Origin of the sequence: Caproiciproducens lactatisolvens, from assembly GCF_052443335.1 — a bacterium.
In the GTDB taxonomy this organism is placed as follows: Bacteria; Bacillota; Clostridia; order Oscillospirales; family Acutalibacteraceae; genus Caproiciproducens.
The window spans coordinates 2,645,080-2,702,750 of sequence record NZ_CP195750.1 but is presented as its reverse complement, the minus strand read 5'-3'; the positions used below and the strand labels follow the sequence as shown (position 1 = coordinate 2,702,750).

Here is a 57,671-nt window from a genome sequence, read left to right as displayed (position 1 = left end):
AAAAGACGATCATCCACAACGCGGCCAACAAAAACCGCATGGCAGGCTCCAATACCAACGACCTTCAGCAGACGGTCACCGCGGAAAGCAATCTGCAGGACGTGACCGCACTGGTATCTGCCATGCACCGCAACCGCGAGCCGCTCCTCCACTGCGCGGTGTATATCGAACTCATTGCCCACGAATATGATGAACTGAAGCTGCTCCAGACCGACGTGCTGACGGAACTGGTACGGAGTAAGCTCAATGTGGACAGGCTCTTGCTCCGTCAGCAACAGGGCTTCCTCTGCGTCGGCCCCAGTGGATGGAACGTGTTCGGGGCTCAGTTCGAGCGCGTTCTGCCCGCCAGCTCGGTCGCCAACCTCTATCCCTTCAACTACTCCGGCAAGACCGACGCCCATGGCTTCTATATCGGGCGCGATAAGTTCGGCAGTAATATTCTCGTCGACCTTGACAAGCGGGACGATGACAAGACCAATCCCTGCTGCCTCATTCTCGGCAACAGCGGCCAGGGCAAGAGCTATCTCTTGAAGCTGCTCTTGTGCAACATTCTGGAAAGCGGCAAGAATGTCCTGTGCCTGGACCCGGAGCATGAATACGTCGACCTCGCGGAAAATCTTGGCGGGTGCTTTGTCGATCTCATGAGCGGCCAGTACATGATAAACCCTCTGGAACCCAAGGCATGGGACGACGGCAGCGGCGTGGACGATAAGGACGCGCCGCAGACCTTTCGGCAGACCACCAAGCTCTCACAGCACATCTCTTTCCTCAAGGATTTTTTCAGGTGTTACAAGGATTTCGATGATAAGCGTATTGATGTGATCGAACTGATGTTGGGAAAGCTGTATGAAAAATGGGGCATCAGCGATCGAACCGACTTCTCAAAGCTGACGACGAAGGACTATCCCATCCTCTCCGACCTGTATGAACTGATCGAGGCGGAATACAAAGCCTACGACGCGCAGAAGTTTCAGCTCTACACGGCAGAATTGCTTCAGGACATCCTGCTGGGGCTCCACTCCATGTGTCAGGGCGCGGAGAGCCAGTTTTTCAACGGTCATACCAATGTGACATCCAGCCGTTTCGTGGTGTTCGGCGTAAAGGGACTTCTGCAGGCCAGTAAAAATGTGAAGAACGCCCTGCTGTTCAACGTGTTGTCTTTCATGTCGGATAAGCTGCTGACCGAGGGCAACACCGCCGCCAGCATCGACGAGCTGTACCTGTTCCTGACGAACCTGACCGCAATCGAGTACATCCGTAATTTCATGAAGCGTGTTCGCAAAAAAGAATCCAGCGTCATCCTCGCCAGCCAGAACCTCGAGGACTTCGCCATCCCCGGCATAGCCGAGCTGACAAAGCCGCTGTTCAGCATCCCGACCCACGCCTTCCTGTTCAACGCCGGCAACATCGACAAGAAGTTTTATATGGATACGCTCCAGCTCGAAGAATCCGAGTACAATCTCATCCGCTTCCCCCAGCGGGGCGTCTGCCTCTACAAATGCGGCAACGAGCGGTACAACCTTGTGGTTCATGCCCCGGCGTATAAGGAAAAACTGTTCGGCAAGGCAGGTGGTCGCTGATGGCGCTCTCTCCGGCAGCGGCGGCGAAGATCGCCGCCAGCGTCCTCACCAGCGAAAAGCTCCGCAAAACCGTGGGCTGGATCATCGCCGCCATCCTCTCGCCGCTCATTCTCCTGCTGGTCGTTGTGTGCAGCTTTATGTCGGGCGGCGCGGATCACAACGCGGCGGCGCTCGACCTCTGCTACTACGGCGGCATGATCGCAGGCTCCGTTCCGGAAGCATACCGGCAGCACATCACGGATATGCAAAACAGCCTCGCCATCGTGGACAGCAATGTGGCATTTGTCAACGCCATGGCGGAAGGCGGAAGCGGCCTTGACTCCAATCGGGTCAAGGCCGTTTTCTATTCTCTGTATTTCGGCGAGGAAAACCCCGGCGCCGTTGGCATTGAGCAGTTCGTGGACTGCTTCGTGAGCTATGAGGAACGCACCCGCACCTGGACCGATGACGACGGCGCGGAACATTCGGAAACCTATACCGTCGCCGTGCCGGTCTCGCTGGAAACGGCATACGCCAACATCCATTCCAAGATGGGAGTAGAGATTACCGACGCGGTGCGGAAGAACGCGGATGAGGTATACTCCCGGACGCACAGCGGCGGAGATACATTCTCCGGTGGGTATGCCCGAGGCGACGGCGTAAGCATCGAGCTGGATATTTCTGCTTTCACCGATCCCGCCACTAAAAACAATCTCGACCTTGTCATCTATGCGGAAAACGCATGGAGAAATGGCTGGGGCTATGTGTGGGGCACCTATGGCTCCGTCCTTACGGATTCGATCTTCGCGTCAAAACTGGCACAGTATCCTGACGGAGTGGGTAACTATGAGGATTTCATCCGGCAGAACTGGCTGGGACGCAGAACAACCGACTGCGTGGGACTCATCAAGGGCTATGGATGGCTGGACACGTCCACCATGAGCATCGGCTATGGCATCAACGGCATGCCCGACGTGGGCGCGGACGGGATGTACAACAACGCCACAGTCAAGGGAAATATGTCCACCATGCCGGATATCCCTGGGCTTGCGGTCTGGCACGAAGGCCACATTGGTGTATACATCGGAAACGGAGAAGTCATTGAAGCAATGGGCACTAAATACGGCGTGGTCAAGACGCAGCTCTCTGAGAGGAGTTGGACGGCATGGCTGCAGATCCCATACATCAACTACATTTCAGAAACGGAGGCCACACCATGAGCGAAATCAAAACACTGTACGTTTTATGCGTGGAACCGGGCAAGGCCCCGGAGGAGAAAGCGATCGGCGCAGATCTGAAAAGCCTGCAGGCCGAGGTGGGCGGGCTGATCGAATGCGTGTATCTGAACGACGATCCCGGTACCATTCTCGTCTGCAACGAGGAAGGCAAGCTCAATGGCATGGAGATGAACAGACGGCTCGGAGATGACATCATCTGCGGGCCGTTCTTTCTTGTCCGGGATAACGGCGAGGGCGATTTCGCCTCTCTCACGGATCGGCAGGTCGCGGAGTACAAAGAACGCTTCGCCGAGGCGGAGCAGTTCTTGGACTACGAACCGGACGCACAGCCGCATATGCGGTTCATTACTTTTTAAGGAGGCGGCAGTATGAGCCAAGTCACGATCAACATTCCTTTCGACGAGGAAAGATTGAAGGCGCTGGATTTTTCTCTGAAGAAGGAAAACACCTCAGCGCAGAAGCGTATGGAGCAGGCTCTTGCGGAGCTGTATGAAAAAGCAGTGCCGGAGCCGTTGCGGGAATATGTGGACAGTAAGTCCGCGCCGGCAGCGAAACCCAGGCGTCCGGCAAAGAGTGAGCAACCGAAGTCTGTTCCTCCGGCAAAAACCGGAGCGCCGATTTCCATGCCGGTGAAGGAGGTTGAGAAAAATGGCTGATAATGTTTCCATTGAACTCTGGATGGACAGGCGGCAGCGCATCTCCGCCTTCCATGTGACTGAAAATGGAACGGATATGCATTTCAAAACCGACCGTGGGTATGAGTTTCTTGAGGCGACACACAAGTGTGCGATGCGCTGTCGATCATCCTGTGGGAGGGCGATGGCCAGACCCAGGAAATGAGTTATACGCTGAACGCAGCTGAGAAAGAGGTCCTGATCCGGGCCATGGATACATACTGCCAGAAACAGACCGGCGGTGTGGATCTCGCCGTATACAGCGCCCGGTGTATGGCGGAACAGCAGGCGCCGCCGACAGAACCGACCATGTAGCCCACCGCTGCGCTTGTGTTCGCCCTGTGTGGCGATTTGTTCCGCGGCTGCGGGAAAGGATGCCCCGGCAGAGCAAGACGCTTTGTCAGGGCTTTGTGCGGGAGATTTGGAGAACGGCATGGTGCTCACGATTTTAGTACAGGATAAAGCGGTGACATCGTCACCGCCTGTCACACCGTCCCGCAGAGCGGGCCGGGGCGCGGTTTTACAGGGCTTTGCGCGGTTTTTGAAAAGAGCGGCCTGACGCACCAGATTTGAGAGTTTGCACCGCATTTCGCACTATGCCGCCCCGTAAACCTGCGTTGCGTCAGGCTCTTCCAATGCACTAAAGCCATCACTACACCCGGTCTCAGGAGGAAAATATGTCAGAAGAAAAATACAGATATACCGTTCGGCTTGGGCCGGATACGGAGCGCATGGTCAGAGAGGCGATGCCGAAAGACAACTGCCAGTCGCTCAATGAATTTACTGAAAACGCCCTGCGGTTCTACGCCGGATATCTCAACACAAAGGATGCATCGGAATATCTTGCTCCGGTTTTGTCGCAGGTACTTCACGGCACACTGGACAGCTTCGGCGCGCATGTCAACCGCAATCTCTTTCGCCTCTCGGTGGAGGAAGCGAAAACCTGGAACGTCATCGCGGGTATGTTTAAGGTCAGCCAGGAGCAGTTGAAATATGTACATGGCAAAGCCGTTGGCGAAGTCAAGCAGCTTGGCGACAGGCTCACCTATGAAAAAGTCTACGCCGGCCCATACCCGCTGGAATACAGTCTCGATCTGCTCACCGGAGAGGATGAGTAAGAATGCCGCGCATTATTTTCATCTCGCCGTATTTCAAAAGCGGGCACAGCAGCGCGGCGCACCTCTCATATCTCATCCGCTACATCGCAACCCGAGAGGGCGTCGCGCCGGTTGCGGATACCGATAGGCTGAAACCGGCGACGGAAATGCAGGACCGGCTTATCCGCCGGCTGGTCAAAGATTTTCCTTCAGCGAAGAAGCGGTTCGAGTATGAGGATTACCTCGCCCGACCGACGCGGGAAAACGCTTCGGACTTTATCCAGACCGCGCTGGAACAGAATCTCGATCAGATCGGCAAACGGAAAAACTATGTGGACTACATCGGTATGCGCCCCGGCATTGCCAAGCTGGATGCCCACGGCCTCTTCGACGGTACGGGTAAAAAGCTGGTAATCTCCCAGGTGCAGAAGGAGATCGCGGAGCATCCCGGCGTTGTATGGACGCCGGTGATTTCGCTGCGGCGCGAGGACGCACACGCTATGGGCTTCGAGTCGCCGGAGAGCTGGCGCGCCATGCTCTGCTCCTGCACCGCCGAGCTTGCGAAGGGATACAAGATAAGGCCCGAGCATCTGCGCTGGTACGCGGCCTTCCACGACAAGAGCCACCATCCGCATATCCATATGATCATTTATTCCACCGATCCGACCGAAGGTTTCCTCACCGAGCATGGCATCACGCAGATCAAATCCTCGCTGGCACAGAATATCTTCCCGGAGCAGCTCCGGGAGCTGTATGCTGCCGACACCCAGCGCCGCGACGCGCTCAAGACGGACGCGCGAAAGCTGTATCAGGAGCTCATCGCGCAGATGGCGAGCGGCACGATCCGAAGCGAGCGCATCGAGAAGCTGACGGGGCAACTCGCCGCAAAGCTGTCCGCACACAAGGGTAAGATGCAGTATGGCTATCTGCAGGCACCGGTCAGGGCCATGGTGGATGAGATCGTGGACGAACTGGCGCGGGACGCGCGCGTAGCGGAAGCCTACCGGCTCTGGTATGACATCCGCACGGATATCGTCAGCACCTATCAGGACGAGATGCCGGAACTGCCGCCGCTTTCGCGGCAGAAGGAATTCAAGCCCATCCGCAATATGGTTGTCACGGAAGCAGCAAAGCTGCTCGGCCACGAGTCCACCTTCGAGGAAGCCCCATCGGACAAGCAAAAAGCCCCAGAGAATGTACGGAAGCTGGTCAAAATTATTCACGCGCGCGAGTCAACGCCGGATGCGGTTCGTGATGCGGCGGCGATGCTGCTTCGGCTCGCCAACAGTGGAAACCAAGATGCGGAATATGCCTTCGGCAAACTGTTCCTTCAAGGGGATATCGTGAGGAAAGACATCCCGGAGGCGGTTCGGTATTTCACCGACGCGGCAGAATCGGGAAATGCAAACGCCATGTATACGCTCGGCAAGCTGTATCTCGTCGGCGAAGATGTACCGCAGGACAAGAAAGCCGCTCTGAGGTGGTTTACCCAGTCAGCGGAACAGGGCAACACGTATGCGCAGTTCTACACAGAGCATTGGGCGGTGGCTGCACAGAACCCGTCTGTTTTTCTTTCCGCCACCAGACTGCTCCATCACATGAGCCGAGTCTTTCAGAATAGTACGCCGCCGCAGCGAGGAGGCGTTGGTTATGGCATCGACAAGAAGCTCCGCAGAAAGATGAAGGAGAAGAAGATTGCCCAGGGTCACAAGGAGGACGATCAGGAGCAGCGGCAGGACTACATCATTCCCTACTGAGATTGGAGGCGAGTATCATCGCACAGTATATTCATTTTACCGAGGAACAAAAGCGCCGGGCCAACTCCGTCGACCTGCCGGAGTTTCTCCGCAGGCGGGGTGAAAAGCTTCTTCCCTCCGGACGGGACAAGCGCCTCGCCTCGGATCACAGCGTCACCGTCCGGGGCAACCAGTGGTTCGATCACGCCACAGAGCAGGGCGGTCTTGCCATCGATTTTGTTCAGAAGTTCTATGGTCTGTCTTTCTCTGACGCAGTGACCGCACTTCTCGGCGGGGAGAGTGGGATCGGGTATCTCCCGGCGAGGAAAGAACCCGCAGAGCAGCGGAAACCTTTCGCACTCCCGCCCGCGCACACGGATATGCGGCGGGTCTACGCCTACCTCCTGCAGAGCCGCTGCATCAACCGGGATGTGCTGACAGAGTTCGCCCGCGCCGGACTCATCTTTGAGAGCGCGGAGCCATCCGCAGATAAAACGAAGATCTACCACAACGCCGTGTTCGTCGGAAATGATGAACACGGCGTTGCCCGTCACGGGCACAAGCGGAGCATCTATACCTCTGGCAAAAGCTATCGCGGTAACATTGAGAGCAGCGATCCGAGGTGCAGCTTTCACTGGGTTGGCGAATCCGATCAGCTCTATGTGTTTGAAGCGCCCATCGATCTTCTGTCGTACATCAGCCTTCATCAGGAGGACTGGCGGAAGCACAGCTATGTGTCCCTCTGCGGAACCTCCGAGCATGCCATGCTCTGGATGCTGGAGCAGTATACGCAGCTCGGAGAGATTGTCTTGTGTCTCGACAACGACGATGCCGGTGTCAAAGCGGCTGAACGGCTGACGGGAGTTCTCGCTGAACACGGATATGGAAACATCCGGATCGACCGCTCCGGAGAAAAGGACTGGAACGATGAGCTGGTGCGTGCCTGTGCGGCGGAAGAAAAAATGACTATGGAAATGGAGTGAGATCATGCAGGACAAAATCTATATCCTGATTGCCGCAGGCGCGATCATGTTCGCCGTCATTGGCGGACTGTCGCTGCTGGCGCATTATTATACTCTCAACGGCATCAAGAGCCGCACGGTTGGCGACGGTCAGCACGGCACCGCCCGCTTCGCCACGAAAAAAGAAATCGAACGCACTTACAAGAGTATCCCGTTTCGCCCAAAGACGTGGCGCAAGGGCACGAACCAGCCAAAGGTTCAGGGCATCATCCTCGGCAGCGTCGGCAAGAAGAATGAGGTCACGGCGCTGGTGGACACCGACGATGTCCACACATTAATGATCGGCGCATCCGGCGTCGGCAAGACGGCCTTCTTCCTCTATCCCAATCTGGAATACGCCTGCGCCACCGGCATGAGCTTTCTCTGCACCGACACCAAAGGTGATCTGTTCCGCAACTACGGAGCCGTGGCCCGCGACTATTATGGATATAATATCTCCGTCATCGACTTACGCAATCCCACCCGTTCGGACGGCAACAATCTTCTGCACCTCGTCAACAAGTACATGGATGAATACCGTGCCGACGAACACAACCTGGCCGCCAAAGCCAAGGCGGAAAAGTATGCAAAGATCATCAGCAAGACCATTATTAACTCCTCCGGCGACAGCGCCAACTACGGACAAAACGCCTTCTTCTATGACGCGGCGGAAGGTCTGCTGACCTCGGTGATTCTGCTGCTGGCGGAGTTCCTGCCGCCCGACGACGAGCACCCGGAGGAACGCCGTCACATCATTTCCGTGTTCAAAATGGTGCAGGAGCTTTTGGAGCCGTCGAATGTCAGAGGCAAAAGCCAGTTCCAGCTTCTGATGGCAAAGCTCCCGCCCGACCACAAGGCCAAATGGTTCGCCGGCGCGGCGCTCAATTCTTCCGACCAGGCCATGGCCTCCGTCATGTCCACCGTGTTGTCACGGCTCAACGCCTTCCTCGACAGCGAGATGGAGCAGATTCTCTGCTTCGATACCGCCATCGACGCGGAGAAGTTCTGCAATACCAAGAGCGCCATCTTCATCGTACTGCCGGAAGAAGACCTGACGAAATACTTCATGGTGTCCCTAATGATCCAGCAACTCTACAGGGAGATTCTTTCGGTAGCCGACGAGCATGGCGGGAAACTGCCGAACCGCGTGGTGTTCTACTGCGACGAGTTGGGCACCATCCCGCCTATCGAATCCCTGCAGCTTATCTTCTCCGCCTCCCGTTCCCGCCGCCTGCTCATGGTGCCGATCATACAGAGCTTCGGGCAGCTCCAGAAAAACTATGGCAAGGAGGGCTCGGAGATCATCGTCGACAACTGTCAATGCACGATCTTCGGCGGCTTCGCGCCCAACAGCCAGACCGCCGAGGTGCTCTCCAAAGCGCTGGGCAGCCGTACCGTCATGAGCGGCAGTATCTCACGAGGAAAGAACGACCCCAGCCAGTCCCTCCAGATGATGGAGCGTCCCCTGATGATGCCGGACGAGCTCAAGAGCCTGCCGAAGGGACAGTTCATCGTGATGAAGACCGGAACCCACCCCATGCAGACGCGCCTGCGGCTGTTTCTCGATTGGGGCATCACCTTTGATAATGTGTACGAGGTTCCGGAGAAGGCGGAGCGCAAGGTGGCCTACGCTGACAAGGACGAACTGGAGCGACGAATCGTGACGCGCTACCACTCTGACAAAGCCGTTGAGAATGTGCCTGTCTCCGACAAGCGCGCGCAGGCCAGCATGAGCCAGCAGCAGTCCAACTACAGCCTGCGGGATTCCAAAGCGCGTCAGAGGCAGAGATCACAGGCGCAGGAGGATAAGGTATGAGTTATTTCGGGACCATTTACGCTGAGGACATCCCGCACCGCGCGAAGGCGGTCTACATGTACCTGAAAGACCGAGCGAACCGGAGCGGCACCTGCTGGCCCGGTATCAACACCATCGCCAAAGACCTGCATCTCTCTCGCAGCACGGTTAAGCGGGCACTGGGCGATCTCACCATGCGCGGCTTCATCAAAAAGGAGCCATGCTACCGTGAGAACGGCAGCAACAGCTCCAATTTGTATCTGGTCGAAAATATAAGATAATACGCTTGACGTGAAAATATGATTTTCCGCCAAGGGGTCTTTGTCGCTTTTCACTGGACCGAGGAAGGGTTCATGATGAACCCCCTTGAAGGGCCAACCTGAAGGGAACGTTTATAGGCAGAGAAAGAACAAACCACCTAAACACAGGTATTGTATGCTAAGTTCGTTTAGCGCTTTCAACACTAAACCGAAGTATGGTTTCTATAGATTGTGAGACTCTTCGGCCCTAAAGCACAAAAAAGTCATCTTTTAAAAAATAAATATTTGTAAATAGAAAGATAAGTTGCTCGTCTACTCGTTTTTATGTGTTATAATATAAATATTTCTACCACTGCTTCTAAACCTGTGACATGGAGGGCATCGAGATGGACGTATGCTACAACAATCTATTCAAAATGTTAATCGATAAGGGACTTAAGAAAACTGAGTTTGCCAAGAAGGTTGGAATCAGTGCCAATACCCTTGCAAAACTGTCGCGCAATGAAATGGTTTCCATGGATGTGATTGTGCGGATTTGCAGAAAAATGAACTGCTCATTCGATGATATTGCAGAGATTCTTCCTGAGCCATCTCAAAAGGGTGAGGAGGTTCAGAAACAATGAAGTTGGATTCGCCGTATAACGGATCAGGCTCACTCACGCGAGAGCAATTCCTCTTTTATGAAATGAGAACTACTGCGAAGCTCATGTCTGAAGGCATGAGCGACGGAGAAACAATTCGAAAAATAGAGCGTGAAAATCTCTTCCAATATCCTACTGAGAAATCTGTTAAGGGTATGGCGAGGACTTGTATTGCCCGTATCCACGCAATGAAAAACAGTTCTTTAACGCAGGCGCTGGCAACACAACCTTCCGAAGTTGCAAAGCAAATCTGTCTGTATGCAATTATGAAACAACGCTGTCTTGTTTGGGACTTCATGGTCACGGTCATCGGTGAAAAGTACCGTTTAATGGACACATCCTTTGGTAAAATAGATTTGAATACATTTTTCATGCGGCTTCAGGAGCAGGATGATTCGGTGGCGGCATGGAGTGTTTCGACTGTAGCCAAGATCAAGCAGGTGCTTGTTAAAATCCTCGTTGAAAATGAGTATCTTGACAGCATAAAGGCGAACCACATCAATCCGGTATGGTTAAACCCGATGCTGGAAAACGAAATCCGAAGCAACGGCGATGAATTAGCGCTGCCTGCTTTTAATTGTTTTAACTAAGGGAGAGATGCAACCTTATGAGCAATATTAAAGAGCGATTAGACAAGCTGCGGAAACTCGTGCGGGATCAAGATTTTCTTGAAGGGAAAGGCTTGAGCAACGAGGTTAATATCCGCATTTTCTGCTATGAAGCAGCGGAAGAAATGATTGTAAGGCACTTTATTGAACAGATTACGACGGATCAGACGCTGGGCTGCCACCTGATCGAATGCAACCTTTATGAGACGTTCCTCGGCATCTGCTCTGATATGGACATTCTGGACACGATTCCTGAGATGGAAAATACCGACGGAAGCGCCTTTCTGCTTGACCAGCTTCATTCGGCGATCAGCGAATCGGAGTTTATAGAAAAGATTCAGGAAAAGGGCTCCTGTAAGAAGGGCGATGTTTTGCTTCTGACTGGAGTTGGAGATGTTTTTCCATTTATGAGAGTTCATAAAATGCTGGAAGCGTTGCAGCCGTATTATTCCGATATTCCAATTCTTGTTATGTATCCGGGAGCCTTTGACGGGAATTACCTGAAGCTGTTTGACCGGCTCACGCCGAACCCGTATTACCGGGCATTCAATGTCATATAAGGAGGACAAGCACTATGATGATCCGCGATATGTTTCAAGACAACATCAACCGTCCGATAAACGGCGTTATCAAGGTTGACCAGGATGCTGCTAACGTCGTCGAACAAGAGGTGCATGAGTATGTCATTACAAAAGAACTGAAAAAGCACTTCATTACCTTCTTCAATTATTACGATGACGCTTTTGATACACCGACCTCCGATATGGGCGTTTGGATTTCCGGCTTTTTTGGAAGTGGTAAATCTCACTTCCTGAAGATTATCTCGTATCTTCTTGAAAACCGGCCTGTGGGCGATACCACTACGGTCGAGCTGTTCCGTCAAAAGTTTTCCGATGACCCAGGAACCTTTATGCTGATCGATAAAGCTACGCACGATCCAACAGAAGCTATCCTTTTCAACATTGACATCGAGGGCTCCATCAACAAGGACAAAACTGCCGTTTTGCGGGTTTTTGCAAAGATGTTCTACAACCATCTCGGATTCTACGGTGAAAATCTGAAGGTGGCTATGCTGGAAAAATATATTGAGCACAGCGGTAAGACCGAGGAATTCCGCCGCGTCTTTGAACAGAAAAAGGGCAAATCATGGATCGACCAACGCAAGGCGTTTGCGTTCAACGGAAAATACATTATCCCCACGCTGATGGAAGTCATGGACATGAGCGAGGAAGATGCCCGGAACTGGTTTAATGACAAAACCTCTGTCGAGTTCAGCATTGCCAGATTGGTCGAGGACATCAAGGAATATACAGACAGCAAGCCCAAGGATTTCAGGCTGCTGTTTATGGTCGATGAAGTCGGCCAGTACGTCGGAACCGATACGGATATGTTGCTGAATCTGCAATCGCTCACGGAAAAGATCGGCAGCGAGTGCGGCGGAAAGGTGTGGGTCGTATGCACCGGTCAGGAAGCGATAGACGAGATCATCAAGGTTCGCTCGGATGAATTTTCCCGGATTCAGGCTCGTTTCAAAACTCGCCTCTCGCTGTCTTCTTCTTCGGTCGATGAAGTCATTCAGAAACGCATCCTGAAGAAAAAAGCCGAGGTCACTCCCCGGCTGGAGACACTTTATAACGAGAATGATTCTGTGCTGCGCAACCTGTTCAGCTTTTCCGATTCAAGACTGGATATTAAAGGGTTCAGCGGTGCAGCGGAATTTGCAACGGATTATCCGTTTGTGCCGTATCAATTTATCATTATCCAAAAGGTTTTTGCGGAGATCCGCAAGCACGGCAATTCCGGCAAGCATCTGTCAGGCGGCGAGCGTTCTATGCTCTCCGGTTTTCAGGAGTGCGCCCAGAAGGTGCAGGAATGTGACGAGTACACGCTTGTCCCGTTCTTCCGTTTCTACGACACTGTACATACCTTCCTTGACGGTTCGATCCGCCGGGTTATTGAGCGCTGCCAGAGAGCAGCCGATTCCGACGCGGGCATTGAGCAGTACGACGTGGACGTTCTTAAACTGCTGTATCTGATTCGCTATGTGGATGACATCCCCGCCAACCTGGATAATATCATCATTCTAATGGCCGACGACATCCGCACCGATAAGATTACGCTGCGGGCAGCCGTAAGTGCGTCTCTGGACAGGCTGCACAGCCAGAACTACATTGGCCGCACCGGTGACACATATAATTTCCTCACGGACGAGGAACAGGATATTCAGCGTGAGGTCAAGAACACGCCTGTCGATACCTCCTCCATTGTGGAGCGGATCGCTCAGATGATTTACGGTGATATTTACACAACAAAGAAATTCCGGTTTGGGAAATACGATTTTGACTTTGACAAGATGGTAGACGGCGTGATCGTCGGTGCGGCCACAGGCGGTATGCGCCTGCGGTTCCTGACGGTCGCAACGGATGCCGTTGATAAATCCGAGCTTCGGCTCATGAGCGAATCTTCCGGCCAGGCGATTATGGTACTCGGTGAGACCGATTACTACGAAGCGCTGGAAAGCGCCATGAAGATACGCAAATATGTGAAGCAGCGGAACGTCGCGCAGCTTCCGAAATCGGTGCAGGATATTATCCGCGACCAGCAGGACGAGGCGACTGCCTATGAGCAGGCTGCCATGGAGGAATTGCGTAAGGCGATTGATTCCGCCGAATCTTATGTGGACGGCGAGCGTCTGACCTTTAAGGGCGGAGATACCAAAGCCAAAATCGACAGCGCGCTCGAATACCTTGTCTCCCATGTTTACAGCGGTCTTGACCTGATTGAAGATAACGCAGAATCGGATGAGGACATTATCGCTATCCTCTCCGGCAGCATTCAGCAGACGATGGGAGTTCCCAAAAACAGCGGTGCCGCCGCGAAAATAGAAGAACATCTTGAAATGCAGTTCCGTAAGAATCTTCCCACTTCCATGGCCGATATTCAGAGCCGTTATCAGGCGATTCCATACGGCTGGAAAGAAATCGACATCGCCGCGGTCATGGCGCAGTTAATCTACGACCAGAAAGTAACAGTAAAATACGCGGGCACGACGATCCAGCCAAGCAACCCGAAACTGCCGGATATGCTTCGGAAAAAGAGCGAGATCGGCAAAACGATTGTCTCCACAAGGCAGATCGTCACAGTGGCAAAAATGAAGGCCGTCAAAGAGTTCCTCCGCAGCTATTTTGATGTGATGGACGTCCCTGCCGATGAGGACGGTCTGATCGCCTTTATTATCGACAGGTTCACAAAGCAGAAAGAGCATGATGCGGAACTGGAAAAGCGGTACGAAGGTCACAAATATCCCGACCATGCGCTGGTTCAAAACGCCATTACGCTGATCGACGATGTGCTCTCCCAGCAGAAGGATAATATTGCGCTCATTGATCGTGTTCTGAAAAAGGCGGATGACCTGCTCGACAACAAGGATGATATGGCGCAGGTCGAAGGTTTCTTCAAAAATCAGGTTACTGTATTTGATTCTGCGGTGAAGCTGGAACGGGATTTGGCAAACGAACTGGACTACCTTTCCAAAGAGCCAGAAGCCAATACCGCACTGAATCAGATTCGCCTGATTATCGTCGTGAACGTCGGCGATTCAAAATATGTTTACAAGCGCATTCCCGAACTGAACGACCTGATGCGTACCGTCCACGAGGGACATGACCGCCTGCTCGCCGCTAAGCGCGACGAGCTGATGGAGATTGTCCGTCAGTGTATGGAAGCGATCCACCGCGCGGCGGGAAGCAATCCCGATTGCAAAACTGTTATTACAACGGCAGACACTTTCTATGACCAGCGCAAGCAGAGGATCAAGGAGCTTCAGAGCCTCGCGCTGCTGGACGGCCTTGTTCCCTCCATGCTGGAGCAAAAGGATGAGGCTTGCAGTAAACTGGAGATTCTGAACAAACCGGCTCCGGCTCCAGTTGCGGCCCCGAAGCCAACTCCCGCAGGGAATCCAGCGCCAAAAAAAATCATCCGGGCTTATAACCGGCAGATCGTTTTCCCCGCCAAACAGCTTGAAAGTGAAGCGGACATTGACGACTATGTGGAGAAAATGCGCGCACAGCTCAAAGCGTTGATGAAAAACTGCGATGGAATTAAGCTCAACTAAGAGGGCTCGGTATGAGTGTTATTTTTGGCATTGAGGAATCTGATGTCATCATCTTATGAGGTGACAAGCGCAGTTCCACAAAAGAGGGAGCATTCATTGATGACAACATGCAAAAAGTGACAGTTATCAACGAGCATCTCGCATTCGCCGCTGCAGGTAATGCTGCCATTGAAAAAGCTGTTACTATTGACAGCGAAAAAATAGGGATGGGCGGATTGAATGCAGATTTCTTTCTCAAGGTTATTACTGATTTTTACGCAAGGATAGAAAGCCTACAGTTGGGTGTGATAGCGGCGATGCCATTTTGCGCTATTATCGCAGGAAAAAGTAGCGATGGTATGTCAAAGCTAATCAGCTTGAGTTATATGCATGGGAAACTCTCGTATAAAACGGTTCCGATGGCACTCTACCCACCTTTTGATGTGAGTATGGAAGATTGTGCGCAGATATTTGTCCGGAACTATAAGTTGAACAGGCCAAACTTCTGCGAAAGAACAACTGCTGAAATTTCTGCATTGAGTAAGGTTGTTAGTCCTACCGGGCATAAATGGGAATTCCACAAGAAAACCGGCAGGGGTATTCTAACCGAGTTTTAAACACATGGAGGCAAACCCATGGATAAGAACGCAATTAAAAAATACGCTGTCTGGGCGCGGCGGGAACTCATCTCCCGCGTCAGTCAGAAAGCGCAGCAGTTCGGAATAACCGAAAAAGAGATCGTTGACGCCAATGCCGACAGCGTAAACGGGCATCTGCTCTCTCCTAATGAAAAGAAACAGCGGCAGGCGCTGATCGCAAAGATCAAACGCGAGGACTGTGAGCAGGTCATGGAAGAAGTGGCCTACACATGGTTCAACCGCTTCTCCGCCCTGCGGTTCATGGAGGTTAACGGCTATCTGCCGTCCCACGTCCGCGTATTCACGGACGACGAAGGGAGCTTCAAACCGCAGATTCTGGCCGAGGCCATTCATCTTGACCTTGACGGGCTGAACATGGACAAGGTCTACGCGCTGAAAGAGAAGAACGACGACGAAGCCCTTTTCAAGTATCTGATTATTACCCAATGCAACGCGCTCTCCGACATTCTGCCCGGTATGTTCCAGCGTATCAGCGACTATACGGAGTTGCTTTTTCCGGACAACCTACTCCGCGAGGGCAGCGTCCTGGAACAGATGATTTCTCTTATTCCTGAAGAAGACTGGAAAGACCAAGTACAGATTATCGGCTGGCTGTATCAGTACTACAACACCGAGCCCAAGGACAAGGTGTTTGCCAATCTTAAAAAGAATATTAAGATCACTAAGGAGAATATCCCTGCCGCAACGCAGCTTTTTACTCCAGACTGGATCGTACGCTATATGGTGGAGAACAGCTTGGGCAGGCTGTGGCTGGAGCATTTGAAGGCAGAAAATAAACCTGGGGTCTCTTTTGGAAAAGTTGATTTCAGCAATTTTTCCTTTGATTCCAGTTCAGCTAAAAAGGCAGAGACCTTAAAAGGAAATTGGAAATATTACCTTGACGAAGTCGAGCAAGAGCCGGAGGTTCAGGCGGAGCTTGCGAAGATTCGGGAAAGTTATAAGAGCCTAAAGCCTGAAGACATCAAGTGCATCGACCCCTGTATGGGCAGCGGCCATATCCTTGCCTACATGTTCGACGTGCTCATGCAGATATACAGCGCCTATGGCTATAACAATCGGGACGCGGTGAAAAGTGTTATTGAGAACAACCTTTACGGTCTCGACATTGACGACCGCGCGGCGCAGCTTGCCTATTTTTCCGTCATGATGAAGGCGCGGCAGTACGACGCCCGCTTTTTCAGCCGGAAGCTCCAGCCCCATATCTATGCCATTTGTGAGAGCAACGGTCTCAGTGCGGACATGGTGGACTACTTTGTTGGCAGCAATGCGAAGCTGAAAAAGGATATGGATTCGCTCATCACCGAAATGCGTGACGCCAAAGAATACGGCTCGATTCTGAATATTACGCCCGTGGACTTTGATGCGCTTTATGCTCGTTTTGATATGCTTTCCGATGAGATCAGCATGTACGATCAGTCAATTTTCAACGACCTGCTGCCCTTCGTCTGTGTGGCGCAAACATTGGCGCAGAAGTATGATGTGGTGGTGACCAATCCGCCGTATATGTCAGTAAGCAATGCAGGAGCAAAGGTCAATGATTTTGTTAGGGCAAATTATCCTGATGCAAAGTCGGATATGTATGCGGTTTTTATTCAGAGAGTTGTAAAAATGATAAAGCCGAATGCTTTTCAAGCAATGATCACCCAACATGGCTGGATGTTCTTGGGCAGTTTTGAAAAGATGAGAGAGCCAATAGCCCACTTGACGGTGGTAAATATGGCTCATTTAGGCGCTCGTGCTTTTGAAGAAATTGCTGGTGAAGTTGTTCAAACCACAGCGTTTGTGGTAAGAAATCGAAAAGATTTTGGGTATCGAGGGCTATATTCAAGGTTGGTGGACTATCCATCACAAAACTCAAAGCAAGATGCCTTTTTGAAACATCAAAACGAACATAGCTGTTGCACAAGTCGATTTTACAATATACCGGGCTGTCCTTTTGCATACTGGATAAGTAATGTTTTTGCAAAGACATTCACAGGGAAACTCTTGGGTGATTATGCTCAGACAAAACAAGGATTCGCAACGGGGAACAATGATATTTTTTTAAGATTTTGGCAAGAAGTATCTACTGAAAATTCACAACTTAAAAGTGTATCGGTTGAGGATGCAAAGAAGTCTGATTGTAAATGGTTCCCATGCAATAAGGGTGGAAGTTACCGAAAGTGGTATGGAAACAATATTTACTTAGCTAATTGGAAAAATGATGGATTTGAGATGCGAAATTATTCTGGCTCTGTTATTCGTAACCCGCAATTTTACTTCAAACCGGGAATAACATGGTCATCACTGGCAAATCAGCTATCTTTGCGATATAGTCCAGAAGGTTTCGTTTTTGAATCTAAAGGGTCAATGTGTTATCCAAATAAACAGAGCAACATAGAGTATCTCTTGGGCTTATTGAACAGTAAGATAACAGCGGAAGCATTAGCGGTGTTATCTCCAACATTGGATTTCCATGAAGGTCCAATGTCAAAAGTTCCCGTAGTCAATACTGACATCAGAGCAAACATTGAAATATCCGTTAAAAACAATATTGCTATTTGTAAAGACGATTGGGATTCCTTTGAAACCTCATGGGACTTCAAACGGCATCCGTTATTAGCATATAGACTTATGACAGCATATTCAAATGAAGCGCCATGCGGCAGAATAAGCGATGCCTTTACGCAGTGGGAAAAAATTGCGGCGCACCGCTTTGACGAACTCAAAGCCAATGAGGAAGAACTCAACCGCATTTTTATCGACATCTACGGCTTGCAGGACGAGCTTACCCCAGAGGTCGAGGACAAGGATGTTACCGTCCGCAAGGCTGATCTGGGGCGCGACATTCGTTCTCTCATCTCCTTCGCCGTGGGCTGTATGTTCGGGCGGTATTCGCTGGATGTGGAGGGGCTTGCCTATGCCGGCGGCGAATGGGATGCTTCCAAGTACAAGACCTTCATCCCGGACAAAGACAACATCATTCCCATCTGCGACGACGAATACTTTGAGGACGACATCACTGGGCGGTTCGTGAAGTTTATCGAGACGGTCTACGGCAAAGACACGCTGGACGAAAACCTGCGCTTTATCGCCGACGCGCTGGGCGGAAGCGGTCAGCCGAAGGATGTGATCCGCATTTACTTCCTGAATGACTTCTACGCCGACCATTTGAAGATATATCAGAAACGGCCAATCTACTGGCTCTTTGATAGCGGTAAGAAAAACGGCTTCAAGGCGCTCATCTATATGCACCGCTACGCCCCAGACACTCTCGCCCGGATGCGCACCGACTATGTACATGAGCAGCAGGCGCGCTACCGCACCGCCATTGCCGATGTGGAGCACCGGATGGAAAACGCCTCCGCTTCCGAGCGGGTGAAGCTGAACAAACAACTTGCCAAGCTGCAGGATCAGGCGGAGGAAATCCGGCTCTACGAAGAAAAGATACACCACCTGGCCGACCAGATGATCCGTATCGACCTGGACGACGGCGTCAATCACAATTACGCCATCTTTGAAGACGTGCTGGCAAAAATTAAGTGAAGGAGAAGATAATATGGCTTCAAATGACAAATTGAAGATTATGCTTAGTTTTATGCGGGAAGTTAATGACGGGAATATGCCCCAAGCCGCTGATTACGAAATCACCAATGGAGAGCTCTGGGACATCATTGATGCCTGCCAAGACGAAGGCTACATTAAAGGAGCTCGTTTTGCGCATGGAGGTATGGGAAATCCGATTGTGATGTGTTTTACTGATGGTATAAAGCTGACTGTAAAAGGTTTGGAATATCTACATGAAAATTCAGCTTTGATGAAGACCTATAAAGGTCTGAAAGAAATCAGGGAATGGCTTCCGTGGTAAATACTACATATTGGCCTGGAGGAGATAACAAATGCCCAACATGGATTTAGATTCCATCATACAGGACTTGAACCGACGCTTTGCGGCTCCGCTGTCGGAGTTTTACCGCCGCCGCATCATTTTCTGGTACGACGAGGGCAAGGAGTTCGAGGACAAGATCGACGAGATCGAACTTTCCGACGCGAAGGTCGTGAAACTCACCGGCAGCAACACCTTTGAAGTGAAAAAGCTACTGTCCCATGACGACATGGTGGGCAACTATCTTGTCTACCGCCCCTTTGGCATTGAGAAAGAGGACGACGACTGGCTCATCAACATTGAGCTTTACAGCGAGGATTTCCGCGCCGATCTCGGCTCTATTTGGATGGATGAGATGGGGCTTTCCGCCTCTCCCATTCTGCACCGACAGGTGCGGCAATATAAGCGATTCTTTTCCGCGAAAGATCGCCGCGCAAAGGTGGCGGCATTTGCGAAGAATATCGCCACCGCTCCGCAGTTCCATCTGGCGGTCATGGCCGCTGTCTGCGGCTTAAAAGATATGCAGCCGAACAGCATCATCCGCGCTGTCCTGAAAGGCGGGCTGGACAAGGACGCAAACACGGTCTATCAGTCTCTGGTGAACTACAACGCGCAGAATCCGTTCTGGGTCATGGTCGCGCAGGCCACCGGCTACAAGGACGGCGACGACGTAAACCTCGGCAGACTGGCGATCCATATCCTGCTCACCGCCGCGACCCGCACCATGCGGCAGGAATACCTGATGGGGCTGGACAATTTCATTTCCATCCCGCATCAGGCGTATTGCTATGATTTCGTTTCCGAATGGCTGCACAGCGAAGACGCCGCGCGGCTTTATCCGGTTGCCCGCTTCGTGGAGAACGAAACCCGCCTGCCGCAGCGATTCGCAAAGCTCTCGGTCAGCGATCTCGCCGATACCGAGTGCTTCCCCTGCGTCAATGAGATCATTCTCACCAAGATCATGACGGAGATCGGCAATCAGATCATTCAGGTCGATGCCGTCACCGCCGTGATCGAAAAAAGGCGTACCATGGCATGCTACGATGAAGTTTCCTGCTATTATGACGGCATTATGCAGATGATGAAGATGCAGTCGTTCTTCCATGACCATTCCGCTGGCTTCCATACCGTGGAGCCGCAGAAGATATGGAGAGATTACACCGAAGATTATTACCGGATGGACACCTATTACCGCAAGTTTCATCTGTGCTATATCCGCTGCCTGAAAGCCTCCAATATTCAGCTTGACGACCTGTTCAAACAGGTGGTTGATCAGGTGGAAGGGCTCTATTCGGTTTGGTTCCTTGGCGGCCTCGCCGGAAACTGGACAAACGCCGCGGGCGACGAACTCGCCCTGAAAGGTCATATTGACAACGTGCCTTTGCAGGAGAGCTTTTATTCCTCAAAGGTAAAATCTGCCGACAGCAAGGTCTATGTGATCGTTTCCGACGCCCTACGCTATGAAGTCGCGGCGGAAATCGCGCAGCTTCTCCGGCAGGAGACGCAGAGCAAAGTCGAGCTTTCCAGCATGATGGGGATTTTCCCGACCATCACGCCGTTTGGCATGGCGGCTCTGCTGCCTCACAGAAAGCTGACGGTTCAGGAGCGTCCCAACGGAACCCTCGCGGTTCTGGCGGATGAAATGTCCACGGATATGCCGAACCGGGACAAGGTTTTGAAGGCTGCGAATCCCAACAGCGTGGCTTTGCAGTATAAGAACATCATCGGCTTAAAGCGTGCTGACCGACAGGCTCTTGTCAAGGGCATGGACGTCGTTTATATCTATCACGACAAGATCGACGAAGCGGCGCACACGTCGGATACTTCTGTCTTCCCGGCCTGTGAGGACGCGGCACAGGAGATCATGAATCTCGTCCGCATCATCGTCAATGAATTCGGCGGAACCAATATCCTGATCACCGCCGACCACGGATTCCTCTATACTTACAGCCCCCTCTCCGAAGACAGCAAAGTCGGCAAGGACAGTTGGAACGGCAGTGATGTGGAATACGGCAGGCGTTATGCGATCTTCCGCGAAGGAACGACACCAGGATACCTGATGCCGGTAAAATTCATCGGTCAGCCGGCAGGCTATGAAGCCTATGCGCCGAGCGAGAACATCCGCATTAAGATGAACGGCGGCGGCATGAACTTTGTGCATGGCGGTATCAGCCTGCAGGAGATGGTCGTGCCGGTCATTGATTATCACTTCCTGCGGAATGATTACAAGGGCTACCAGCGAGATAAGGCCAGCATCGACACGAAGCCGGTGACGGTCAGCCTTGTTTCCGCAAACCGGAAAATCAGCAACATGATCTTCTCACTGAATTTTTATCAGAAGGAAGCGGTGGGAACCAACAGGACGGCAGCTACTTATCTGCTGTATTTTACTGATGCGGGCGGAAAAACCGTCAGTGACACGGTGAAGATCATCGCCGACAAAACAAGCAGCAACGCCCAGGACAGGAGCTTCCGGTGTACGTTCAACCTGAAGCCTCTCAAGTATGACAATAAAGACAGTTACTATCTGATGATTACAGATGAAACTGGTTTGCAGATGCCGGCTCGCGAAGAATTTCAGATCGATATAGCGTTTGCAGTAGATGAATTCGACTTCTTCTAATGCAGGACAGGGAGGATTGCAATGGAACCGATGGATGATGACCGCAGTACGCGGGAAATAATCAGGGAAAAGCTGCGGCAGAACTTTGACGGCAAGATTGTCCGCAAGGATTTGACCAAGCACATCAAGGAGGGCGCGAATGTGCCCGTCTATGTGCTTGAATTCCTGCTCGGTCAGTATTGTAGTACGGATGATGAAGACACGATAGAAAAAGGCGTACAAAGCGTAAAGCGCATCCTTGCGGATAATTATGTGCGCCCGGACGAAGCAGAAAAGATCAAGGCAATCCTTCGCAAAAACGGAAACCATACCGTGATCGACATGCTCACGGTGAAGCTGGACATTGTCAAAAATGCTTTCTTTGCCGAATTCTCCAATCTGGGCCTGACAAAAATTCCGATTGAAGATGAATATCCGGAGAAGTACGACCGGCTTTTGTGTGGAGGGATCTGGTGTATCGTTCAGCTTGACTATGAGTACGTAGAAGAAGAAAAGAAGAACGGTATGCCGATTCGGATTCGTAAGCTGACGCCGATTCAGATGCCGCATGTGGATATTGATGAACTGAAGGCAGGGCGCAAGGCGTTCACAAAAGAGGAATGGATGGACGTGCTGCTGCGCTCCATCGGCATGGAACCGGATGAACTGAACGAACGCGAAAAATGGCTTCTGCTGACGCGCATGATTCCGCTTGTGGAGAACAACTTCAATCTCTGCGAATTGGGGCCGCGCAGCACCGGCAAATCGCATCTTTATAAGGAAATATCGCCAAACAGTATCCTTGTTTCAGGCGGTCAGACGACCGTGGCGAACCTGTTCTATAACATGGGACGCAAAACGGTAGGGCTTGTCGGTCTTTGGGATTGCGTTGCCTTTGATGAAGTCGCCGGAATCCATTTCAAGGACAATGACGGTGTTCAGATCATGAAGGACTATATGGCTTCCGGCTCCTTTGCCCGCGGCAAGGAAGAAAAGGCTGCGTCTGCGTCGATGGTATTCATCGGGAATATCAACCAGAGCGTGGACGTGCTGTTGAAAACGTCGAGCCTTTTTGACCCGTTCCCGCCTGAAATGGGCAAGGACACCGCTTTTCTCGACAGAATCCATTGCTATCTGCCCGGCTGGGAAATCCCCAAATTCCGTCCTGAGCATTTCACGGACGATTATGGCTTTATCACCGATTATCTTGCCGAGTTCATCCGGGAGCTTCGTAAAGAGCAATACGGGGATGCGCTGGACAAATATTATCACCTTGGCAAAAACCTGAACCAACGCGACACCATTGCCGTCCGCAAAATGGTCGGCGGCTTTATCAAGCTGCTTTATCCGGATGGCATTTACACGAAGGAACAGCTGGAAGAAATCCTGATAATTTCACTGGAGATGCGTCGCCGAGTCAAAGAACAGCTCAAAAAGCTGGGCGGGATGGAGTTTTACGATGTAAACTTCTCCTATATTGACAATGAAACTTTTGAAGAGCGCTATGTGCCTGTGCCGGAGCAAGGTGGAGGGAAACTGATTCCGGAAGGAATGTGCAATCCAGGACAGGTTTATACCGTTTCACAGGGCAAGTCCGGTATGATCGGCGTATTCCGTCTGGAATCTCAGATGCTGCCCGGAAACGGCAAATTTGAGCGGACTGGGCTTGGAAGTGACCGGGAGCCAAAAGAAGCATCGAACACAGCGTTCAATTTCTTGAAAGCCAACGGCAATCGGATCAGCGGTTCCATCAGCACGACCACGAAGGATTATATTATCAACTATCAGGACTTACAGGGCATTGGAATGACAAAAAACCTTGCATTGCCTACCTTGGTAGCTCTGTGCTCTATCGCTTTGGGGAAACCAGCGCTCAGCTCACTGGCGATTCTGGGCGAAATCAGCATCAGCGGAACCATGATAAAAGCAGATGAATTGGCAAACGCTTTGCAGGTGTGTCTGGACAGTGGAGCAAAGAAGGTTCTGCTGCCGATTACATCAGCCGGCGATTTGGGTACAGTCCCTGCAGAATTGGTCGGCTGCTTCAATCTGATTTTTTATCAGAGTGCGGAAGATGCTGTATTTAAGGCGCTTGGTGTTGAGTGATTTTGGCATAATGTATCGCTTCGATGGCCGGAGGTGAAACCGCATGGACAAGCCCCGCACCTACATCTGCATCGACATCAAGTCCTTTTACGCCTCCGTGGAGTGTCAGAAGTGGGGGGTGACCCGCTGACCACCAATCTGGTGGTGACCGACGTGAGCCGGACGGAGAAAACTATTTGCCTTGCGGTCTCGCCGTTTCTGAAAGCATATGGCATCCCCAGTAGGGCGCAGCTCTTTGAAGTCGCGCAGCAGGTCAAATCGGTGAACGCCCAGCGAAAATATAATAATGTGCACCGGGGTGAGAGTTTACCGGCGAATCAAGCAATGTAAAACGAGCTGAAAGCGTCTCTGGAGTTGGCGCTTTCCTACATCGCTACTCCGCCGCAAATGGCAAAAATACATGAAGTACAGCACCCGGATTTATGAGATATATCTCCGCTTTGTCGTGCCGGAGGACATCATGGTTTACTTCATCGACGAGGTGTTCATGGATGTTACGAGCTATCTGGGAACCTATTGCCTGATGATTGTGGACAATGAAGAATTGATAGGGTTCGTCAAATAGAAAAGTAATTAACCGCAGACAGGCAAAAACTCTCGTTTGTTGATAGGAGGTCACTAATCATGGCAACTGCAATCGAAAGTATTACTGGTATAAGTATTTCCTCAGACTATTTCTCCAACATGGCAACGTTGGAATTCTTTCCAACGCATCCAAAGCCACCTAAAGTAAATCGGGTCGCACTGTTATATGGAAAGAACGGAAGCGGTAAAAGCACGATAGCTCAAGGTTTTCGAGAATACAGAGATTCTGTAAATCCCCGAACTGTAACGCTGAATCCACTTAATGGCGCTACCAACATTAAGGTTTCACCGTCCGGAAAACCTGAAAAGTTCTATATATATGATGAGAATTACATTTCGTCACGAGTTAAAGTCAGTAATTCTGGATTGGATGCAATTGTATTGTTTGGAGAGCAGGTATCACTCGAAAGGCAAATAGCTGAAATTGAGAAAAAAATCGCAGACAAGAAAAAAGAAGTGTCCGACCAAAATGATGAATGCTTAAAATTCCAAGATAGTAAAGATGTCCTATCTCCTGATTACTGGCGCGCAACAATATGTGATACCTTACGAGAGAAGAACGGATGGGCCGACATTGGCTCAAAAATAAAGCGTCAGAAAGTGAAGCTGGCAGTTAATGATGCGGAGATATCTAAAATTGGTAAGCTTAGTCCGGCCAAGAAGATTGACCAATTAAGAAGTGATTTTGATTCACTTTACGCGCGTTTTTCGTCAATTGACGCAGACACCGCGCTTCTTCCCAATAATACTTTTCATTTGCCGGATGTCGTATCTCTTGAAAACCGCACAACATCTCTGCTATCCCAGGCAATTGATAAGCCTAAATTGACTCAACGCGAGCAAGAAATACTAAAGCTCTTTAATCTATCATGTATTACAGACTCAAAACGTTTTCTCTCAGATGAGCAGAACATTATTTGCGACAGGTGTCTTCAGCCTATCGATACCGACTATAGAACTGAAGCGCTTCAAAGAATTAAAAAAATATTAAATCGGGAAGTTGAAGAATTCAAAAGTGTATTGGTGAAACTTCAAATTCAAGAAGTCGATGAAAAAATATTTTTGCCCTTCAATGAACTTCCATCGTTCAAAGCTCTTTGCGCCAAGATAGGATTCTATAACAAAGCCGTTTGTGCTCATAATAATGCTATCCAAGCGAAGATTGATGAACCTTTTACGCCTCACAATTATGATGCATCCTTTCAATTGAAAGATGCTACAAGTTCTCTTTCAATTGTACTTACAGATCTTGACAACGAGATTGTGGAATTTAATCGGGTAGTGAAGGACATATCTGAGACGCAAAAAACACTATTGTGTCTCAATGACAACATTGCGCATTATACTATAGAAAAAAGTTTTGCTACTTTTTTAGCGCAACAGACTGAAAAAAATGTGGCAGACGCGAAAAGGCAGAAGCTGTTAGCGGAGCAGACTTTGCTTGAGCAAAAAAAGACCGAATTAGATTTGCAAAGAAAAAATTATCGTATTGCTGCGGATGAAATAAACGATTCTTTAAGGTACATCTTCTTCTCTGATAAGCGTCTTACCATAGAACTTGGGCAAGACCAATTATACCACTTAAAATCAAACGGAGTCGCCGTGTGGCCTGATAAAGTTTCGTGTGGTGAGCGAAATGCAATAGCACTAAGCTATTACTTTACCGAAATAGCTAAAGATATGGATGCTAACGCAAAATATTCTGATGAATTATTTTTGGTAATCGATGATCCCATTTCAAGCTTTGATATCGAAAATCGAATAGGAATATTATCTTTTTTAAGATGGAAATTGGATCAGGTTCTTGATGGTTCTCCAACTACGAAGGTCCTTTTAATGACTCACGATGTCAGCGTCGTGTTTGATTTAGAAAAAGCTTTACAGGAAATCTCTGAACATTGTGAAAAAAAATCGTGTTATGCTGAATTTAAAGTATTTCAGATTGAAAATAAGAGCTTACATGATTTTAGCAAAAAAAGTCGTAATGAATATACGCATTTGCTTCAAATGGTGTATCAGTTTGCTAAGGAAAATGATTCTAATGATGACTTGGATTTGGTTATTGGAAATGTAATGCGTAGAGTTCTGGAGACATTTACATCATTCTCGTTCAAAAAGGGAATTAACGATGTGAGGCTCGAGGATAAATATCTCGCCTTACTGCCAGATGACGCAACAAGAACATATTATCAAAATCTCATGTATCGCTTAGTACTAAATACAGAAAGCCACGCAGAAGAAGGCATAGAAGCTGCGCCGGAAACAAGTTTCTGGAGCCATTTATCTTCAGCTGAAAAGGAAAGAACTGCGAAGGATATTCTGTGTTTCATCTATTGTTTAAATGGCCCGCATCTACTATCTCATTTACCTGAAGCAGAAACAGACTTAAAAAAGTGGTCTTCAGCTATTAAAAGCTCGAATGGCAGTAATTCAAAAACATAGAAACCAGATAGATCACTGCTTATATTTTATGACTTGCAGTAGAGTGCTTCGATGAGGTGAAAAATGATAGTGTGGTGTAATAATAATCAAGCATTCATACCGTAAAACTTTCCATTATGTTTATTTGGTAGTAGATTAAAGCTTTCCCCACAATAGAGCTGTCAACGGGAAAAAGGAGGGTGCTGGATGAAACTGTTTCATCTGTCGGATCTGCATATAGGTCTGAAGCTCTTTAACCGCGACTTATATGAGGATCAATCTTACATTTTGGGACAAGTCATTGAGATCGCGACACGGGAACAGCCCGATGCGATCATGATTGCCGGAGACATCTATGACAAGGCAATCCCTTCTGCCGAGGCGGTAGAGATTTTTGATCTGTTCATCTCACGCCTGACGCAGGCCGTCCCGAATGCCGAGATCATGCTCATTAGCGGCAACCACGACAGTGCGCCGCGGGTCAATGTGTTCCGTAACATCCTTCAGCGTCAGAAGATACATATGATTGGGATGCCGCCCCAGCTGCCGGAAGAAAAGATCGAGAAAGTGGTACTGCAGGACGAATATGGTGATGTAAATTTCTACCTGCTTCCCTTTGTCAAGCCGTCCATGATCAAAGCCATCGTCGGCAGCGATGAAAACGGAAATAACCTGTCCTATAATGATGCGATCCAAAAGCTGATCCAGCGCGAACAGATTGACTCCAATGCTCGGAATGTTCTGGTGAGCCATCAGTTTTATCTTCCAGCCTCAACGGACCCCAACAGCGTGGAACGCATGGATTCTGAGGTTCGCACCGTGGGCAATATCGACGCGGTGAAGGCAGATATTCTGGAACGATTCGACTATGCGGCGCTGGGACATATCCACAAGCCCATGAAAGTCGGCAGCGAGTTTTATCGCTACTGTGGTACACCGCTTGCCTGTTCGGTCAGCGAGGCGGGACAGCAAAAAGGCATCATTATGGTGAACTTGGAGGAAAAGGGCGAGGTAAAGACAGACATCCTTCCACTCGTTCCTCTCCGGCAGGTGCGTGTCATCACCGGTACCCTGCAAGAGGTGCTGGTGCAGGGCTGCAGTGATTATGTGACCGTGATCCTCACCGACAAGGTGGACTTTGATATCTTTGATATGCAGGACAAGATCCGCTATGCGTTTCCAAATCTTCTGGAAATCCGGCGGGAAAGCCTTCGGAAAGCAGACTATACTGTGGTATATTCCGCAGACGAGGATTTGGATGCGTTTGCGCTGTGTAATTCCTTCTTAAAAGATTTGAACGCCAACGAGCAGGCGCTTCTCCGGGATGTGATCAACACCGTGCAGGAGGTGCAGGCATGAGACCAATCACATTGACGATGCAGGCCTTTGGCTCCTATGGCAAAAAGACGAGCATCGACTTTACAAAGCCCAATCAAAACCTGTTTTTGATCACCGGCGACACCGGCGCAGGCAAAACCACCATTTTTGACGCCATCGTATTTGCACTCTATGGAGAGGCCAGCTCCAACAGCAACAAAAAGGACGGGGCCGAGCTGCAAAGTCAATTCGTGGATTACGGCACGGAGCCTTTCGTGGAACTGACTTTTTCCGAGCTGACCGGCGGTACTGCGCTGCTCTATACAGTTCGCCGTGTGCCACGGCACATCCGCACACTGAAAAAAGGAGACGGCCTCAAGGATGAAAAAGAAACCGTGTCCCTGACCATGCCCGACGGCATGGAGTATTCCCAGAATCAAAAGGAGACAGACGGCAAGCTGGAGGAAATCATAGGCCTGTCCAAAGAGCAGTTTATGCAGATCGCTATGATTGCACAGGGTGAGTTCATGGAATTGCTCCGTGCGGATTCCAATAAGAAAAAGGAGATCTTTCGGAAGCTCTTCAACACGGGACTGTTTCAGAATGTTGTGGACGAGCTCGGAAGACGTCGCAAGGATAAGATGGCCGAGATCGCGCAGATCCGCACTGTCTGCCAGACGGAAGTGGCACACATTGTTGTCCCGGAGGATTTTGAACACGCGGAGCAGCTATCGGAATTAAAGCGGCAGATCTGCACGTCCGAGCACCTGAATGTGGCGGAAATGGAGAGCCTGTTGTGCGACTTGCAGAGCCTTTGCGCGTTGCTGGAAAAGGGCAAAGGCGCTGCAAAGACAACGTTTGATGAGGCCGGCAAGGTTCGGGATACAAAGCGGGACGCATATAACAATGCCAAGACGCTACTGGGTTCCTTCGCGCAGATGGAGAAGGCGCAAAAGGAACTGGCGGAATGTGCCGCGGCTGAAAAGGAAATGGACGAGGCAACCCGGTTAATCGCCGCCATCAACGCCAGCTACGAGATCAAAGCCGAGTACCAGAGATTTACAGATGCGGATCAGGCCACCGCCAAAACAGCAAGAGAACTGTCCGAGCAACGAGAAACGCTGCCCCGTTTGGTGGAAGCGTATGCAAAGGCGGAAGCGGACGAAAAAGCGGCGAAGCTGGCGCAGGTTCAGGAGGCCGAAACATTTACAAAGATTTCCCAGCAGGTAAAGAGGGCTCTGGAGGTCTTTGCGAAGCTCCACGCCGCAGAGACCGATCTAAAGTCTAAGCAGACTGCTCTTTCGAAGGCAGAGGAAACCGCAAAGTCGGCGCAGGACACTCTGACCGCCTTTGAAACACAGGAGCAGCAGTGGCGCAGGCAGACGGAAGAGCTTGCCAACGCCGGGGAGTTGCTGGCTCTTTGGAATGTCAAAAACAGCGAAGCAGACAATATTGACGCAGAGATTGCCTCCGCAAAGGAACTGCAATTTGCGGTCAAAGCACAGATCAAAAAGGCAGAGCAGACGAAGAAAAAATATGAGCAGGCCCGTCAGAGCTTTGCGGAGAAGAACGCGGAATACGTGGAAAAGCAGATGGCTTTTCTGGATGCGCAGGCCGGATTCCTTGCAAAGGAAAAGCTGAAACCAGGTGAACCTTGCCCTGTCTGCGGCTCAAAAGAGCATCCGCAGCCCTGCCGCTTGTCGGAGGAGCATCGGGATCTGACCCGTGAGATCATCGACGCGCTGGCAAAAGAGGTGGAGGAACTCCAGCAGGAGCAGACCGAAGCATCCAACGCTTCCGGCTCTGCGGCGGATCTGCTGGCTGAAAAGCAGGGCACGCTCTCTGACGCGCTGGCAAAGCTCCGTGCTCGTATGGTAAAAAGCATTTCGGACGTACCGGAAGAACTGACCCCAGAACAAGCGGCAGCACTGCTTTCTAAATGGAAATCGGAACTTGAGGCGGAGGGCGCTGCCCTTCAAAAAAATGCGGAGATGCTAAGTAGCGTTCAGGAATCCCTGAAGGGAGCCAACGAAAAAAAGCAGACGCTGAAAGCGGCGGCTGACACGGCAACGGAGCAGTTGTCCACCGCAAAGATGACGTTTGCTGCCGCGCAGGAGACGCTTAATGGGCTTCAGGCGCAAAAGGTGTACCCTGCCGAGAAAGATGCAAATCTCGCCCTTGCGCAAGCTACCACGACAAAAGAAGCGGCGGACACCGCCTATGACGTCGCTCATGCTTCCGCGCAATCCGCGAAAACGGCGAAGGAGACCGCTGAAACTCTGATCAAGCGCTATGATAAGGAGCTTCCAGCTCAGAAGGAAGAACGCACTAAGCGCATGGAAGCCTATCAAAAAATTCTTGCGGAAAAGGCTCTGTCAGAAGCGGACTGGAAGGCCGTCACGGAGCAGCACGAAAAATCGGAGGCAGCCGCCCTGCAGGAAACAATCACGGCGCACGGAACGAAGAAAGCAACTGCAGAGGGCGCTTTCGCTGCGGCCAAGGCTGCCATTGGGGATGCGGCGAAGCCGGTGCTGGAGGATTTGGAAGCTGCTCAAAAAGCAGCCGAAGACGCATTGGAAGTGACTCGGGCTGCGTTGGAGCAGCTGAAAGAATCCTATCGGGTCAATCACGGCGCTTATCTGGCGCTTGCTCCAAAGATGGAGGAGCGAGGCCAAATCACGCAGGAATACACCCAAATTGACAGCCTCTATAACCGTCTGGCCGGAAAAGTGACCGGTGCCAGAATGGACCTTGAGACCTTTGTGCAGCGTTATCATTTGCAGAGAATCCTCTATGCGGCCAACGAGCGCTTTCAGGATATGTCAGCCGGGCAGTATGAGCTGCGCATGATCGGAGATGATCAGGCCGGAGAAGGCAAAAACAGAGGCCTCGACCTGATGGTGTATTCCACGGTCACCGGCAAAGAGCGAGAAGTCCGGACGCTCTCCGGTGGAGAATCCTTCATGGCGGCCCTCTCCCTTGCCCTTGGAATGGCGGATCAAATCCAGGTGAGCTCTGCCTCCATCAACCTCGATATGATGTTCATTGACGAGGGCTTCGGCGCGCTGGACGATCACTCCAGAGATCAGGCGGTCAAGGTGCTGCAACGGATGGCAGCCGGCTCAAAGTTGATTGGCATCATCTCTCATGTTTCGGAGTTGAAGCAGGAGATCGAGGATCAGTTGATCGTCAGCAAGGATGAGGACGGCAGCCGTGTAAAATGGGTGATCAGCTGACAATTTGTCAGCGGTTATTTCAATTTGATTCTCCAGCGGTGCTGCTTTCGGCCAGCGTGCTTTCTCCGGTGGCATAGTCGATGTTAACGCCTGGCTGGACGTTGTAGCAGAAGATGCAAAAGCATATGCCCTCGCCCTTATCCTCGACCGACTTCGCTTCCATCAATACGCCGGAAGCCACAAGGTTATCACCGTCGAATATAGGCGTTACCCGATAAAGTACATGGTTATCCGTTTCCTTTATGTAGTCCGCCACCATGTTCTCAAAAGGCAGCATGCCATCAACATTCAGATAGCGGGTACCGGTGATCAGGTTCTTTTCATTTGCGTTTTCCGCAGTGAGCTGATAGCCGATTAAATGGCATCTGTTATAGAGATATTTGCCGTCTACGCAGTCATACTTGACCGTGTGCCAGCCCGTGGGCTTTATTTGCCCGATTGAACCGCGTTCCTCCGTGGGCATCGTGTCCGTGGAAACGCAGGCATAAGCCACGCCACAGCGGCCAAGGCTGTCAAGATCACTGTAGGATTCAAAGGATGTCGTCGACACGTCCGAATCGGAAAAATACGGCTGATTATTATGGACGGTGACATACGGACTACCGGAATAATCTGGAATTGAGTCTAAGGAGCAGGAGCTTTCTGCGGAGCAGGCGGACAGAAGCAGCCCGATCGCCAGAAACAGCGGGAGCAACGCGCAAATGGACTTTTTCATCGTGTATAGATTTCCTCTGTAATTTTATCGTGAGAAGATCCGGCAAAGTCCTCCGTATGGACGAGTTTCCACCCGCCTTCGGCCAAATCAACAGAGAAAGTTTGATCCGCCGGATACCGCCGGTTCCAGCGGTATAGGATAACTTTTTCGATCCACCGCAGGTAAGGGGTGACGTCGCAATCCTCAACAAAGCAATATTCGCCGTCGCCGGCCTCAGACATGAAATTATCATCCACATTGATCTGCGGTGCATTGTTCTCCGAGAACTGCTTCGCGGAATAATGGTTCATCCAAAGCTTACTGTCCTTCGTATCCTCCAGGATATGCTCTCTCAGAACCCGATCCTGGCTCTGCCTGCGACGATTGAACATCATCCCCATGTTGTCGTCTACACATACAATTATTATCATTGATTTCCCTCTAATTATGGTGGTAGATCCTACGATCCAACGCAAAGATTCTCCTGCTGAATTCCCCGGCAGGAACTTCCTCCAGCGTTTCGCGGTAGATCTCCATGCGGCTGTCAATCATATCAATATACGATAACAGCTCCCCCTCGGCGCACATCGGCTGAACGGCGGCACCGAACTCTGGCTCCCCGTGATGCGACAAAATGAGGTGCTGGAGCAGCACCGATTTTTCCTCCGGCACATGTAGCTCAGCAGCGACATTGGCTACTTCGTAAGCACCCATTACGAGATGCCCCAGCAGTTGCCCTTTCATGGAATAATCCGTGACAAGCCCAAGCTGCGACGTTGTGAACTCCTCGCATTTCGCGAAATCGTGGAGCAGAGTTCCGGCGAGCAGCAGACTGCGGTCGATTACCGATTCGTATAGTCCGGCCAGAAAATCGGCAGTTTGAAGCATATACGTCGTGTGCATCAAAAGCCCGTTTAGAAAACTGTGGTGAATGCTTTTGGCCGCGGGGATGCTTTTGACTCTCTCACCGTATTTGTCAAGCATCTCCTTACAGACTGATCTGTAATCCCGATCCTCAATTGTATCGACGGTTTCCAGCAACTTTCGCCAGGTTGCCTCGACGTCGATCGGCGCCGTGGGTACCAGGTCACCAACGCTGTATTGGTCGTTAGTGTCGGCCAAGCACAAACGATCCACCGTTATCTGCAATGTGCCCTTAAACTCGGATACAGTCCCGCGGATTTTCACCACTGCCCCTGTATCCTTCGGCGTCACTGGACCGGTATAATCCCAAATCTGCGCATCGATCGTGCCCGTACAGTCGGACAAGACCATGCTCAGGAACGGTTTCCCACTCATTGTTGTTTTTGCAAACGCATCCTGCAGCAAAAAAAATCCTTCGAACTGATCACCGATGCTCATATCTTTGATGTACATGACTTTACCTCTATTTGTTTTTAATACGCAGATAATCATACCACACATTGGGTACTTCAGACTATCTTAGAATCCGATTTTGGCTTTCAGCATACCGATATTCCGTGGCTCTGCCTGCATTGTGTTCGGGTCGATATCCGGTGCGTCCTTTTTCTCAACTTCCTCTTTCGGCACAACAATTGCAATCACGCTGGAATGCGTGATGAACATCACCTGCGCATATGCGTAGTCTTCAAGTTTGTCATAGAGCCTGCCGGCGCTGCAGGTACCGGCGAAAACGGTTCCCACGCTGTTGGCCACATAGCCGATCGTATCGATGAACGGAAGCTCGACACGAATCGCTTCCGGGTCGTGTGGATTGTCAGGCTCCTTGACCAATTTAACAAGGCGATTAATCTTATACGGGTTCATGCCGAGATAGTGGTTCATGCCGGTGATCGTGACAAAGTAGTTTTCCATGACGCGGACTCCTTTCATAGATGCTTTTTATTACACCTACATCATGCGGCAAATACTGTCCAATAATCAGGACTGTTTAGGGGAACGGGGAAAAAGACACAGATTTTTACAATTTTGGTTGTCATACAAATTCAATTATGATATCCTGATGTTGTCCTGAGTATTGGACACCACTTTCATTATGCTTACAACATAACAACAACATAACCGAAAGCATTATGAATGAAGGAAGGCAATCCACATGTCGGATGATTATGGATATTTTGGAAAAGGCATCGATGGATATGTGCAATACATGCAGACTTTTAACGAGGTCAAAAAAGGCGGGGGCGGCGGCCCAAAAAAGAACGGCTGCTACATTGCAACCGCCGTCTATGGGTCTTATGACTGCCCGGAAGTATGGACGCTGCGCCGGTTCCGCGACTACAGGCTGAAGCGGACAGCGCCCGGACGCGCTTTCGTCCACTGCTACTATGCAGTCAGCCCTACCTTGGTCAAATGGTTCGGTGGCCTCAATTGGCTGAAACGGCTTATTCGCCGCCACCTTGACCACTTTGTAACCAGCCTGAAAACCGCAGGCGTGGAGGACACGCCCTACAACGACCCTGAAAATTAGCATTTATGGGAGGCGTTCCATATGGCTCGATCAGAGCGTCAAAAGTTAAAGCTGCTCTATCTGCGTGATTACCTGCTGCGGAATACGGACGAGCAGCATCCCGTAACGATGAAGCAAATTATTGCCTACCTTGACCAGAACGACATCACGGCAGAACGCAAAAGCATCTATACCGATATTGAACTGCTTCGGACATATGGTATGGACATTATCCAGGAGTCGGGCAATTATTGCGTCGGAAGCCGATATTTTGAGCTGCCGGAGCTGAAGCTCCTTGTTGACAGCGTTCAGTCCTCAAAATTTATTACATACAAGAAAACCGGCTCTCTGATTAAAAAGATCGAAGAAATGGCCAGCATCTATGAAGCCCAACTGCTCAACCGTCAGGTCTATGTTACAAATCGAATCAAGAGCATGAACGAGTCCATCTATTATAACGTGGATGAAATCCATAACGGGATAGCTCATAACAGAAAAATCCGATTTCACTATTTCGAATACGACATTGCTAAAAAACGCATATTCCGAAAAAGCGGGGATTTTTATGAAGTAAGCCCCTATGCGCTCTCCTGGGACGACGAGAACTATTACATGGTCGCCTTTGATTCAGATGCTGAAATCATTAAGCACTACCGCGTGGACAAGATGGCAGATATCTCGATAACGGACCAGGAACGCGACGGAAAAGAACATTTTGAATCTCTGGATATGGGTACCTATGCCAAGAAAGTATTCGGCATGTTCTCCGGCGAGGAGCGTTCCGTCAGGTTGAAGGTCGCAAACCATCTGGTGGGGGCAATTTTGGACAGATTCGGGAAAGACGTTTCCATTGTACCCGATGGGGATGATCATTTCACCGTATCGGTTGATGTTATTGTCAGCCCGCAGTTTTTCGGGTGGATCAGTGGATTTGGGCCAGATATAGTTATCACGGCGCCGGATGCCGTAGTTGAACAGATGCGGAAGCACATCAGTGCGATCAATGAGCAATATTTGAATACCCTGTGTGGCAGATGCAGCCTTGATAGGAGAGGAACATGAAAACGTGTAAAAAGTGCGGCAAGCCGCTGCCGGATAGTTATAGAAGCAAATTGTGTGAAAGCTGTATTGGCAAAAGAGCTCAAGTCCTAAAGAACTCGGGGAAGGCTGTGCTTAGCGTTGCCGTAATGGTGGGCGGCACCGTGGTGGCCATAGCTACAAAAGGCAAAATCAATCCCACCAAAAAGTAAATCAGGCTTCATTTACATCGGGCGCAAAAAGTAATTGTCCGAAAAAGAGTGATTTTGCATTTCATTACGAACTCTATGGGGAATGTAGACTTGTAATGAAAGAAGGAGCATCCATGAAGGAGTTATACAGACGACTATACAATGATTTTTACACATTCCCGGAGTTTGACAGCTGCGCTCACTTTGTATCCATGTGCGGTGAATTATATGACAAAGGAACACGGCGCTTCATGCTGATTGGTCGCTCGACAAACGGTTGGGGTACACTGAATACGGCATCAGAAACCGCGTTTGGAGGAGCGGCTCAGGCTGAGTTTGACGACCATAAGCGCTGGAATTGGGTCGAGTCGATAGGCGGAACACTGTACAGCACCCACGATCAGGACAAATCAGACTTGACAAAACGATATTGCATCGACAAAAAGCCGTACTGGGACTATGCAAAAGCAATCTGGTTGCAGTTACCGGGGAACGTACAGAGTAATGATATTTGGATGGAAAGCATAGCATGGTCAAATCTTTACAAGGTATCCCCTAAAAATAGTGGGAATCCGAGTCCAAAGATTCAACAAATTCAGCTTGCCACCTGCAAAGAGATTTTGAAGCACGAGTTGGAAATATACAGGCCTTCACACATTCTCATGATTACCGGCTTCGACTGGTTTTTTCCATTTGCTGACCTGTTTGAGAATGTGAAGGACTCAGGCAATCGCAATGTTCTCCGTGGAGTAAACAAAAATGCGGTTTATGTAGAAGGAACTGCCACATATGGGGATGCAAAAGTAGTTATAAACTGCCGCCCCGAATGGAGGGACAAAGCGGCGTTTGTTTCGGCTGCGCTTTTGGCGTTTGAAGTGGTTGTATGAAGACAGAGTGGCAGGAGCGGTTTAGGACTATGAGGATGCGATGAGCGATTACATCGATGTCTGGTTCCCCTATGAGGAGCCAAAGGTATTCGCCCGTGAACTGACAATGCGCGACTGGGAGCCAGGCGGTGTCGTTTATGAGGGACTGCATGGATCAGGTGAGTGAGATCCATCAGAAGTTTACCCGGCCTTACCACAGCTTATTTTTGACATATGTAAATCACTTGTGACTGGAGACCAAAGACAATGACAATTGCGCTGATATCCTGCAGCAAGGAAAAGAAGCCGTACCCATGCGAGGCGCGTGAGCTTTACTCCGCAAGCGCGCTCTTTTCCCTATCGTATCAATATGCCAGGGAGAACGCTGATAAGGTTTTCGTTCTTTCCGCAAAATATGGCCTCGTGTCGGAGAACGAGGTGATTGCGCCATACGATCAAACGCTGAATGATATGCCCCGCAAACAGCAGCTCGAATGGGCGCACGCGGTTCTGACGACGCTTGCACATGAGTGTAGCATGGAATATGACGACTTTATCCTTCTCGCTGGCAGTCATTATTGCCGGGATATCCAGAACCATCTGCCGCATTGCAGTCTACCGTTGGCAGGAATGCGTATGGGTGAGCGGATGGCCTTTTTGAAATCGCAGCTACATACTAAGGAATCCGCCCGGCAACCGGATTCCCAATGGGCGCAGACGAATTGGGTCACCAGCAGCAGTGAGGTTTCTCTATGCGTGCGTCTCCATGCGCTGTTTCAAAAGTTGCCGCGATATACATGGGAACAAATCCAGTTGCTCCCGTTTGACAATGGTATCTATATTGTCTACGAAGCGGGCGAACTCTACCACGGCATGGACAGAATCGTTCGCGTCGGTACGCATACTTCCCCAAACAGGCTCATACGGCGGCTGACAGACCACTTTGTGCGGGAAAACCACAATGGCAGCATTTTTCGCAAAAACATTGGAAAGGCCGTGCTGAACGCGCATCACGATCCATATCTGCCCGTATGGACTTTGGACACTTCGAAACCGGAAAACTACAAATATATTGATCCCATAAAGAACGCCGACACGGAGCAGCGCGTCAGCGATTATATGCGCGGCCATCTGACCTTTACGGCGTTCCCCGTTCCGGATAAAGGTCAGCGTCTGCGGTTAGAAGAAGCGATCATTTCAACCCTGAACCATACGAGCGATTTCGGGCCCGGAGAAAAATGGCCGGGGAAATACAGCCCCGAAACAGAGATCTGCACCAGCGGCCTATGGCTGAAGCAGGGACTGGATGCGGAAGGCCTGACGGAATCGGAATTCGCATTGCTTCAAAGACTCTGCGGGCTAACCGTGACAGCAGAGCCCGAACGATCACACACTCCAGTTCAGAAAGCTCAATCGTCGCTCGGAAAATATGAACCTCTCTACCGCTACCTCTGCACACAATCAAGCGACACCGTCACGCTTTCATTCTCGGAGCTGGAGAAAGTCCTTGGGTTTGCGCTTCCCAAAAGCGCTGGAACCTATACTATGTGGTGGAACCCCGGCGGTTCACATACGCAGTGTCAATCCTGGGTGCAAGCGGGATATAAAGCAGTAAATGTCCAACAGGGAATCCTAAACAAGCAAATGACCTTCATGAAGATTTGAGGAGATGCAACATGATAGACTGGAACGGAAACGGAAAAATCGACCCAGTCGATATTGGTATTTCGATTGCTGCCACGCAGAGCGAAACTGATGATAACGAGTGCGGCAACGCAGATGCTGCGGCGCCCCCCATCCCAAAACGAACTCATTTTCACAATTTAAGACGCTATTGAAATCCTTATTATTTCGCAGTACTCAGAAACACGGTTAGGCATTTAATGCCTTTCTCCCCATGATAGCAGATGACAGATACTGCAACCTAATTCAAGCGGCCAACCGATACTGCATCGGCTGGCCGTTCGGTTATTCTGTATCTCCTTCAAGTTTGTGCTTCAAGTCAAGGATTTTTTGGAGCATATTCCTGTAGTCATGCCGCATCTCATACAAGACCGCAGACGCGACGCTCTCCTTGCTTTCACTTGTTGCTGCCGACCATGTTTCCACAAACCATGTCATCAGCTCAACCCGCTCGGAATCATTAAGATTATCGACTTCATCATTGCTCTCAAAAAGGGATGGGTTCTCTTCCCTGTACTGCTCCAAAAGAGCGGTAAGGTCTGGCCAGTTGCGCAGAATTGACTCAAAGATCTCGTTCTTGTCGGCAATCTCTTCAAAATAAAGGATGAAAATGTGTATCCGGAGTCTCCTATCATCGTTCGTCTGAAAAGTAATAGAATGGGACTTGTCGGCGAATTCTTTCAGAAGGTTCAGATCGTCACGATCACAAAACTCGGCAAACGGCAGAAGCAGATCTATTGTGGCCTCCCATTTCTCGTAGTTTACAACTCCGCGGACTTTGCCGCCCCAGCGTTGCGCAAGCTCGTCTGACCGTTGAAGCAAATATTCATAGTTTTCTTTATCAGCGGGAACAACCACCTTGGGAATGGCCTGCATTGCATCAGCGTATGCCGCGATGAACCCTCCATCAGTGGCAATCTCAAATATCGCGGATGCGGTGTCATTTCCATCTTGCTGACGATGTTCTTCCTCATAATCACGCTCAAATACGATGTTTTCCATTATTCCCTCCGAACATCACTTGATACGCTTACGCCAGGAACAGGCTGCGGTTCTGCTCCAAGGTCTGCGATACGGCGCTCCAAACTCGCACATTATACCCGTCATCAGTAAAGACTTTCCCGTGGCTCTTGCCCTTGTCAGTTTTCATGGATGCGAAATTGCCACGGAAGTCCCGTACATATACGTCCGGGTGTTTGCTTTGATCATGACAGCGGGCCTCCAGCTCCGGCCGGGTGACCAGCCCCCGTTCATTCAGTAGCTGATAATAGGCCCGAATGATTTTGTAATTGTTTTGCTCCGGGCTAAGCGCCCACTTGGGTATGCGTTCGATTGCCTTTCCCTCATCGGTATACGAACCTGTGCGCGGTTTCGATTGAGCGATGACAATCTGCTCTATTGAAGCCGTTGCCGGCGCGGGCGCTGCTTTCCCGGCGAACATCTGGTACATCTGAACGCTGCGCAAAAACAGCTCTGATGTGTCCGCGATGCTCGTACCCTTTTTCAGTACGGGCTGCATGATCCCAGTCAGAAAAGTATCATTACAATATAGAGTCGCAGTAAACTCCAATCCGAGCTGCGAGAACAGGTCGGTCAGCTCCACAAACATGGGAGAAAGTTCTTTTTCGATTGCCGGGTTTATTTTTGGTGAGGCAAAAATGATTTCACCAATTGCAATGCTGAAGAAGCCATATAAGCACAGCGCGGTTCGCACGCATTTCTGGATTATCTTCGTCAGCGTCTTGCTCTTGTCCCCGTAGTTTAGCCCCGCCTCGTGATAGGCAATATCAACGGCGTAAATGCTCTGCGCGGACTGGGAGAACGAGATGCCGATGGCATCGATCTCCGCCTGCTTGATGAGCTGCTCCATAGAACAGCCCTTAAAAATGTCGTACTGATACTTGTCCTGATAGTACTGAGCAAATTTCTCATAAAGCGATTGCAGCTCGCCCCGGCTGTCCAACACCCAATAGGGTGACGCTTTCCAGTTGGTCTGCGCCAACTGGCATTGCTTTTCATGGCGCAGCCACGAGTATATCAGGGATTCTCCCATTTCAATCTTCATGTCCAGCCTCTATTCTTGGTTCATATTCCGACGCTTTGCTTCAGAGAGCCAGTTCTGGAACTCCCACCGCAGCGGAGGCGCTGTCACCGCCGCCCGTATCCTCTTCTGATACCGAATGTACTGCTCATAGCTCGTGAGCTTACTCCACGCGCTGCAGGGCGGCTTTATCCCCAGATCATTCTCCACAGCGCCAAAAACATAGGAATCCAGCGGCACATGGAGATAGTCGAACACAGGTGTTACATCAAGCTGACCATAGATGTATATGTATTTCATGGTCATGTTGACCCATTTCTGAGCATGGCCGAGATTAAACTCGAAGCCCGTCGATGCGTAATACCCAATCAGCTCGTCGCAGAGTGAACGGTGCCATGTGTCATATCCCGCCTGAGTATCGGGAGGTTTTGAAAGCATGGCTGTGATTTCCACATCTAAAACCCTGCCCACATGGTCGCGGTACTTTGTGCCGCTCTCACCATGAAAGCGAAGCGTTCGGCACAGGTCACGATATGCGCGGTCGCTTACGGCCGGAAAGGGCTTGTCGCCGCCGAAAAAGGCATATTGCAAAAAATCAAATCTATCTTTATCTATCAGAATTTCCGCCATCGCCGTCACCTCATACTGTCTGTTTTTCTACGATTTCCCTGTCATGCCGCCCTGCGCTCCACAAACCAGCGACCCAGATTGTTCCCGGTCATCAAGGCGTTCCGTTCGAAGAACAGATAGCTCTGATGGCCGTTTATGATGACCGTGTATCGGTCGCCCTGCCCCCCAGCTTTCAGCGCTGGCACCTGACGAATGTCCAGAACACGATCAATTGCATATACCGTCCCGTCCTCCCATGTCAGCGATATAGGGATCAATGTCCCGTCCGCATCAAAGACAGCGGATACCAGCACATAAACCTTGACGGTCATGTCATCACCTTGCATATCAGAGTGCCGTCATTCGCTCAGTTTTTCAGGAATGTGCTGTTCAGGCCCTGCGGCAGATTATAGCGATAGCCGCGCTGGATCATGGAGAACAGCTTAAACGACATCAGATCGGGGCTCACATAGAGCTCCTTGCACATACGAAAATAATCCATGTCCTCCTGCTCCGTCAGTTCCTCAATAGCCTCATCAGAAATGAGGAAATCAGCAGTAAACAGGTTTGCCTGATACTCCGTTCTGGAGGTCATGTCGTATATTACATTATCCCTCATCGGAGCAACCTTGATTTGAGCCTGATGGAGTATCACATGCGCGGCCTCGTGCATGGCAACGATCCGTTGCTCAATCTCAGGCAGAAAGGCGTTGAGAACAACAAATATCGTCCGCTTGGAAAAATAGCAATACCCTTTCAGTCCATGCGGTCCATACGCACGGGACTCACGGACCTCCACGCCAAGCGCGTCAAGCAGTTCATAAGGGTCATTGGTCTTATATTTTGCCATGACCCTGTGAACCTCTCGATGTATAAAATCTCCAGTCATTTCCTCACCTCCAGTTGGGTACAGATAATATCACGCATACAGCATACATCGTAAGTAGTCCCATAATACGGACTGTAAACGATTTATCGCGCGTCGTCTTTTCTGTATTTCTTGGGGGTGAATTTTTTTGCCGCAATGTCCTTGGATTCCAGATAAAGCTGCTGGATCTCAGTCATGAACGCGAGGCGATCCTCATCGCTGAGCTCACCGCCGGCAAAAACAGCGGCAGCCTGAGTCAGAACCGCTTTGGCGTCCCGTTCACCTTTTACGCCATAACGCTCCGCTGCATCGGATATGAACTCTTCCTCCTCAGAGGCTAAGTAGCTGGTAGGAACCTCAAACACCTTCGCAAGCGCATCATACAAATCGCGCTTTTGCGGATAGCGCCCGTCATTCTCCCAACCGGCGACGGTGCGCTTGGTAACGCCGACCAGCTTGCCCAGCTCCGCCTGCGTGATATCCTTTTTCGTGCGCAGCTCACGCACCTTATCTCCAAATTTCATGTTGCGCCTCCATGTGATGAAATCCGATTGCACTTTTTTCTGAAATGGTATTGACAAGAGAAATCAGATTTCGTATAATCATGACGTAGATGAAATCCGATTACATCAAAATACTATATGAAGTTGCACCTTTTGTCAAGAGTCTTAAGAGAAAAAACATGGAGAGAGTAATACTTCACATCGATCTGAACTGCTTTTACGCTTCGGCCGAGATGATGCTCAATCCTGCGCTGCGGGGGAAGGCCGTCGTCGTGTGCGGCTCCACCCAATCAAGGCACGGCATCGTCCTCGCCAAATCAGGGCTCGCCAAGAAACGCGGGGTCAAAACGGGGATGGTCAATTGGGAGGCGAGCCAGTGTTGCCCGGATATTATCATGGTGCCGCCACAATATGACGATTATCTCAAGTATTCCAAACTGACTCGGACAATTTATGAAAGGCATACCGATCAGGTCGAAGGGTACGGCATGGATGAGGGCTGGTGCGATGTGAGCGGCAGATCGCCAGAAAAGCAATATAGCTCTTTGAGGCAAACTACCGCTGGACAAGCAAAGTCCATGCCGTGATAGTCAGGGCGATTAACCTCATTCCTGTCGATACGCCGTATCAGACAAACATCTTCGAGGATACCGCCAAGCGTGAACGGCGGGAGCGTTTGGATACGGCGGTCGAGGAAATCCGCGGCAGGTTCGGCAAAAGGGCCATATATTCGGTTTGCCTTACGGGAAACTTGAAAATGTCGTCCGATGGTCGAGAAAAAGTGGTCATGCCCGGTATGATGTATCAATAACAGAAAGGAAACTCAACATGGACACGATAACGCTCGGCAGCTTTATAAAGGAGCGGCGTGAGCAGCTTGGAAAGACGTTGCGCGGATTTGCCGCGGAGCTGGACATTGCTGCGCCATATCTTCACGACATCGAAAAGGACAACCGCACACCATCGGAGAAGCTCCTCCCGGCCTTCATCAAAGGGCTCCGTCTCTCCCGAGAGGACGAGACTACGCTGTATGATCTGGTCGGTCGCAGGCGGCAGGGCCTGTACCCCGATCTAAGCGCGTATATCCAGAACTCTGAGCTTGCGAGGGTTGCTCTCAGAAAGGCCCGCGACTGCAATATCCCTGATACCATGTGGATCAGAATTATTGACTCCATTGACAACGGAGGATAGAGCATCATGAAAATTCTGTTAAGCCAGAAAAGCAATGGCATGTACCTCTTCCACAGCGGTGATTTTGATAAGATCGCCGAACTCGTCCTGCGGGAGCAGGCTCCGTATATGCTTGAAAAAGCTCAACCCTTGGAGATTGAGGCGCTTGCCGATGAATCATACAGCCTGACAATTATTGACCGTTGCCTGTCGGCACACGGCAGCGTACTTGGCATGATCAACTTTGATGACATCAATGTTGAAGTCATGAGTCTGGAAAAGAAGCTGATTCAAGAGCGCCTTATGGCCGGCACAATTGTCGTTGACGCCAGCCTTATGCCGGAGGAAAACCACCATCGCCGGCGCTTTACCATCGCGCATGAAGTTTCGCATTGGATCATCCATCGGCAGATGTATTACGCGGACGGGAAGAAGTTCAATCTCCGTCAATCCCGTCCGTACATTGCATGCAGGAAAGCCAATACGAACAGAGATAATCGGCGGGAGTTCTGGTCGGAGAGCGATTGGCTGGAATGGCAGGCGGACAGATTTGCTTCGTCCATGCTGATGCCCGCCTGCGTGTTCTATCCTGTGGCGCTGGCGGTTATGCATCGCCACCATGCCGGTTCATATATCATCGAAGGCTGCGGGTCAAAGGAAACGGCCGGTGTGATTACGGAACTGACTGAAATCTTCGATGTTTCACGGACAGCGGTTCGCATTCGGCTGAAGCAGGCCGACATGCTGCGTTCACTCGACGTCATCGTCTGCGATTGAATATGCGGGCGGGGCTCAGGCCCCGCCGCTTTTACCCCGTCGTGTTAGCAGGTGCGCTAACGTAGCTAACAGATAGGATTTTGCCGGTTTATGGCTCAAGGGGGGTTTACGAATGGCAAAAGATACCGCAGCATTACGCAAGCACAAAGCGAAAATTGCTTCGCTTGGCATGGATGGCGACACGGTGTTCCACAAATCGAAACTGCTGCTGAAGATTTATCGGGACGTCACCTGGGCACTTGACGATCACCTCGAAGAAATGCACGACTATGCGTATGAGGCCGGGAACCAGAATGCCGAAGTCGGCTTCCGATATCTCGCGGATTTTGCGCCCACCGTGGAGATCGACAAGTTTGCCGAGCGAGTCTGCTGCGTTTGTGAAACGCGGATGTACGTTGAACTCATCAACAAAGCGCTTGCCCGCGTGAAGGTATACCCCGTTTATGGGGATATGTACTATCAGATTCTGGACAAGCAATACATCAGCCGGTTCCCTCTTACGGAGCCGGAGATTTCCGAAATGCTGAATATTGAGCGAAGCGTGTTCTATGACAGAAAAAAGGAGGCTCTTTATTTGTTCGGGATATGCCTGTTCGGATATACACTGCCGGAGGTGCGCCGACTGTTTACCGACTGAAAACCGACGAAATACCCACCCTTTTCCTACTCCCAAGCGACTTTTGATATGCTACACTGTCCATGCTGGGGAATAATACCAAGACGCCGCAAGACCTGATCGGTCTTGCGGCGTTCCTCGTCTCTCCAGCCAATACGGGGGCATAAAGGCCAGGCGCGATTCAATTCGCGCCCGGCCTTTTTTGCTGCCCATTTTTGGAGAGTAAGCATGAACAAGGCATACAGGCACATCTGCCCCGGCTGCCGTTCTCCCCCATCGGTTTCTGGTTTTTCCCACGCGCCACAAAACCAGAAATCGATAAGGAGAATGAAAAATGGGCTTTAATCATGCCGCAGAGAGGAAAAAGTACGAGCAAAAGTGGGCACTCCTCCGCAAGAAGTACCGCAAAGCTGGAATGTCCAAAGAAGAAATCCAAGAAATGTATGAATTCGACTGGAATGCTTTTCTCAGTGAACGCAGGTACAGAGAGCACACTCAGCCGCTTCCCTCGGAATCGTTTAGCGATGATGATGAAGACAGCATGTCCGGTCTCTTTAAGAAGTTCGACTCGCTAAAGGTTACCTTCAGTGAAGATGACTTCACTGGGCGGTATAGCTGGGTTGAAACGATTGAGGATGAAGAACTGTGTGCCAGCCTCAAAGCACTATCAGCCAATGATTTGGAACTTATTACGCTCATGGTCATAGATGACTACAGTCAGTCAGATATAGCAAAGAAGGATGGTTGTGCGAGGAACACCGTAAACAAAAAACTCGCCAGAATAAAAAAACTTTTGCGTGAAGGGTGACAAACGTGCCTTCTCGTCGGCTACACAGTGAGGGAACAAACAATCCCTCTCCTGCACTTTGACAAATACCGCAGTCATGCGGTCATATCCGACGACCTGAACACATCAGTTGGCAAGCCCGAAAGGGGCGAGCGACATCGGAGGATGCGCCAAGACCACCTACGGCGGGAGTAATCCTGCCGGAAAAGACGGCCAAGAGGTGCGAGCGGTACCCATCCAACCGAAAGACAGCCGTGGCAAGCTGTTTCGCAATGACCTTGTCAACCTACAATGGTACTCCTGTCCAGCCACAGAATCACGCAATGGGGGCAGCCCGGAGAGATCCTCGGGGAGGTTAGAATCCTGTGAAGCGGCGCCAGCCGCTGTCCTCGTCGTCGCCCAAGACTCGGGAAATTGTGTCGAATAGAGTCAGACTGACAATAGCAACACCATGGCTTAATGTCAGAAGCCACGGAGATCGCCATCCCTTATGGCTGGGGGTCTCCGTTTTTGTGCCACTAAGCGATGAAACAAAAGAGGAGGAACGAAAAATGAAGAATCACATCGAGGCGAGCTCTGCCGCCCAAAAGCGCGCATGGATATACATAAGGAAAACCCACACACCTGATCCCTACTACAATTCGCTGGAGGAAACGCTCCGCTCCTTTGCGGCCACCCAGAATCTCGCAGTCGCCGGTGTCTCTATCGACTTTAACCGCCGGCATGGTGGATATGGCGTTTCGCAGATGTTGCAGGCAGCGAATGAGGGCGCGTTCGACATTTTGGTGGTCAATAGCCTTGGCCAGCTCAGCGACAGCCTTCTCTCTGCCTTTGACCTCATGGCCTGCCTGGACAAGAAAGGCATCAGAACCTGCGCTCCCGGTCGTGGCGTTTTCAATTTTAAGAAGTTGAAAAGCGACTACGACATGGACAGGTTCATGGATGAACTGGAAGAACACAGAAATGCGCGGGAGCGTGCAGAATGCTATACGGGAGACTGTGAGCCGGAGGACTACGACAGCGACTACAAATCCGACTGTGATCCTAACGACCGAGGAAAAAAGAAGCGTTCCGGATTAGGATGTTGTGGGAGGTGGTGAGGCTGTGATATCGCATCTGAACACCAAAAACGCCAACTATCTCTTCATTGTAAGCGTTCTGAAAGAGATGCTCGGCCTTGGTTCCATCACCCAGAAGGAATACCTGCGAGCCAAAAACTACTATCTCAAACTGACCGGAGCGGACATCGTTTTAGCTGATTAAATCTTTTCCTCATATTTGTATAGCTATTCGGAAAAGGTGTCGGTATAATGTGTGTTGCCGGTCGACCGGAGGTCTGTATCACATTATGATACAGACCAAAACATATACAAAAGTGCGAAAATATAATCACTTTTGAGAAAGGGAGTTGCCGCTGATGCCCGAAGCAAGGCTGATATCGCCAATCACACGACAGGCTATGGCTAAGTCCAGAGTCGCTGCTTATTGTCGAGTATCGTCCAATTCGGCAGATCAGCAGAGCTCCTATGCGAACCAGATTCGAGTGTACACCAGCATGATCCAGAAACGCAGGGATTGGGAACTGGTGGAAATATTTGCAGATGAAGGACTCTCGGGGATGAAAGCCGAGAACCGCACAGAGTTCCAACGGATGATCCGTATGTGTGAGCTTCACCAGATCGACCTCATTATCACAAAGTCCGTGTCACGGTTCGCCAGAAACGCGAAAGAGTCCCTCGTGTATGTCCGAAAGCTGAAGCTACTCGGCATCGGCGTTCAGTTCGAAAAGGAAGGAATCTTCACGCTGGCGCTTGGCGATGAGATGCTCCTAAACACCTTCTCCGCTATCGCGCAGGAAGAATCCAAGGCGATCTCCCAGAACCAGCGTCTCTCCATCGTAAAACGCATGGAGGACGGCGAGTATGTGGACAGCAACGCCCCATACGGATTCCGCCTCATGAACAAGGAACTGACAGTGTACGAACCGGAAGCTGAAATCGTCCGCTCGATCTTCAGAATGTATCTGAACGGATGCTCCACAACCGAAATTGCTCGGGAGCTGAATAACCGACGTATCCAGACTAAGACAGGTAAAGGAACATGGCGCTCCGCAAAGGTCGCTTACATTCTAAGAAACGAAAGATACATTGGCGACTGCTGCTACCAGAAAACCTACCGAGATACGACAGTCCCGTTTAAGCAATACGCCAACAGGGGTCAGGAGGATCAGTTCTATGCGAAAGGTACACACGCTCCGCTGATCGACCAGGACACCTTTGGTAAAGTTCAGGCGCTTCTGCAAAAGAGGCAGGAGAACTTCTCTAAAGTGGCAACACAAAACATATATCCTCTTACGAGCCGCATTCAGTGTTCTGAGTGCGGCTCGTATTTTCGTAGACGGCTCGTTTCTGGAACCGTCAAATGGGCTTGCTGCCGACATATAAATGACCGAAACGCCTGTAAATCAAGCTACTACAGCGAAGAACGCATCTATGACGGGTTCACCGCTATGGTGAACAAGCTCCGCTTCGGAGAGGAGGACATACTCGGGCAGGTAATATCCCGGCTTGAGTCGGCCGTCCTGCTATATAAGAAAAACAACACCGCCGCACGAGAGATGAGCCAGAGCATAGCCGAGCTGAACGCAAAGCTTCTCATGCTCGAACAACTCCGCGCCAAAGGTTACCTCGCTCCCGAAGTGCATCAAACCCAGTCCCGAGATATCAACAACCAGCTTGTCAAGTTGAAAAAAGAGCGCCAGACGGAGCTGGACTCCCATATCATCCAAATGCTTGACGATGTGAAGCACCTGAAAACCATACTGGAAGAGCTGGAAGATCCGCTCGAACGCTTTGACGAAAAGCTGTTTACTGAGGTCGTAAAGGCGATCTCAATCGACCATAACGATGAAATGACGCTTACAGTGATCGGCGGCCTCAGATTCGCAGAGTTGATCTGAAACAGGAGAATCTCGACATGAAAAAAATACGCTACATCCCATATGGCTATACGATCCGAAACGGCAGAACGGTCATCGAACATGGTGAAGCCGATGTTATTCGGGAAATATTCGATGCCTACATCAGCGGCGCATCGCTGAAAGCCATTGCCGAGGAATTGACAGGTCGAAAGATACCCTATAGCGAGCGCACAGACACATGGGATAAAGCGCGTATCGCCAGAATCATCGACAATGCCAAATACACCGGCGATGATGAATATGACCCCATTATTGATGAAGCACTCTACGAAACGGCGATCAGCCTGAAAACCGCCAGACAGCGCAATACATTTGAGAAAGATACCGCAGCAATCAACCTCCTGCGGGATTATATTCGCTGCCAACAGTGCGGCGCACCCATGAAACGGCGCGTCAGCACAAAGCACCGCATCAGGGAAAGTTGGATGTGTACGAATGATGAGTGTGGAATCAAGGTTCGCATCGGAGATACACAGCTTCTCGAGAAGGTCAATGTGCTGATGAATCGAATCATCAACAACACAAGGCTCCTGATTCCGCGGCGCAAAAAGCGGCCTGAGATGTCTCCGGCTGTCTTGAAGCTGAATAACGAAATCAGCCTCGAGCTTGAGAGAGACAATCCAAATGAAGAACTCATAATTGCCAAAACTGCGGAAATGGCGAGTCAGCTCTACCGAGAAAGCGAAACCAGAATTAACATCGCTGCCTCTATCGCCAGAAAACGCGCTGAGATGATGACGCCGCAGGAGGAGTTCAGCGAAAGCTACTTCACCGATCTCGTCAGCTACATATCCCTTGACGACGGAGGCAGGATCACCCTTCATACCAAGACGGACACGGAAATCGGAGATGATGACAATGCAAGTAACCAAGATACCGAAAAAGACAATCACGGTCATTGAGCCGAAGCGTTCCCTGATCGTAGATAAGGAAAAGTACCGACAGCAGCGCGTGGCGGCTTATTGCCGAGTCTCCACGGACAGCGAGGAACAACTCACTTCCTACACCACGCAAAAGAAGGTCTATACGGAGATGATCGCCGCAAGGACAGACTGGGAATTTGCGGGGCTTTATGCCGATGAGGGCATTTCTGGAACTCGTGCCGATAAACGGCCTGAGTTCAAAAAGATGATTAACGACTGCCTCTCCGGAAAAATCGACTACATTATCACCAAGTCCGTCTCTCGCTTCGCCAGAAACACGGTGGACTGTCTGGATCATGTACGAATCCTGAAATCCAGAGGCATCGGGGTGTTTTTTGAGGAGCAGAACATTGACACGCTCAAGATTGACAGCGAACTCTACCTCGTCATATACGCCGGTTTCGCTCAGTCCGAATCCGAAAGCATGAGCAAAAACATCACATGGAGCTATCGCAAAAAATTTGAGGATGGCAATTCAATCTTTATGTACAAGAAGCTCCTCGGATATCGGAAAGGCGAGGATGGAATGCCGGAGGTAGTTCCGGACGAAGCTGCAATCGTTATGCGAATCTTCAATATGTACCTTGCCGGCGAAACGCCTCCCCGCATCTCGGCTGTCCTAAAAGCTGAACACACCGAAATCCCCGGTAAGAATTTATCCTTCAGCAGCTCCATGATAGCCAATGTCCTTGCAAACGAAAAATACTGCGGCGACTCAATTCTCCAGAAGACCGTGACCGTCGACTGCATATCTAAGACAAGGCGCAAGAACACGGGCGAGGCTCCTATGTACTATGTACAGAACAGCCATCCGGCAATTATCAGCCGCGATACCTTTCACAAGGTTCAGGAAGAACTTATCAGGAGAAAAACAGTAGCGCCGAAGTCCACAAAATCCTCGATCACTTCGACAGGAAAATACTCTCGATTTGCCCTGACGGATGTGCTAATCTGTGGGGAGTGCGGCAGCCGCTATAAGAGAGTCACATGGACTGCCTATAAGCAAAAAAGGGTCGTCTGGCGGTGCATAAACCGTCTCGACTACGGAAAGAAGTACTGTAAGGAATCCGCCACCATCGATGAGAAAGCACTCCAAAACGCCATCATGCGAGCGCTCAACAGATTTAACGAGGAGGACAGACCCACCTACATGGCGCTTATGAAAGCAACCATCGGCGAGGCAATCGGCTTGAACGGATGCTCCGACGAAGTCGACCTGCTCCAGCGCAAAGTCGATGCGCTGAACCGAAAAATGCTTGAATTGATCAATGAAAGCGTTCAGACCGGAAACGACATCGAAAGCCGCGAGGATGAGTTCAAACAAATCTCAGATACGATTGCGCTCCTCAAGAACAGAATCAACGCCATACAGGAGCTTGCCAGCTCGGACAATTCTCCCAATGACCGCCTCGACCAGATTCAGCGAGTCATCTCCGAACGGGAGCAAAGCGGATTTCAATATGACGACTCCATTGTCCGCCAAATGATTGAATGCATCAAGGTCTACCCAAGCGGAAAGCTGGATATCATATTCGGGGGCGGCTATATCGTAGAAGAAAACATCACTGCCGAGTAATATAACAGCCTATACACTTGACAATATCGCTATATTTGTATATTATATTAGACATTACAAGAACGGCGGTGATTGAATGAGCAAGAAATCGGCGGTTATCATGCCCGGAACCCGAGAGATACTCGAGCGGATGGGTGAGCAGATCAGGCTGGCGCGGCTCCGGAGAAAGCTGACCTCCGAGCTCGTTGCGGAACGGGCAGGAATCAGCAGGCAGACGCTAAACTCAATAGAAAAGGGCTCTTCAACCGTTGCAATAGGCTCCTATGCTGCTGTCCTTCACGCGCTGAACAATCTGGACGCAGACCTGCTCCTGATCGCCAAAGACGACGAGTTTGGACGGAAGCTGCAAGACCTTGAACTGCCAACGAGGAAACGGGCGCCAAAGAAAGGTGATTAGTATGGCTCAGGTCGAAAAAACGATATATGTATATGAGAACTGGCGCGCCGCAGCCCCGTCGCTGGTAGGGATCTTGCGCGCCTCGTTTGTAAGAGGGGTTGAGAGCTTCTCGTTTGAATACACCCCGGAATGGCTGAGTTCCTTCGAGAGCGCATACCCTCTTGACCCGGATCTCTCGCTCTACAAGGGGCGGCAGTATGCTCCGTTGGACAAGAAGCTGTTTGGACTGTTCGCGGACTCTTGTCCTGATCGCTGGGGTCGGCTCCTCATGACGCGAAAAGAGGCCATCGAAGCGCGAAAAGAGGATCGCAAACCCCGCAAGCTGACGGATAGCGATTTCCTGCTCGGCGTATATGATGAATCCCGTATGGGCGCTCTTCGATTCAGCTTGGAGGAGGGCGGAGAATTTGTTTCAAACGAGAAAGTCTACGCCACGCCTCCGTGGATCAACTTGCGGACGCTGGAGAACGCCTCCATCGCATTTGAGAATGACGACAGCGGACTCGACGAGCGCTGGCTGAAAGAGCTCCTGGCTCCCGGCTCTTCTCTGGGAGGAGCCAGACCGAAAGCGACCGTCCAGGCAACCGATGGCTCACTCTGGATAGCCAAGTTTCCATCCAAGCACGATGAGAGCAACACCGGCGCATGGGAAAAAGTCGTCCATGAGCTGGCACGGCGCTGCACATTGGATGCGCCGGAGTCAAAGCTCGAAACCTTTTCAAAAAATGGCAGCACCTTTCTGGTAAAGCGCTTTGACCGCGATGGTAAACGGCGCATTCATTTCGCCTCCGCCATGACGCTGCTGGGCAAAACTGACGGCGCTTCCGGCGTGGACGGAACGAGCTATCTTGATATAGCCGCCTTTATCCGCGCAAACGGTGCGGAACCAAAGCGTGATCTCAAGGAGCTTTGGAAGCGAATCGTATTCAATATGGCGGTGTCCAACACGGATGACCATCTTCGCAACCACGGTTTCCTCCTGACGCCGTCCGGCTGGAAACTCTCTCCGCTCTTTGATGTGAACCCGATCCCATCCGGCGACCGACTCTCGCTCAATGTGACCGAGCTGGACAACAGCATCGATCTGGATCTGGCGATGGAGGTTTCCGAATATTTCGGTCTGACAAAGGCAGAAGCGGAGAAAGCCGCATCAGACATCGTCACAACGGTGCAGGAGAGCTGGGAAAGGGTCGCAGATAGATTTGGACTGAGCCGAGGCGCTGTTGAATATATGCGACCGGCATTCTCGCTAAAGCTTTGAACAATAAAGACTGCAAACTGGGTTTCCCACGGAGTTTGAGGGGGAACCCAGTTTTTATTCTTCCACGGTTTCCGCTTCGTCCATTTCATCATCCGGTAGATCGACGTCGACATCCAGCGCGTCGCTCGTGCCGAGATTTTTCTCATAGAGTTTATTCCAAACCAGAGGATATTTACATTTCCTGTTATATGCAACAAGCATGGCCTCTGCAAATCCGAGGGAACCCGGACGCCGTTCTTTTGCGTTGCGGGTGAGCTGTTTGACCGAGGTAGCGCCGACTCGCTCCTTGAAAAGCTCGTCCTTCAGCTTGTCCCCATAGGTATTCACAAGCCTTGCGACACCGTTCAGGAAGTTGGCGCACAGCGAATTCATATCTCCCTCCCACGTCCCCGCGCACAGACGCAGGGTACGGTCTAATACATGGTAGCCAAACTTATCGTAGATCCCTTCCAGCGCGGATACGGCACAGATCACACCGTAGCCTTTTACCTGTCCGATGGATAGAGAATACGATTCTACCAAATCCCTGATGATGAGCTGCTTATCGCTCCCGGCCTCAATGTTGGCCATGAACACCTCGTAGGGTTTCAGCGGCTTTACGAACTTCATCTGATTGGCAAAGACAAACGCTTCGTTCTCATAATTCAAATCGTCGTATATCATGCACCAGACCGGCGTATCCCGTGACCCCGAAACGAGCGCCACGATCTCGATGGTATGCTGGCCGTTAAAGACATAATTTGAACCTTCCCGGCAGCTAACCTTGACCGGATTGATCTGGTACAAATCGAAGTGTTCTGCGGCGTTCTGCACATGACGCCATGACAGGTTCCTCTGGTACTCCTGATTAGAAACCAAGTTCTTTATTGGGATCAGTTCAAAATGAACATGGGGGACGAACATACTATAATCGGGCATCAGGAGTCCTCCTTTATCGCGCGGATCATCTCCTGCGCTTTGCTCTGCAGCGACAGCAAGGCATCTTCAAGCCGTCTCTTCGCTGACGGCGAAACGGTACGCAAGTCCGCAGCGGCTTTTGTTCGATCAATAGAGCTCGTCCACGAGGGGATCGTGAGCGTTAGCCCAGTGACCTCCGCATCAGGATCAAATGTGGGCATCGTCTTTATTACGGGTAATTCTGGAGGCTTCGGCCCCGGCTTTTGCGCCGGTTCATCGGTGAAATCCTTCCGCGACTCGCTGTATCGAATGAATGGCGCCGCCCCATGCCCGACTTTCTGACTCAGCTTCCGCACTTCCTCAGCCTCCATCATTGACAGCGCAACGACATTGTCGTGTGAAATCTTGTAATTGCCGGACAAGATCTGTGGAACCAGTTCCGGCGCTTTATCTGCAATCGTGTCCAGTGCGGCGCTGTATTTCCCGTATTTCTGTACAGCTCCCGAGGAAACGTGATATTTTGTGCCGAGCCGGTTTGCGGTGCGCCGGCCGCTTTCCCTGCGTTCCTTGCCGCTCATATCGCTGGGCTCGTCTATCTCGTCATAATCGTCTGCTCTCGTGTACTGGTTATGCCCATCCGTGTTTCTGCGAAAGCCGACGATCTTCTCTGCTTCATATTGCCGGCCAATCAGATACTTGCGGGTTTCCTCCGTAATGTTCCGGCGGCCGAGCTGATTATTGCATATCCAGACGATGGCGTCCTCTCGACTGTCGAACTCGATCTCCTGAACCGCATACGGGATATGAAGCCGATTGCAAATCTCGTAGCGGTTGTGCCCATCGACAAGGACATCATTCCATACTATGATCGGGTCACGGCATCCATCCAGAACGAGGTTCGCCTCAAGCTGGGCATACTCATCGCGGCGCAGCGGCCTTATCAATGTTTTGAATTCAGCGTCAATGCAAAGCTCTCTATACCCCTTGTCCATCATTGAGTTTCCTCCGCTCGATCCGCTTCAGTGTACGCAAAGAAAAATAAGCCACCCGATTCACCTGGTCAATCTCACCTGTAAGGCGGTAGTTATATTCACGGTCCAACACGCCGAAGATGCTATATATGCCGTCGAGCAGCGCGGCGCTGTAGAACTCGACAGACAGCTTGCCATCCAGACGCGAGTTCGGTATCTTGACCCTGTTTGCAGTTCCACCGGATAGCGGAATCTCAGAACCGAGGATCGCAATATAAAGTTCCTCCGGATTGATCAGAAACTGGATATACGCCGGATCTCCGAGCGCGCGTAGCGTCGCCCTATATATTCGAATCCGATTTCTTTTCATATCAAGGGTGAGGTTCGCAACCATTTCTGTCTTGCTGCTCATACATCAGAACCTCCCGGCGCATTGTTATTTGCCGCTTCAACCGGGTGTGCATCAGATGTCGCGCCCTCGGTTTCCACAGTTGTAGTCACGCTGTTTTCCTTAATGCCATAGACGGCGTACCCCTCAAAGATATTGACCTGCATTGAGTTGCGATGTTCCTTAAAAGGCAATCCGAACTGGTTCTGCCAGCCTTCCGGAAAGACGGGAGTGCGGGAGGTCTTGGGTTTCTCACCATCCTTGAACACGCGCTGGTATACCTCGGTAGCCGACAGGTCAAAGGCAATAAGGTATTCATCGTTTGCGTGGATAACCTTCCCAAGCAGCTTGTATCGGTAATCCGTGTTCCAGTCCATGAGGGAAAACACCTTCACAAAGAACAGACGGCAGGTGATCTGCCGTGGCTTTCTCCTGGTCGAGCCGGGGACGCACCACGAAAAGGCGTCACGTTCCTCCTCTCTGCACGGACGGATAGCAAGGATCTTGCTGTCACTGTTGACCAGCACCTGCACATAGTCCACAGATGGGAACCTGCTCAAGCACGCGGCATTGACATACACCTTGAAATTATTGAAGGTGATGGACGGCTCGTTGGTATGCGCGAAGAACTCGCGGCGAACCACCTGATAGCCCTCATAATCGAACTCGCCGCCCAGCTCAATCACATCACCGTCAACGGGAGTCGAGTTGGGGGACTGCTCGTCGACTTCTTCTCGCAGGGTGAAGGCCGTGTCGCTGTCGGGGGTTGCCTCCTGAAGATGCTGCAGCATATCCGAAAGAACCCCCTGCGTCTGTCCGTTGTTCAAATCATTCATTTGTTTTCTCCTCCAATTCACCTCTGCTCAGTTCCTGTGTGATGAAGCACTTGAGTTCGTCAAATCCCGTAACATGGATTTTTTCGCCTGTTTCGAATAACTGGCCCTCCAAGCGTATCTTCCAATCGTTTTCGCTCTGCGACTCGACGGGCGGAAAAATGTGCTGATGCAGGTAGTATTGGTTTCCAAAAGAACTCATCCATTCCCGCGGCACAGCCCGCACCCTTGTTCCGGATACCGAGAGAGGCTTGATTTCATCTTTTGGAGCATCGGACTCTGCTGCGCCTGCCATCAGGTAGGGCTTGATAAAGACTTCGGCATCGCTCATATTAAACAAATAGACGGCCTCATTTTCCTTTTGAAAGAGAGTCCCAGTAACACGATATTTAAAATCTGAGTTCCATCCAAATATCTGATACAGCGTGTCCATATATGCCGCACAGGAAATGGTCTTGGGATAGTAAATCCCATTTGACACCCGCGAGCAGGCCACAGCGTGGCGGCTGTCCTTGGCTGCAGTTCTGACGGCGAACTTCATCTCTGGCGGGTTCACAAGAAACTCTACCATATTGTTTTTACCAAGCTTCCTAACGCAATCAGTGCTGAACTTAATCTGCTTATCTTGGAAAACCGCATACGGGCGGCGGTGGGAATCAAAGAACTCGGAGCGGGTGATTTCAAACCCGCGCATATCAAAGTCGCCGGCCTCCACGGCAACATGGATTTCCGGCTCTTCCTCGATATAGCCCTCGGTATCTTCCGCGCCATCGGAAGGTTTCAGGCTGGCGGCAGCCTGAAAGTAATCCGGCGCCTTGAAGCCAGCCCAACGGGGATTGATCGTGACATAGCCTCGCAAAAGGCCGCTGTCAATTACCCGGAGTTCGGGGAGTATAGACTTACTTCCGTATTTCGCGTTATTCAGCAGGTGCTGGACAGCTATGTAATCATCCCTTGATACGATGGCTTCGTGATGGTTTCGATAGACACTCTGCGGCCTGTCGCCTTTGTTTTTCCTTGACTTGTGATTCAGGTAGTTCGGAGTGAAAGTCTTTCTTGTCAGAACCTCTCCGCAATGCCTTTCATTGCGAAGTACCTGAACAATCGAGTTGGAAGTCCAAGTAACATTTCCAAGATAGGTTTTTCGCCCCAGCTCAGTCAGAGCCTCCGCGATTTCCGTAGTTGAGTAACCATAGAGATACATGAAAAAGATGAGCTTTACCGTTGACTGCTCATCTGGGTTAATGACCAGTTTTCCGTCTGCATCATGGGAATACCCCAGAAGCTTCGGCGTCAATGGAAGTCCGCCGTCGAGCCGCATACGAAGCGAGGTCTCCATGCTGCGGCTTCGGATGTGCGACTCCTCCTGCGCCATGGTCGCCTGAAAGGACAGTGCCATCTGAGAGTCATCCTTCAGGGAGAAAATGCACTCGCTCTCAAAGAATACGCCGACCGGGTGTGTGAGCTCGGCCAGCGTTCGCACCATGCTGATACAGTCAACGACATTTCGGGCAAATCTGGAAACGCTCTTGGTTATGATCATGTCAATCTTCCCAGCGCGACAGTCGGAAATCATCCGGTTGAACTCGTCCCTGTGTGCCAGCGAAGTCCCGCTTATCCCTTCATCTGCGTAGATTTTCACCAGCGTCCAGTTTGGATGATGGACTACAAACTCTTC

55 protein-coding genes and 2 pseudogenes (2 of these 57 only partly in view) are annotated in these 57,671 nt (G+C 50.7%); 42 read left to right on the top strand and 15 right to left on the bottom strand.

The window, feature by feature from the left end:
* The 23 genes and pseudogenes from ACRQV7_RS13240 to ACRQV7_RS13130 form a co-directional block, all read left to right on the top strand.
* Positions 1-1,580, top strand: partial view of a VirB4 family type IV secretion system protein gene (locus ACRQV7_RS13240; protein WP_444660284.1) — the 3' portion only. Its footprint begins 184 nt before the window's first position; only the last 1,580 of its 1,764 coding nucleotides appear in the window; its start codon lies off the left edge, out of view; the stop codon is at positions 1,578-1,580.
* Positions 1,580-2,779 (top strand): hypothetical protein, encoded by a 1,200-nt coding sequence (locus tag ACRQV7_RS13235; RefSeq protein WP_444658511.1) that lies wholly within the window; start codon positions 1,580-1,582, stop codon positions 2,777-2,779. The genes ACRQV7_RS13240 and ACRQV7_RS13235 overlap by 1 nt, the downstream gene beginning before the upstream one ends.
* Positions 2,776-3,153: a DUF3846 domain-containing protein gene (locus ACRQV7_RS13230; RefSeq protein WP_444658509.1), complete on the top strand. Its 378-nt coding sequence runs from the start codon at positions 2,776-2,778 to the stop codon at positions 3,151-3,153. The genes ACRQV7_RS13235 and ACRQV7_RS13230 overlap by 4 nt, the downstream gene beginning before the upstream one ends.
* 12 nt (positions 3,154-3,165) lie before the next feature.
* The gene (locus ACRQV7_RS13225) at positions 3,166-3,453 is read left to right on the top strand and encodes a DUF6103 family protein (RefSeq protein WP_444658508.1); all 288 of its coding nucleotides are present in this window, start codon (positions 3,166-3,168) and stop codon (positions 3,451-3,453) included.
* Between the two features lie 126 nt (positions 3,454-3,579).
* Positions 3,580-3,786, top strand: a complete 207-nt coding sequence (locus ACRQV7_RS13220) for a hypothetical protein (protein ID WP_444658506.1) — start codon at positions 3,580-3,582, stop codon at positions 3,784-3,786.
* Positions 3,787-4,148: 362 nt separating this feature from the next.
* A complete protein-coding gene (locus ACRQV7_RS13215; protein WP_444658504.1) occupies positions 4,149-4,589 on the top strand; it encodes a hypothetical protein in 441 nt (146 codons plus the stop codon).
* Between the two features lie 2 nt (positions 4,590-4,591).
* Positions 4,592-6,325, top strand: coding sequence for a MobP3 family relaxase (gene mobP3, locus ACRQV7_RS13210; RefSeq protein ID WP_444658502.1), 1,734 nt, complete (start codon positions 4,592-4,594; stop codon positions 6,323-6,325).
* Between the two features lie 2 nt (positions 6,326-6,327).
* A complete protein-coding gene (locus tag ACRQV7_RS13205; protein WP_444658501.1) occupies positions 6,328-7,287 on the top strand; it encodes a DUF3991 and toprim domain-containing protein in 960 nt (319 codons plus the stop codon).
* 4 nt (positions 7,288-7,291) lie between these two features.
* On the top strand, positions 7,292-9,121 hold the full coding sequence (locus ACRQV7_RS13200) for a VirD4-like conjugal transfer protein, CD1115 family (RefSeq protein ID WP_444658499.1): 1,830 nt from the start codon (positions 7,292-7,294) through the stop codon (positions 9,119-9,121).
* The gene (locus ACRQV7_RS13195; protein ID WP_444658497.1) at positions 9,118-9,381 is read left to right on the top strand and encodes a helix-turn-helix domain-containing protein; all 264 of its coding nucleotides are present in this window, start codon (positions 9,118-9,120) and stop codon (positions 9,379-9,381) included. The genes ACRQV7_RS13200 and ACRQV7_RS13195 overlap by 4 nt, the downstream gene beginning before the upstream one ends.
* Positions 9,382-9,746: 365 nt before the next feature.
* Positions 9,747-9,983, top strand: a complete 237-nt coding sequence (locus tag ACRQV7_RS13190) for a helix-turn-helix domain-containing protein (RefSeq protein ID WP_444658495.1) — start codon at positions 9,747-9,749, stop codon at positions 9,981-9,983.
* On the top strand, positions 9,980-10,591 hold the full coding sequence (locus tag ACRQV7_RS13185) for a DUF1819 family protein (protein ID WP_444658494.1): 612 nt from the start codon (positions 9,980-9,982) through the stop codon (positions 10,589-10,591). The genes ACRQV7_RS13190 and ACRQV7_RS13185 overlap by 4 nt, the downstream gene beginning before the upstream one ends.
* Positions 10,592-10,683: 92 nt before the next feature.
* Positions 10,684-11,169 (top strand): DUF1788 domain-containing protein, encoded by a 486-nt coding sequence (locus tag ACRQV7_RS13180; RefSeq protein WP_444658492.1) that lies wholly within the window; start codon positions 10,684-10,686, stop codon positions 11,167-11,169.
* A 14-nt stretch (positions 11,170-11,183) separates the two neighbouring features.
* On the top strand, positions 11,184-14,723 hold the full coding sequence (gene brxC, locus ACRQV7_RS13175) for a BREX system P-loop protein BrxC (RefSeq protein WP_444658491.1): 3,540 nt from the start codon (positions 11,184-11,186) through the stop codon (positions 14,721-14,723).
* A gap of 107 nt (positions 14,724-14,830) precedes the next feature.
* Positions 14,831-15,319 (top strand): hypothetical protein, encoded by a 489-nt coding sequence (locus tag ACRQV7_RS13170; protein ID WP_444658489.1) that lies wholly within the window; start codon positions 14,831-14,833, stop codon positions 15,317-15,319.
* Between the two features lie 18 nt (positions 15,320-15,337).
* Positions 15,338-18,886 carry a BREX-1 system adenine-specific DNA-methyltransferase PglX gene (gene pglX, locus ACRQV7_RS13165; protein ID WP_444658487.1) on the top strand — a complete coding sequence of 1,183 codons (3,549 nt, stop codon included), beginning with the start codon at positions 15,338-15,340 and terminating at the stop codon, positions 18,884-18,886.
* A 13-nt stretch (positions 18,887-18,899) separates the two neighbouring features.
* Positions 18,900-19,208: a YjcQ family protein gene (locus ACRQV7_RS13160; protein WP_444658485.1), complete on the top strand. Its 309-nt coding sequence runs from the start codon at positions 18,900-18,902 to the stop codon at positions 19,206-19,208.
* Between the two features lie 31 nt (positions 19,209-19,239).
* Positions 19,240-21,849: a BREX-1 system phosphatase PglZ type A gene (gene pglZ, locus ACRQV7_RS13155; RefSeq protein ID WP_444658484.1), complete on the top strand. Its 2,610-nt coding sequence runs from the start codon at positions 19,240-19,242 to the stop codon at positions 21,847-21,849.
* Between the two features lie 21 nt (positions 21,850-21,870).
* Entirely contained in the window at positions 21,871-23,934 is a 2,064-nt protein-coding gene (gene brxL, locus ACRQV7_RS13150; protein WP_444658483.1) for a protease Lon-related BREX system protein BrxL, read from the top strand.
* 43 nt (positions 23,935-23,977) lie between these two features.
* Positions 23,978-24,451, top strand: a pseudogene (locus ACRQV7_RS13145) (Y-family DNA polymerase); the annotation flags it as partial.
* Between the two features lie 107 nt (positions 24,452-24,558).
* Positions 24,559-26,961 carry an AAA family ATPase gene (locus ACRQV7_RS13140; protein WP_444658482.1) on the top strand — a complete coding sequence of 801 codons (2,403 nt, stop codon included), beginning with the start codon at positions 24,559-24,561 and terminating at the stop codon, positions 26,959-26,961.
* A gap of 186 nt (positions 26,962-27,147) precedes the next feature.
* On the top strand, positions 27,148-28,299 hold the full coding sequence (locus tag ACRQV7_RS13135) for an exonuclease SbcCD subunit D (protein ID WP_444658481.1): 1,152 nt from the start codon (positions 27,148-27,150) through the stop codon (positions 28,297-28,299).
* Positions 28,296-31,493: an SbcC/MukB-like Walker B domain-containing protein gene (locus tag ACRQV7_RS13130; RefSeq protein WP_444658480.1), complete on the top strand. Its 3,198-nt coding sequence runs from the start codon at positions 28,296-28,298 to the stop codon at positions 31,491-31,493. The genes ACRQV7_RS13135 and ACRQV7_RS13130 overlap by 4 nt, the downstream gene beginning before the upstream one ends.
* Before the next feature lie 25 nt (positions 31,494-31,518).
* On the opposite strand, the pseudogene ACRQV7_RS13125 reads toward ACRQV7_RS13130, so the two are convergent.
* The 4 genes and pseudogenes from ACRQV7_RS13125 to ACRQV7_RS13110 all read right to left on the bottom strand — a co-directional run.
* Positions 31,519-32,196 (bottom strand): annotated as a pseudogene (locus ACRQV7_RS13125) (DNA/RNA non-specific endonuclease); the annotation flags it as partial.
* Positions 32,197-32,204: 8 nt separating this feature from the next.
* Positions 32,205-32,618: a ribonuclease Z gene (locus ACRQV7_RS13120; protein ID WP_444658479.1), complete on the bottom strand. Its 414-nt coding sequence runs from the start codon at positions 32,616-32,618 to the stop codon at positions 32,205-32,207.
* Positions 32,619-32,628: 10 nt separating this feature from the next.
* A complete protein-coding gene (locus tag ACRQV7_RS13115; protein ID WP_444658478.1) occupies positions 32,629-33,564 on the bottom strand; it encodes a 3'-5' exoribonuclease YhaM family protein in 936 nt (311 codons plus the stop codon).
* Between the two features lie 66 nt (positions 33,565-33,630).
* The gene (locus ACRQV7_RS13110; RefSeq protein ID WP_275713601.1) at positions 33,631-34,023 is read right to left on the bottom strand and encodes an HIRAN domain-containing protein; all 393 of its coding nucleotides are present in this window, start codon (positions 34,021-34,023) and stop codon (positions 33,631-33,633) included.
* Positions 34,024-34,264: 241 nt separating this feature from the next.
* Here ACRQV7_RS13110 and ACRQV7_RS13105 point away from each other — a divergent pair, with 241 nt between their 5' ends.
* From ACRQV7_RS13105 to ACRQV7_RS13075, 7 genes are all read left to right on the top strand, one after another.
* Positions 34,265-34,639, top strand: a complete 375-nt coding sequence (locus tag ACRQV7_RS13105) for a CFI-box-CTERM domain-containing protein (RefSeq protein WP_444658477.1) — start codon at positions 34,265-34,267, stop codon at positions 34,637-34,639.
* Positions 34,640-34,660: 21 nt separating this feature from the next.
* Positions 34,661-35,680 (top strand): helix-turn-helix transcriptional regulator, encoded by a 1,020-nt coding sequence (locus tag ACRQV7_RS13100; protein ID WP_444658476.1) that lies wholly within the window; start codon positions 34,661-34,663, stop codon positions 35,678-35,680.
* The gene (locus tag ACRQV7_RS13095; protein WP_040660330.1) at positions 35,677-35,868 is read left to right on the top strand and encodes a hypothetical protein; all 192 of its coding nucleotides are present in this window, start codon (positions 35,677-35,679) and stop codon (positions 35,866-35,868) included. Before ACRQV7_RS13100 ends, ACRQV7_RS13095 begins: the two co-directional genes overlap by 4 nt.
* Before the next feature lie 113 nt (positions 35,869-35,981).
* Positions 35,982-36,734 (top strand): hypothetical protein, encoded by a 753-nt coding sequence (locus ACRQV7_RS13090; RefSeq protein WP_444658475.1) that lies wholly within the window; start codon positions 35,982-35,984, stop codon positions 36,732-36,734.
* Between the two features lie 40 nt (positions 36,735-36,774).
* Positions 36,775-36,900, top strand: a complete 126-nt coding sequence (locus ACRQV7_RS13085) for a hypothetical protein (protein WP_275713605.1) — start codon at positions 36,775-36,777, stop codon at positions 36,898-36,900.
* An 80-nt stretch (positions 36,901-36,980) separates the two neighbouring features.
* On the top strand, positions 36,981-38,378 hold the full coding sequence (locus ACRQV7_RS13080; RefSeq protein ID WP_444658474.1) for a DUF6884 domain-containing protein: 1,398 nt from the start codon (positions 36,981-36,983) through the stop codon (positions 38,376-38,378).
* Positions 38,379-38,389: 11 nt separating this feature from the next.
* Complete coding sequence (locus tag ACRQV7_RS13075) at positions 38,390-38,551, top strand: hypothetical protein (protein ID WP_444658473.1); 162 nt, start codon at positions 38,390-38,392, stop codon at positions 38,549-38,551.
* 130 nt (positions 38,552-38,681) lie between these two features.
* Here the strand turns inward: ACRQV7_RS13075 and ACRQV7_RS13070 are convergent, their stop codons facing one another.
* The 6 genes from ACRQV7_RS13070 to ACRQV7_RS13045 form a co-directional block, all read right to left on the bottom strand.
* The gene (locus tag ACRQV7_RS13070; RefSeq protein ID WP_444658472.1) at positions 38,682-39,398 is read right to left on the bottom strand and encodes a hypothetical protein; all 717 of its coding nucleotides are present in this window, start codon (positions 39,396-39,398) and stop codon (positions 38,682-38,684) included.
* Positions 39,399-39,426: 28 nt separating this feature from the next.
* Entirely contained in the window at positions 39,427-40,461 is a 1,035-nt protein-coding gene (locus ACRQV7_RS13065; RefSeq protein ID WP_444658471.1) for a hypothetical protein, read from the bottom strand.
* A 9-nt stretch (positions 40,462-40,470) separates the two neighbouring features.
* Positions 40,471-41,067, bottom strand: coding sequence for a hypothetical protein (locus ACRQV7_RS13060; RefSeq protein WP_444658470.1), 597 nt, complete (start codon positions 41,065-41,067; stop codon positions 40,471-40,473).
* A 41-nt stretch (positions 41,068-41,108) separates the two neighbouring features.
* Positions 41,109-41,393, bottom strand: coding sequence for a hypothetical protein (locus ACRQV7_RS13055; protein ID WP_444658469.1), 285 nt, complete (start codon positions 41,391-41,393; stop codon positions 41,109-41,111).
* Between the two features lie 20 nt (positions 41,394-41,413).
* Positions 41,414-41,935 (bottom strand): ImmA/IrrE family metallo-endopeptidase, encoded by a 522-nt coding sequence (locus ACRQV7_RS13050; RefSeq protein WP_243441778.1) that lies wholly within the window; start codon positions 41,933-41,935, stop codon positions 41,414-41,416.
* An 83-nt stretch (positions 41,936-42,018) separates the two neighbouring features.
* Positions 42,019-42,438 carry a helix-turn-helix transcriptional regulator gene (locus ACRQV7_RS13045; protein ID WP_040660319.1) on the bottom strand — a complete coding sequence of 140 codons (420 nt, stop codon included), beginning with the start codon at positions 42,436-42,438 and terminating at the stop codon, positions 42,019-42,021.
* 158 nt (positions 42,439-42,596) lie between these two features.
* On the opposite strand from ACRQV7_RS13045, the gene ACRQV7_RS13040 reads away from it, so the two are divergent.
* The 12 genes from ACRQV7_RS13040 to ACRQV7_RS12985 all read left to right on the top strand — a co-directional run bounded on the left by ACRQV7_RS13040 (position 42,597) and on the right by ACRQV7_RS12985 (position 52,904).
* The gene (locus ACRQV7_RS13040; RefSeq protein WP_444658468.1) at positions 42,597-43,004 is read left to right on the top strand and encodes a DNA polymerase Y family protein; all 408 of its coding nucleotides are present in this window, start codon (positions 42,597-42,599) and stop codon (positions 43,002-43,004) included.
* Between the two features lie 241 nt (positions 43,005-43,245).
* Positions 43,246-43,608 carry a helix-turn-helix domain-containing protein gene (locus ACRQV7_RS13035; RefSeq protein ID WP_275713612.1) on the top strand — a complete coding sequence of 121 codons (363 nt, stop codon included), beginning with the start codon at positions 43,246-43,248 and terminating at the stop codon, positions 43,606-43,608.
* Positions 43,609-43,614: 6 nt separating this feature from the next.
* A complete protein-coding gene (locus ACRQV7_RS13030; protein WP_444658467.1) occupies positions 43,615-44,364 on the top strand; it encodes an ImmA/IrrE family metallo-endopeptidase in 750 nt (249 codons plus the stop codon).
* Positions 44,365-44,476: 112 nt separating this feature from the next.
* Entirely contained in the window at positions 44,477-45,001 is a 525-nt protein-coding gene (locus tag ACRQV7_RS13025) for a hypothetical protein (protein ID WP_444658466.1), read from the top strand.
* 313 nt (positions 45,002-45,314) lie between these two features.
* Positions 45,315-45,788 (top strand): RNA polymerase sigma factor, encoded by a 474-nt coding sequence (locus ACRQV7_RS13020; protein WP_444658465.1) that lies wholly within the window; start codon positions 45,315-45,317, stop codon positions 45,786-45,788.
* Positions 45,789-46,318: 530 nt separating this feature from the next.
* Positions 46,319-46,867 (top strand): hypothetical protein, encoded by a 549-nt coding sequence (locus ACRQV7_RS13015; protein ID WP_444658464.1) that lies wholly within the window; start codon positions 46,319-46,321, stop codon positions 46,865-46,867.
* Positions 46,868-46,871: 4 nt separating this feature from the next.
* Complete coding sequence (locus ACRQV7_RS13010) at positions 46,872-47,030, top strand: hypothetical protein (protein ID WP_162829295.1); 159 nt, start codon at positions 46,872-46,874, stop codon at positions 47,028-47,030.
* A 196-nt stretch (positions 47,031-47,226) separates the two neighbouring features.
* Entirely contained in the window at positions 47,227-48,726 is a 1,500-nt protein-coding gene (locus tag ACRQV7_RS13005) for a recombinase family protein (protein WP_444658463.1), read from the top strand.
* Positions 48,727-48,743: 17 nt separating this feature from the next.
* Entirely contained in the window at positions 48,744-49,649 is a 906-nt protein-coding gene (locus ACRQV7_RS13000; protein WP_195377195.1) for a recombinase family protein, read from the top strand.
* Entirely contained in the window at positions 49,606-51,246 is a 1,641-nt protein-coding gene (locus ACRQV7_RS12995; RefSeq protein WP_444658462.1) for a recombinase family protein, read from the top strand. Before ACRQV7_RS13000 ends, ACRQV7_RS12995 begins: the two co-directional genes overlap by 44 nt.
* Before the next feature lie 100 nt (positions 51,247-51,346).
* Positions 51,347-51,643, top strand: a complete 297-nt coding sequence (locus ACRQV7_RS12990; protein ID WP_275713621.1) for a helix-turn-helix transcriptional regulator — start codon at positions 51,347-51,349, stop codon at positions 51,641-51,643.
* Position 51,644: 1 nt separating this feature from the next.
* Positions 51,645-52,904 (top strand): type II toxin-antitoxin system HipA family toxin, encoded by a 1,260-nt coding sequence (locus ACRQV7_RS12985; protein WP_444658461.1) that lies wholly within the window; start codon positions 51,645-51,647, stop codon positions 52,902-52,904.
* A gap of 54 nt (positions 52,905-52,958) precedes the next feature.
* Here ACRQV7_RS12985 and ACRQV7_RS12980 read toward each other — a convergent pair whose 3' ends face one another.
* The 5 genes in view from ACRQV7_RS12980 to ACRQV7_RS12960 are tightly spaced (each overlapping or abutting the next) and all read right to left on the bottom strand, a layout consistent with a single transcriptional unit that may run on beyond the window.
* Complete coding sequence (locus tag ACRQV7_RS12980) at positions 52,959-53,822, bottom strand: DUF6551 family protein (protein WP_444658460.1); 864 nt, start codon at positions 53,820-53,822, stop codon at positions 52,959-52,961.
* The gene (locus ACRQV7_RS12975) at positions 53,822-54,796 is read right to left on the bottom strand and encodes a hypothetical protein (RefSeq protein WP_444658459.1); all 975 of its coding nucleotides are present in this window, start codon (positions 54,794-54,796) and stop codon (positions 53,822-53,824) included. Before ACRQV7_RS12975 ends, ACRQV7_RS12980 begins: the two co-directional genes overlap by 1 nt.
* Positions 54,777-55,184 (bottom strand): hypothetical protein, encoded by a 408-nt coding sequence (locus ACRQV7_RS12970; protein ID WP_040660294.1) that lies wholly within the window; start codon positions 55,182-55,184, stop codon positions 54,777-54,779. The genes ACRQV7_RS12975 and ACRQV7_RS12970 overlap by 20 nt, the downstream gene beginning before the upstream one ends.
* Positions 55,181-55,996: a hypothetical protein gene (locus tag ACRQV7_RS12965; RefSeq protein ID WP_444658458.1), complete on the bottom strand. Its 816-nt coding sequence runs from the start codon at positions 55,994-55,996 to the stop codon at positions 55,181-55,183. Before ACRQV7_RS12965 ends, ACRQV7_RS12970 begins: the two co-directional genes overlap by 4 nt.
* Positions 55,989-57,671 carry the 3' portion of a recombinase family protein gene (locus tag ACRQV7_RS12960; RefSeq protein WP_444658457.1) on the bottom strand. The gene runs 222 nt beyond the window's last position, so 1,683 of the gene's 1,905 nt are visible here — the last part of the coding sequence; the start codon falls outside the window, past its right edge; the stop codon is at positions 55,989-55,991. The genes ACRQV7_RS12965 and ACRQV7_RS12960 overlap by 8 nt, the downstream gene beginning before the upstream one ends.

Excerpts from the sequence above, each read along its gene's own strand:
- ACRQV7_RS12990 (WP_275713621.1), top strand. The coding sequence starts at position 51,347 with ATGCCCGGAACCCGAGAGATACTCGAGCGGATGGGTGAGCAGATCAGG.
- ACRQV7_RS13095 (WP_040660330.1), top strand. The coding sequence starts at position 35,677 with ATGAAAACGTGTAAAAAGTGCGGCAAGCCGCTGCCGGATAGTTATAGA.
- ACRQV7_RS13135 (WP_444658481.1), top strand. The coding sequence starts at position 27,148 with ATGAAACTGTTTCATCTGTCGGATCTGCATATAGGTCTGAAGCTCTTT.
- pglX (WP_444658487.1), top strand. The coding sequence starts at position 15,338 with ATGGATAAGAACGCAATTAAAAAATACGCTGTCTGGGCGCGGCGGGAA.
- mobP3 (WP_444658502.1), top strand. The coding sequence starts at position 4,592 with ATGCCGCGCATTATTTTCATCTCGCCGTATTTCAAAAGCGGGCACAGC.
- ACRQV7_RS13060 (WP_444658470.1), bottom strand. The coding sequence starts at position 41,067 with ATGGCGGAAATTCTGATAGATAAAGATAGATTTGATTTTTTGCAATAT.
- ACRQV7_RS13030 (WP_444658467.1), top strand. The coding sequence starts at position 43,615 with ATGAAAATTCTGTTAAGCCAGAAAAGCAATGGCATGTACCTCTTCCAC.
- ACRQV7_RS13115 (WP_444658478.1), bottom strand. The coding sequence starts at position 33,564 with ATGTACATCAAAGATATGAGCATCGGTGATCAGTTCGAAGGATTTTTT.
- ACRQV7_RS13100 (WP_444658476.1), top strand. The coding sequence starts at position 34,661 with ATGGCTCGATCAGAGCGTCAAAAGTTAAAGCTGCTCTATCTGCGTGAT.
- ACRQV7_RS13035 (WP_275713612.1), top strand. The coding sequence starts at position 43,246 with ATGGACACGATAACGCTCGGCAGCTTTATAAAGGAGCGGCGTGAGCAG.
- ACRQV7_RS13045 (WP_040660319.1), bottom strand. The coding sequence starts at position 42,438 with ATGAAATTTGGAGATAAGGTGCGTGAGCTGCGCACGAAAAAGGATATC.
- ACRQV7_RS12980 (WP_444658460.1), bottom strand. The coding sequence starts at position 53,822 with ATGCCCGATTATAGTATGTTCGTCCCCCATGTTCATTTTGAACTGATC.
- ACRQV7_RS13225 (WP_444658508.1), top strand. The coding sequence starts at position 3,166 with ATGAGCCAAGTCACGATCAACATTCCTTTCGACGAGGAAAGATTGAAG.
- ACRQV7_RS13085 (WP_275713605.1), top strand. The coding sequence starts at position 36,775 with ATGAGCGATTACATCGATGTCTGGTTCCCCTATGAGGAGCCAAAGGTA.
- ACRQV7_RS13040 (WP_444658468.1), top strand. The coding sequence starts at position 42,597 with ATGGAGAGAGTAATACTTCACATCGATCTGAACTGCTTTTACGCTTCG.
- ACRQV7_RS13065 (WP_444658471.1), bottom strand. The coding sequence starts at position 40,461 with ATGAAGATTGAAATGGGAGAATCCCTGATATACTCGTGGCTGCGCCAT.
- ACRQV7_RS12965 (WP_444658458.1), bottom strand. The coding sequence starts at position 55,996 with ATGAATGATTTGAACAACGGACAGACGCAGGGGGTTCTTTCGGATATG.
- ACRQV7_RS12985 (WP_444658461.1), top strand. The coding sequence starts at position 51,645 with ATGGCTCAGGTCGAAAAAACGATATATGTATATGAGAACTGGCGCGCC.
- ACRQV7_RS13105 (WP_444658477.1), top strand. The coding sequence starts at position 34,265 with ATGTCGGATGATTATGGATATTTTGGAAAAGGCATCGATGGATATGTG.
- ACRQV7_RS13170 (WP_444658489.1), top strand. The coding sequence starts at position 14,831 with ATGCAAAAAGTGACAGTTATCAACGAGCATCTCGCATTCGCCGCTGCA.
- ACRQV7_RS13140 (WP_444658482.1), top strand. The coding sequence starts at position 24,559 with ATGGCAACTGCAATCGAAAGTATTACTGGTATAAGTATTTCCTCAGAC.
- ACRQV7_RS12970 (WP_040660294.1), bottom strand. The coding sequence starts at position 55,184 with ATGAGCAGCAAGACAGAAATGGTTGCGAACCTCACCCTTGATATGAAA.
- ACRQV7_RS13215 (WP_444658504.1), top strand. The coding sequence starts at position 4,149 with ATGTCAGAAGAAAAATACAGATATACCGTTCGGCTTGGGCCGGATACG.
- pglZ (WP_444658484.1), top strand. The coding sequence starts at position 19,240 with ATGCCCAACATGGATTTAGATTCCATCATACAGGACTTGAACCGACGC.
- ACRQV7_RS13200 (WP_444658499.1), top strand. The coding sequence starts at position 7,292 with ATGCAGGACAAAATCTATATCCTGATTGCCGCAGGCGCGATCATGTTC.
- brxC (WP_444658491.1), top strand. The coding sequence starts at position 11,184 with ATGATGATCCGCGATATGTTTCAAGACAACATCAACCGTCCGATAAAC.
- ACRQV7_RS13185 (WP_444658494.1), top strand. The coding sequence starts at position 9,980 with ATGAAGTTGGATTCGCCGTATAACGGATCAGGCTCACTCACGCGAGAG.
- ACRQV7_RS13130 (WP_444658480.1), top strand. The coding sequence starts at position 28,296 with ATGAGACCAATCACATTGACGATGCAGGCCTTTGGCTCCTATGGCAAA.
- ACRQV7_RS13190 (WP_444658495.1), top strand. The coding sequence starts at position 9,747 with ATGGACGTATGCTACAACAATCTATTCAAAATGTTAATCGATAAGGGA.
- ACRQV7_RS13090 (WP_444658475.1), top strand. The coding sequence starts at position 35,982 with ATGAAGGAGTTATACAGACGACTATACAATGATTTTTACACATTCCCG.
- ACRQV7_RS13230 (WP_444658509.1), top strand. The coding sequence starts at position 2,776 with ATGAGCGAAATCAAAACACTGTACGTTTTATGCGTGGAACCGGGCAAG.
- ACRQV7_RS13075 (WP_444658473.1), top strand. The coding sequence starts at position 38,390 with ATGATAGACTGGAACGGAAACGGAAAAATCGACCCAGTCGATATTGGT.
- ACRQV7_RS13070 (WP_444658472.1), bottom strand. The coding sequence starts at position 39,398 with ATGGAAAACATCGTATTTGAGCGTGATTATGAGGAAGAACATCGTCAG.
- ACRQV7_RS13005 (WP_444658463.1), top strand. The coding sequence starts at position 47,227 with ATGGCTAAGTCCAGAGTCGCTGCTTATTGTCGAGTATCGTCCAATTCG.
- ACRQV7_RS13020 (WP_444658465.1), top strand. The coding sequence starts at position 45,315 with ATGGGCTTTAATCATGCCGCAGAGAGGAAAAAGTACGAGCAAAAGTGG.
- brxL (WP_444658483.1), top strand. The coding sequence starts at position 21,871 with ATGGAACCGATGGATGATGACCGCAGTACGCGGGAAATAATCAGGGAA.
- ACRQV7_RS13120 (WP_444658479.1), bottom strand. The coding sequence starts at position 32,618 with ATGATAATAATTGTATGTGTAGACGACAACATGGGGATGATGTTCAAT.
- ACRQV7_RS13000 (WP_195377195.1), top strand. The coding sequence starts at position 48,744 with ATGAAAAAAATACGCTACATCCCATATGGCTATACGATCCGAAACGGC.
- ACRQV7_RS13050 (WP_243441778.1), bottom strand. The coding sequence starts at position 41,935 with ATGACTGGAGATTTTATACATCGAGAGGTTCACAGGGTCATGGCAAAA.
- ACRQV7_RS13235 (WP_444658511.1), top strand. The coding sequence starts at position 1,580 with ATGGCGCTCTCTCCGGCAGCGGCGGCGAAGATCGCCGCCAGCGTCCTC.
- ACRQV7_RS13160 (WP_444658485.1), top strand. The coding sequence starts at position 18,900 with ATGGCTTCAAATGACAAATTGAAGATTATGCTTAGTTTTATGCGGGAA.
- ACRQV7_RS13110 (WP_275713601.1), bottom strand. The coding sequence starts at position 34,023 with ATGGAAAACTACTTTGTCACGATCACCGGCATGAACCACTATCTCGGC.
- ACRQV7_RS12995 (WP_444658462.1), top strand. The coding sequence starts at position 49,606 with ATGCAAGTAACCAAGATACCGAAAAAGACAATCACGGTCATTGAGCCG.
- ACRQV7_RS13015 (WP_444658464.1), top strand. The coding sequence starts at position 46,319 with ATGAAGAATCACATCGAGGCGAGCTCTGCCGCCCAAAAGCGCGCATGG.
- ACRQV7_RS13055 (WP_444658469.1), bottom strand. The coding sequence starts at position 41,393 with ATGCAAGGTGATGACATGACCGTCAAGGTTTATGTGCTGGTATCCGCT.
- ACRQV7_RS13025 (WP_444658466.1), top strand. The coding sequence starts at position 44,477 with ATGGCAAAAGATACCGCAGCATTACGCAAGCACAAAGCGAAAATTGCT.
- ACRQV7_RS13080 (WP_444658474.1), top strand. The coding sequence starts at position 36,981 with ATGACAATTGCGCTGATATCCTGCAGCAAGGAAAAGAAGCCGTACCCA.
- ACRQV7_RS12975 (WP_444658459.1), bottom strand. The coding sequence starts at position 54,796 with ATGATGGACAAGGGGTATAGAGAGCTTTGCATTGACGCTGAATTCAAA.
- ACRQV7_RS13195 (WP_444658497.1), top strand. The coding sequence starts at position 9,118 with ATGAGTTATTTCGGGACCATTTACGCTGAGGACATCCCGCACCGCGCG.